Raw genomic sequence first — 57671 nt, 5'->3', positions numbered from 1 at the left:
CTGGTCTTCGGCAGGAATGGCGCAACGCCGGCAGCGCTGCCGCTGTCGCAGGTCGCACCCGGCTTCACGCAGGAGGAATTGCTGGCACTGCCTGTCGCCACGGCGGCCAGGGTCGTGGCGCTGACCAGCGACGCTCCCATCGAGAAGACGCCGGATGGCGCAGGCCTGCGCCTGGCAGCACTATGGGCAGCCCTGCTGCTGGGCGTGGCCGTGCTGGGCTTTTTTGCCTGGCGTTTGCTGTCGCAAATGAAAGAGGAACAAGGCAGAACCGACAAGCAGGAACATTAGCCGCAACCTTAGCCACTTGAGCGCTGCACTCGCCGGCTCACTGCCGCAACAGCGCCTTGAACGTCTGCGGCATCCAGGGACGCGCCGCCAGCATGAAGCTGATGGCCAGGCGCTCGTCGCCAGGCAGGCGCGCGTCTTCCTGGTGTTGCTGCGAAAATTCCACCGCGACTTGTTTCAAGCGCTCGAGCAAGGCGGCCGTGGATTTTTTCGACAGCATCACGTTCACCAGGCGCAGCAATTCCGTCTCGCCATCGAATTGCGAATTCAAATAGTCGCCATAGGCTTCCTTTTTGAAATACGTGTGGATGGGACCGTTCGGTATCCACGCAAACGTACGCGCCACCAGCAGTTTGACCCGGTTATTCGGCAGCAGTTCCAGAAAACCGATCTTGTCGAGGCGCAGCAGGTATTTCACGGCTTGCGCTTCGCTGATGTCGTAGATGGCGACGATCTGTTCCAGCGGCAGCAGGTTCAGGGCGGAGACAGCCACCACGAACAGCCGGGTATCCTCGATGATTTCCTTTTCCTGCGCATACGTCAGCCCCGTGATCAGGGTGGGCGTGGCCTGGGCTGACTGCACGGCCAGCGCCAGCTGCTGAAAATCGCTGCCGATGGCCACCAGGATCTGGTCCAGCCGCTGCAGGGTAAATTGCTTCTGCGAAAACATCCGCTTGACGCTGGCTTCGGACACGCCGATGCGCTGGGCCAGCTCAGCATACGTGACGGAACGCGCTTTCAACAGGCGTTTCAGGGCTTCGATCAAGGCGTGGGTTTGCGGCATGCACTTCCTTTATAAAAATAGCATCGGTTCTGGCGGCAAAAAAGTAGCGCAATACGCTACCTGCGGTATGCCTTCCTGCTACGAGTAGCGTATTCATTGACCAATTGCCCACAGTCTACAATGATGGCGTTGCCACTTGGCACACTTGAAGGAGAAACACATGAAACGCCTGCTGCCCCTCTGCCTGTCCCTCTCGCTGTTGACGCTCTCCATGGCCGCTCCCGGCCTGGTCCACGCCGCCGCCTCCGAGAACCTGTCGAAAGGCTCGCAAAACCTCAGCGACGGTTCCGCCGTCGTCGTCGCCGGTTCCATGTCGATGCTAGTCGCCTCCGGCCAGGTGGTCGTTGCCAGCGTGGAAACGGTAGGCGAAGGCATCGTCATCGTGCTCAAGGGCGCCTCCGAAGCGGGCGGCGCCTCCATCCAGATGAGCGGGCAAGCGGCCAAGGGCCTGTCCTTGGCGGCCGGCACCGTGGTCAATGTGGTGGCGCTGTCCACCGGCCACATGCTGGTGCTGTCCGGCAAGGCCATCGCCTTCATCCCGAACGAACTGGGCAAGGCGCTGCTGCACCACTCCAAAGTGTAACCACCAATGAAGAACGGACATCCCATGAAACAGTTGCTCGCCACCGCCCTGCTGTGCGCCGCCGCCATCTCGCCGCTGGCCCAGGCCGCCAACTCCGATACCACCAACGCCTCCGACAACGCCAGCATGGCGTCGGCCATCGTACTGGTCGGCTCCATGTCGGCGCTGGCCGCCGCCGGTGAAATCGTCATCGACAAGGTGGAAGACGTGGCCGACGGCAGCGTCCTGGTGCTGAAAAGCACGGCGAAAGGCGCGTCCTCCGCAGCCACGGCCTCCGTCAAGCTGAGTCAGAAAGCCACGCAAGGCCTGTCGCTGGCGGCCGGCACGGTCGTCAATGTCGTGGCCGTCTCGACGGGCCACATGCTGGTGCTGTCGGGCAAAGCCATCGCCTATGTGCCGAATGCGGCCGGCCAGGCCATCCTCCACCATTCGAAAGCGTGAATCCCATGAAACGCCTGACCGTGATGATCATCAGCCTGGCCCTGGCCGGTGCCGCCCATGCGGGACGCTCGTGCGAGGACAAGCCAACGGATGCGAGCACCCTCGTCAAATCGATGGACCTGGCGCAAAAGACCTGGCAGGCGCTCGACGCCTCGGGTGCGCAAGTGGCGCTGGTGGCGCGCGCCGGGCAAGACCTGTCGAAGTACAACTTGCGCTATTCGCACATGGCGCTGGCCTGGCGCGACCACCCGAAGGGCCGCTGGCTGGTGGTGCATGAACTCAATGAATGCGGCACGGCGCAATCGTCGCTGTACAACGAAGGCTTGGGCAATTTCTTCATGGATGATGTATTCATGTATGAAACGCTGATCCTGGTTCCCGGTCAGGATACGCAGCAGCAACTGGTGCGCCTGCTGACGAGCAACACGCCCAAGCGCCTGCATGAGCCGCACTACAATATGCTGGCCTACCCGTTTTCCACCAAGTACCAGAACTCGAATCAGTGGGTGCTGGAAACCCTGGCCGCGGCCAGCAACGAGCCGGGCAAGATCGAAACGCGCGCCGAAGCGCAAACCTGGCTGCGCAGCGCCAGCTACGCACCGCAAACGCTGAGCATCCCCGCCGCCACGCGCCTGGGCGCGCGCATGTTCCGCGCGAATATCGCCTTCGACGATCACCCGTTCGAGCGCCGCATGACGCGCCAGATCGATGTCGTCACCGTCGACTCCATCGTGCGCTTCGTGCGCCAGCGCGAGCCGAAGGCACAGGAAATCGTCGTGCGGGGGAATTGAGAACGCGGCAGCACGGATGAGGTGGCCAAGGTGGCCACCTCGTCACCGTTAAAACACCCAGAGCTTATCGGCCGGCATGTGCAGCCAGTACTTGCCCGCCTCGAGCTTGTGGCGCGAATAGGCGCGCAGGCTGATGTTCTCGGCGCCGCCGCGCTCGAACAGGCATTCCCAGCGGTCGCCCAAATACATGCACGTCAGCAGCGGCAGCTCGATGGCGTTGTCCACCTGCGTGGCGCTGATCTTCACTTCCTCGACGCGTATCATGGTCGTCACTTCCGTGCCCACGTTGGCGCCGCGCGCCACGCCCTGCATGGAGGCACCGTCGACCAGCAGGCGCACCTGGTTGCCTTCGCGCTGCACCACCTTGCCGGGCAGGCGGTTGTTACTGCCCATGAATTCGGCCGTAAACAGGGTGTCCGGCGTTTCATACATGCTTTGCGGCGTGCCCTGCTGCTCGATCTTGCCGTTATTGAGCAGCAAAATACGGTCGGAAATGGCCATCGCTTCGCCCTGGTCATGCGTCACCATCAGGGCCGACAGGCCCAGGCGCACGATTAATTCGCGCAAGAAGGCGCGCGCTTCCTCGCGCAGCTTGGCGTCCAGGTTCGACAGCGGCTCGTCGAGCAGGATCACGGGCGGGTTGTACACCAGGGCGCGTGCGATCGCCACGCGCTGCTGCTGGCCGCCGGACAACTGGTGCGGATAGCGCTCGCCCAGGTGGCCCAGGCCCAGTTGCGTCAGCACTTCCTTGACGCGTTCGGCGATATCGGAAGTGCCCATCTTGCGCAGTTTGAGGCCGTAGGCGACGTTGTCGAACACGGTCTTGTGCGGCCACAGCGCGTACGACTGGAACACCAGTCCCAGATTGCGGTGCTCGGCCGGCATCTCGAAATGCTTCGCGCCGTCGAAGACATTGCGCTCGCCGATCTGGATCGTGCCCGCCTTCGGGCTTTCCAGCCCGGCGACGGCGCGCAGCAAGGTGGTCTTGCCGCTGCCCGAAGGCCCCAGCAGGGCGACCACTTCGCCTTTTTTCAGGTGCATCGAGACACCCTTCAGGATCTGGTTGGCGGAGGCGCCGGTGCCGTAGTCCAGGTACAGCTCATTGACGGTCAATTCATTCATGATGTGGTCTCAGTCTTTGTATTTAGTTATGCGGCTCAGTTGTGTAACTTGACGCCGAAGCGCAGCGCGATGCCCAGGCCGATGGCCACCAGGGTGATATTGATGAAGGACAGCGCCGCCACCAGATCGGTCGAGCCACCCGCCCACAGCGATACCAGCATGGCGCCGATCACTTCCGTGCCCGGCGAGAGCAGGTACACGCCCGTCGAATATTCGCGCTCGAAGATCAGGAACACCATCAGCCACGCACCCAGCAAGCCGTACTTGATCAGTGGCAGGGTGACGTCGCGCGTCACCTGGCCACGGTTGGCGCCGACGGCGCGCGCCGCCTCTTCCAGTTCCGGCCCCACTTGCAGCAGCGCGGTGGAAATCAGACGCATGCCGTAGGCCATCCACACCACCGAATACGCGAGCCACAGGGCGAAGATCGTCGAGCGCAGTTCGCGCAGCACGGGGATCACATGGCCGCTCAGCCACAGGGCCACGCCGTTGTCCATGCCTTTCAATATGCCGTCGAGCCAGGCCGGCACGAACAGGAACACCCACAGGAACGACAGGCCAGCCAGCAGGCCCGGCACGGCGCGCGGCACCAGCACGCTGTAATCGAGCAGGCGCGTGATGCCGTCCTGCTTGCGGTGCATGGCCAGCGCGATGAAGCTGTAGCAGCCGACGGCCAGCGCGCCGCCGACGACGCCGATCAGGATGGTGTTGACGATGCCGCGCACCAGCGATGGCTGGTCGAAGATATCGCGGAAATGCTGCAAGGTCAGCACGTCGGCCAGGTGCACGCCCTCGCCCCAGTACTGCACGAAGGAGCGCAGCACGATACCCGTCAGCGGCAGGATGATGGTGAAGATCAGCCAGCCTGCCAGCAAGGCAAACGCCAGCCACTTCCAGCGGCCCAGCGGCATGGCCTTGCTGCGCGCGCCCTTGCCCTTGATCGACACATACTTGTTGGCGGACTTGAGCAGCCAGCGCTGTATCATCACCAGCGGCATGGTCACCATCACCAGGCAGACGGCAACGGCGGCCATCAGGTGGTACGACGGCGTGCCCAGTTTGTTCGTCAGCTTGTACAGATAGGTCGGCAGCACCAGGTGGCCTTCCGGATCGCCGAGCACCAGCACCAGGCCGAATACCTCGAAGCCGAGGAAGAACACCAGCACGCCCGCATACGCCAGCGCCGGCATGATCATCGGCAGCGACACGTTGAGCATGACCTGCACCGGCGAAGCGCCGGCCACGCGGGCCGCTTCCTCCACGTCCGAGCCCAGGCTTTTCAGCGCTGACGAGGCATACAGGTAGACGTGCGGCACGTGTGTCAGGCCGGCAATGATGACGATGCTGGTGAAGGAATAAATATTCCAGGGCACGAAGCCGAACAGCTCCTTGGCCCAGATCGAGTAAAAGCCCACTGGCCCCATCGACACGACGTAGCCAAAGCCCATCACCATCGGCGAGACAAAAATCGGCACCAGCAGCATCGGCGCCACCCAGCCGCGGCCCGGCAAATCCGTGCGCACCATCAGGAAGGCCAGCATGCCGCCCAGCGGCACGGCGATGACGGTCAGGCCGCAGGCGAGCATCAGGCCATTCTTGAAGGCCATCGAGAAATCGGGATCATCGAAGATGAAACGATAGGAATCAAAGCCGAATTCGCGCACCGGCATGAAAAACGGCGCGTTCAAAAAGCTCTGGTAAAAAATCAGGAACAGCGGCAGGAAAATGGCGACCATGGTGATCGCCACGACCACGCCGCGCGGCCAGTTCAGGCGCGACAAGGGAGAGCGCGACCGTGCAGGCAGCGGCAAGATAGCAGTTTGCATGATGAATCCAATGAATGAAGGGTACGGCATCCGTCCGCGGGCACGCGCCTGCGGACGGCCAGGACGGCATTATTTTTTGCCGGCTGTTTCTTTCCATTGCTTCAAGAAGGCCATGCGCTTGGCTGGCCCCAGGAATTGCAGGATGATCGGGTGCACCGGCACCGGCTTGATGTTGGCCGCGCCGATTTCCTTGATCAGGTCCGCCGAGGTGGTCTCGCCCGTGACGTCGGCGCGAATCGCGTACAGCTTGGCGCCGTTCGCGATGATGGTCTGGCCGCGGTGCGACAGGATGTAGTCGAGCCACAGCTTGCTGGCGTTGACGTTCTTCGCGTTCTTGTTGATGAACTGCACGCGCGACAGGATCAGCGTGTAATCCTTGGGCAGCACCACGCCGATCGACGGGTCGGTCTTGGCGCGCACCAGGGCGTAGGAACCCAGCACGTTGTAGCCGATCAGGTTTTCACCCGACGAAATGCGCTCCATCATGGTGCCCGTCGACGACTGCACGCGCACCTTGGCTGTGCCGAACGCGTTTTGCAGGGCCAGGAACTGCGGATATTCCTTCGCGTCCTGCGACATGAACATGAAGCCCACGCCCGACTTTTCGATGTCGTAGGTGGTGACCTTGTCCTTGAATTTCGGCGTGGCGATCAGCTTGACGAAGTCGTCGTGGTTCTTCGGCACTTCCTTCGGATCGAGCAAACGCTTGTTGTAGACGATGGCGGCAGGCTCGAACGTGGTGCCGTAAGCCTGGTCGTCCCACATGGCCCAGCCGGGGATCTTGGATGCTTCGACCGACTTGTACTTGAGCGCATAGCCATCGGAGGCCAGGCGCATCTGCAAGTCCATCGCCGACGACCACATCACGTCGGCCGTGTTGCCGCCGGCGGCCACTTCGGAAATGAAGCGGTTGTACACTTCCGTCGAATTCATGTCGTTGTATTCGACCGAGATGCCCGGATACAGGGCGCTGAAATCCTTGATCAGCGGCGCGGCGGCCTTGCTGTCGGTGGCGCTGTAGATCACCACCTTGCCTTCCTTCTTGGCCGCGTCGATGATCTTCTGGTAGTCGGCCGGATAACCTGCCGGCACCTGGGCGAAAGCGGCGCCGGTGGTACCCGCGAAAGCGGCTGCCAGGGCGATGGCGAGTATGGTCTTGGTTTGCATGGTTTGTCTCCGTCTGTGATTGTTGTATGGTTTGCTATTCGATTCAGCGCATCAGGCCCAGTTCGGCCGCCTGCCTGGAGTAGCGTTCGACTGCCTGGTTCACGTACTGCGTCAATTTGTCGCCCGTCAGCGCGAACGGATACATGCCCGATTGCGTGCGCCACTGGGCAAACTGCGGCGTGGCCATGGCACGGTCGAACGTGGCCACCCAGCGCTGGTAATCCTGCTCCGGCACTTGCGGCCCCATCCACAGGCCGCGGATGATGGGCCACACCACGTCGATGCCCTGCTCGCGCGCCGTCGGCACGCTGGCCAGCACGCCGGGCAGGCGCTTTTCCGACAGCACCGCCAGCACGCGCGCATGGCTGTCGCCCGCGTTCAGGGTCGCTTCCGACGTATCGCCCGACATCACCTGCACGTAGTTGGCCTGCATCGCCGTGAAGATCTCGCCGCCGCCTTCCAGCGCCACGAAACGCAGCACTTTCGGGTCGATGCCGGCCTGGCGCGCCACCAGCGCCATCTTCACCCAGTCCTGGCTGCCGATGGTGCCGGACACTCCGATCAGCACCTTGTCGGGGTGGCGCTTGAGCGCGGCGATCAGGTCGGCCAGGCTTTTGTAGGGCGAGTCGCTGCGCACGGCGATCATGCCGTAGTCGGCGCCCAGCGCCGCCACCCAGCGCACGTCGCCCGTCTTGGCGTTGCCGAACTTGCCTTGCGCCAGGTTCAGCAGCGAGCCGCCCGAAAACACCACCAGGGTGTTGGCTTCGGCACGCCGGCGCTGCGAACCCATCGAGCGCCACGCCACCGCGCCGATGCCGCCCGGCAGATAGCTGATGCGCACCGACGACGCGAACGGCGCCGCCGCCGCCGGATCGGGCTGCAGCAAGCCTTTCTGCGCCAGCTTGCAGGTCAGGTCCATGGCGCCGCCCGGCTTGGACGGCACCACGCAGTCGACTTCAGGCGCGGCGGCCGTTGCCAGCGCAGGCAGCAGCGCGGACAACAACAGCGACAGGAACGCGGTGCGCAGCATCGTCATGCCTTAGAAGCGGTGCTGGATGCCGGCGATCAGGCCGCGCTGCGTGTCGCCGAAACCGGCGTCGTCACGCGACAGGCTGACCAGCTGGTTGTGCTTGGCCTTGGCATAGGCGCCGGCCACGTACAGGTCGGTGCGCTTGGACAGGGCATAGCGCACGCGCGCCACGTACATGATCGGGTCGGCATCGAGGTTGGCGGCCACGTTTTTCACGTCCTGGTAGTAGATCACGCCCGTCAGGGTGATGACCGGCGTGGTCTTGTAGCTGACGCCGCCCCAGTACAGGGTGCCGCGCACGTCGGCCTTGCCGGCTGCAGCAGGATCGAGCTTGTAATCGCGCGCCGCCGCCTGTACTTTCCATGGGCCGTCGTCGTACATGGCGCCCAGGTGGTACACGGTGGTCTTGTCGCGCGCGCCGCCGGCGATGCTGTTGCCGTTCACCTGTTCATACGTGGCCAGCAGGCTGACAGGCCCTGTCTTGTAGGTGACGGCCGTCGACAGCTTGGCGCTGTCCGAGGTGCCCGTCGACTGTTCGCCGAAGCCGTACGATGCGCCGTAGCTGAAGTCGCCCGTCTTGCCCGAGTACTTGACCATGTTGTCGAAGGCCGTCGTCATGCCGTATTTGCTCGGGCCCGTCGCGTTGGCCGAGGTGGCCCACGAGTAGAACGGCGCGTAGGCCATCGGATCGAACGGCAGCACGAAGTCGTACACGGTGGTGAACGAGCGTCCCAGCACGACGCGGCCAAACGCGCCTTCCAGGCCCACGTTGGCCTGGCGCTTGAACAGCGCGCCGTCGGCCGCGCCCGTGTCGACCAGGATGCCGCCTTCCAGATTGAACACGGCTTTCAGGCCGCCGCCCAGGTCTTCGCTGCCCAGGATGCCCCAGCGCGACGTGTTCATGCCGCCGGAGCTCACTTGCGTCATCGAGCTTTTGTTCGGGCCGGCGTTGCTGGTGTTGCTGATGCCGGCGTCAAGACGGCCGTACAGGGTGACGTTCGACTGGGCGTGGGCGCTGCCGGCTGCGGCGAGTACCGCCATGGCGGCCAGCGAGAATGCAGTTTTCTTCATGTAGAGTGTCTCCCTTAGATATAGTTATTAGTGATATGCCTGATCAATTTCATGAATCAGGATCACACTATATGATCGCGATCCTTTCAATTCGCTTTCAGACTGACAGGTGTCGTCCATCAGCCACAGGCCATACCAACAAATTCATTGCGGCCCCTGTCGGCGGCGTGCCGACAGGCTTACACTGCATCAATTCAAACGAATGGCGGAGACCATGCGCATATTATTAGTGGAAGACCATCTGGAACTGTCGCACTGGCTGGCAAAGGCCCTGCGCGACGCGCACCTGACGGTGGAAACCGCCCACAACGGCGCCGATGCCGACGCCCTGCTGCATACGCAGGAATACTCCTTGGTGCTGCTCGACCTCTCCCTGCCGAAGATGGACGGCCTGGACGTGCTGCGCCGCCTGCGCGCGCGCGGCGGCACGCGCGGCAAGACTCCCGTCATGATACTCACGGCGCGCGGCGGCCTCGATGAAAAAGTGCAGGGCCTGAACCTGGGCGCCGACGACTACATGGCCAAGCCGTTCGAACTGGCCGAACTGGAAGCGCGCGTGAAAGCCCTGCTGCGCCGCAGCCAGGGCAACGAAGCGCTCGTGCACACCTGCGGCGCCCTCAGTTTCGACACCGTCACGCGCATGTTCAGCTATGCCCGCGCCCCTTTCCCCCTGACGCCGCGCGAACACGCCGTGCTCGAAGCGCTGATCACGCGCTCCGGGCGCGCCGTGTCGAAGGAAAAGCTGTTCGACGAAGTCTTCGCGCTGGCCGACGACGCCAACCTGGACGCCATCGAACTGTATATCCACCGCGTGCGCAAAAAACTGGAAAACGGGGTGGAAAGCGGTTCGCCCGACGGCGCCGTCATCACCACCTTGCGCGGCATCGGTTACCTGCTGCAGCCGCGCAGCGCGATGGCGCCGGCCGCGTCGAAATGAGCGTGCGCACCGCACGCCCGCCCCTTTTCGAGCGCCTGCGCCGGCGCTGGGCACAGGGCCGGCCGCTGGGCAGCCTGCGCAGCCAGCTGCTGCGCTGGCTGCTCATCCCTCTGGTGATGCTGGTGCTGCTCGATGCCGTTTTTGTGTACCGCAACGCGCTCGACGCGGCCGACATGGCCTACGACCGCTCCTTGCTGGCATCGACGCGGGCGCTGGCCGAGCGCGTCTCCATCGTCAACGGCAAGGTGGTGGCCGAAGTACCCTACGTGGCGCTCGACAGCTTCGAGACCGACACCCTGGGCCGCATCTACTACAAGGTGACGGGCATCAACGGCGAACTGGTGTCGGGCTATGCCGACTTGCCGCCCGTGCCGAAAAACGTGCCCCGCTCGCAGAATTATCCGGCCCTGGTGCGCTTTTACCACGCCGACTACCACGGCAAGCCGATCCGCATCGCCGCCCTGCTGCAGCCCGTGTATGACGACTCGATGCGCGGCATCACCCTGATCCAGGTGGCCGAGACGCTGGACGCGCGGCGCGGCCTGTCGAACCAGATCCTGTTCGATACCCTGATCTGGCAGGCGGCGATGATACTGGTGATGGGCGCCCTCGTGTGGTTCGCCGTGCGCCTGGTGCTGCGCCCGCTGATGCGCCTGAAAACGGAAGTCGAGACGCGCACCCTGTCCGACCTGTCCGACGTCGATCCCACGCTGGTGCACAAGGAAATGCGTCCGCTGGTGAGCGCCATGAATGGCTCCATGTCGCGCCTGCAGCAGCTGATCGCCAGCCAGCGCCGCTTCATCGCCGACGCCTCGCACCAGCTGCGCACGCCGTTGACGGTGCTGAAAACCCAGGCCGAACTGGCCATGCGCGAATGCGACCGCCAGGCGGGTACGCCGCCGGATATCGCCGCCCTGCGCGACATCGTGCGCTCGATCGCCGTCACCACCGACTCGACCGTGCTGCTGGCCAACCGCCTGCTGACCCTGGCGCGCATCGAGCATGGCGGCGAGAACCTGGCGATGGACACCGTACCCTTGCGCGACGTGGCGCAGCAGGTGGGGCTGGAAATGGCGATGGCCGCCGTCGGCAAAAATATCGATCTGTCGCTGGAAGCGCCGGACGAAGCGCCCGTGCATGGCCAGGCCCTGCTGCTGCATGAACTGGTGGCCAACCTGGTCGACAACGCCCTGCGCTACACGCCACCGGGCGGCAGCGTGATCCTGCGCGCGCGCGCGGGCGGCCCTGGAAACGAAACGCTGCTGGAAGTGGAAGACAGCGGCGCCGGCATCCCGCCATCCGAGCACGAACGCGTCTTCACGCCGTTCTACCGCGTCGGCGCGGCGCTGGAAAGCAATCCTGGCGGCGCCGGCCTGGGCCTGGCCATCGTGCGCGACATCGCGGCCCTGCACGGCGCCCGGCTGGAACTGGCGACAGCCGCGAATGGTCATGGATTGAAAGTCGGTGTGTATTTCGCCCCGGCGCCAGTCGATGCTAAGATCGCGTCCTGAGATTTTAAGGAAGGCAGCGCCATGATGACCAAAGAAGATGTGACCGAACTGTTTGCCAATATCGCCGAGAACGCACCGTGGGACCTGTCCCAGCCGCTGCTGTGGGGCTATTACTTCACCAACCCGACCTCCGAACCGCTGGAGCAGGCCGCCACCCTGCTGGCGCTGCAGGGCTACCGCCCCGTGGAACTGTACCAGCCGGAACTCGACGATCCGGCGGCACCGCCCGTGTGGGTGCTGCACGTGGAAAAGGCCGAAGTGCATGGCGTCGACAGCCTGCACGCGCGCAATGGCGAACTGATGGCGTTTGCGCAGGACAACCTGCTGGCCAGCTATGACGGCATGGACGTGGGCCCGGTCGCCGCGCCTTGAGCGGTGTAGGCGTAGATCGAATTGGGTCCGAAGGGCCGTAATCCGACAGCACCATCGGCCATGCCAACAATGTCGTCGGATTACGTGCGGCCTTGCCGCACTAATCCGACCTACTGTCCATGACCACATGGGCGTGGGCGCCGTAATGCGGCAACATCACGCATAAAAAAACGGCGCCCGCGGGCGCCGTTTTGCATGGTTCGCTGAAAAAATCAGCTGAGGTTTTCCAGGCGGATCTTGGTGACCGTGCCCACCACGCTGTTCAACGCTTCCATCTTCTCGATGGCGGCCGTGACGTTCTTTTCCTGCGTCTGGTGCGTCAGCATGATGATGTCCGTATGCGTCTCGCCCTCGGCCGGCTCTTTTTGCAGCATGGCGTCGATCGAGATGCCGCGTTCGGCCAGGATGCGCGTCAGGTCGGCCAGCACGCCCGGCTGGTCGGCCACGTGCATGCGCAGGTAGTAGCTGGTGGTGATTTCCGACATCGGCAGGATGGCGATATCGGTCATCGCGTTCGGCTGGAACGCCAGGTGCGGCACGCGGTGTTCCGGGTCGGCCGTGGCCAGGCGCGTGATGTCGACCAGGTCGGCGATCACGGACGAAGCGGTCGGCTCGGCGCCCGCGCCGCGGCCCGAGTACAGGCTGGCGCCGACGGCGTCGCCATGCACCAGCACGGCGTTCATGGCGCCTTCCACGTTGGCGATCAGGCGCTTGGCCGGGATCAGGGTCGGATGCACGCGCAGCTCGATGCCTTCCACGCCGTTGACGGTGGCGCGCTTGGTGATGCCCAGCAGCTTGATGCGGTAGCCCAGTTGCTCGGCGTAGCGGATGTCGACGGCATTGAGGTTGCTGATGCCTTCCACGTAGGCCTTGTCGAACTGCACCGGGATGCCGAAGGCGATGGCCGACATGATCGTGGCCTTGTGCGCGGCGTCGACGCCTTCGATGTCGAAGGTGGGGTCGGCTTCCGCGTAGCCCAGTTCCTGCGCCTGTTTCAGCACGGTGGCGAAATCGAGGCCCTTGTCGCGCATTTCGGACAGGATGAAATTGGTGGTGCCGTTGATGATGCCGGCGATCCATTCGATGCGGTTGGCCGTCAAGCCTTCGCGCAGCGCCTTGATGATGGGGATGCCGCCGGCGACGGCCGCTTCGAAGGCCACCATCACGCCCTTGTCCTGGGCGGCGGCGAAGATTTCGTTGCCGTGCACGGCCAGCAGGGCCTTGTTGGCCGTGACCACGTGCTTGCCGTTGGCGATCGCCTGCATCACCAGGGTTTTCGACAGGTCGTAGCCGCCGATCAGTTCGACGACGATGTCGATCTCGGGATCGTTGACGATCAGGTGCGGGTCGTTGACGACCTTGCAGCCGCCGGCGACGAGCGCTTCGGCGCGCGCCACGTCGCGCACGGCGACAGCGACGACTTCAATGCCGCGGCCAGCGCGGCGCTTGATTTCTTCCTGGTTGCGTTTCAGGACGCTGAACGTGCCGTAACCGACATTGCCCAGGCCCAGCAGGCCGATCTTGATGGATTTCATAGTTGTGCTTGACTGCTCATAAGTGGCGCCCCCTTGGGCGGCGCCAGGTTGATCGAGATTGCTGCTGGCTGGTTCAGCCCCGGCCGTGACGCTTGCGATAGCCTTCGAGGAAGCGCGCAATGCGCCCCATGGCCTCGGTCAGGTCATCGGAATTGGGCAGGAAGACGACGCGGAAATGGTCGGGCGCGATCCAGTTGAAGCCCGTCCCCTGCACGATCAGGACCTTCGCTTCGGCCAGTAATTCATAGGCAAACTGCTGGTCGTCGGCGATCGGGTAGATCTCCGGGTCCAGGCGCGGGAACATGTACAGCGCGGCCTTCGGCTTGACACAGGTGACGCCCGGAATATCGGTCAGCAGCTTGTGCGCCAGGTCGCGCTGTTTCAACAGGCGCCCGCCGGGCCCCACCAGGTCTTGTATGCTCTGGTAGCCGCCAAGCGCCGTCTGGATGGCAAACTGCCCCGGCGCGTTGGCGCATAGCCGCATCGAGGCCAGCATGTTGAGGCCCTCGATGTAATCTTTTGCGTGGCGCTTTTCGCCCGAGACCACCATCCAGCCGGAACGGTAGCCGCAGGAGCGGTAATTCTTCGACAGGCCGTTCATGGTGATGAACAGCACGTCGTCGGCCAGCGAGGCGATCGACACGTGCTCGGCTTCGTCGTACAGCACCTTGTCGTAGATCTCGTCGGCGAAAATGATCAATTGGTGCTGGCGCGCCAGTTCGACGATCTGCAGCAGCACGGAAACCGGGTACAGCGCGCCCGTGGGATTGTTCGGGTTGATGACGACGATGGCTTTCGTTTGGGGCGTGATCTTGCGGCGCATGTCCTCGATGTCGGGATACCACTCGTTCTGCTCGTCGCACACATAGTGCACGGGATTGCCGCCCGACAGGCTGACGGCGGCCGTCCACAGCGGGTAATCGGGCGCCGGCACCAGCACTTCGTCGCCACTGTTGAGCAGGGCGTTCATCGACATGACGATCAGTTCGGAAGCGCCATTGCCCAGGTAAATGTCATCGATGGTCACGCCGGCGATATTCTTGCCCTGCGTGTAATGCATGACGGCCTTGCGCGGCGCGAACATGCCTTTCGAATCCGTATAGCCGGCCGCATTCTGCAGATTGAGCATCATGTCGCGCACGATCTCGTCGGGCGGATCGAAGCCGAATACGGCCAGATTGCCGATATTGAGCTTGGTGATCTTGTGGCCTTCTTCTTCCATTTGCCTGGATTTTTCCAGGACCGGGCCGCGGATGTCGTAGCAGACGTCCGCCAATTTATTCGATTTCTGAATCGGTCGCAAAATAAATCCCTGTCGTGATGCGGCGCGGTGACCAGAACTTGCAGCGTGGCCGCCGCGCCAGAACTATGAACCCGTGAAACTGCGATGCGAAAGACTGCAAGGCGAAAACAACCATTCTCGCCGAAAACAGGGCATTTTATCAAATTAAACATGGCGAACCGCAGCATTTGACGCCGATTCTGCCACGCCGGCGCCTCCGGACGGCAATCGGGCGGGCGCCATCTTCATCTTCCCTTAATCTTGCAGCATTACCATGGCGCAAGCATGCACCGCCACTGTGGCGCCGAACATTGCAATTTGGAAAGGATGTTGCTTTTCAGTCGCTCTTTTCTGTCATTTATGGCATGCTTACGCCCTTGGCCGCGGCACGCAGTTTGGCCGCGCGCGTACCGATCAACCGACACGACCAGCCCCGATATCGCCATGAAACTCCACGCCAGCAGCACCCAACAATACCAGACTGTCACCGGCTATGACGAAAACGGCGTCGAGATCAATGCCCAGCCGTACAACTATAGCCTGATCGTCATGCCGGAAACACCGCCGCGGGCGTGGGAAGTCAGCAGTTTCGAAGAATTGACCGAGGCGCATTTCGCGCAAATCCTGGCCGACTCTCCCGACGTGGTCATCCTCGGCACCGGCGAGCGCCAGCGCTTCGTGCACCCGAAACTGACGGCCGCGCTGACCATGCGCCGCATCGGCGTCGAATGCATGGATAGCCAGGCCGCCTGCCGCACCTACAATATCCTCATGGGCGAAGGCCGCAAAGTCACCCTGGCACTGATCCTGGCCCCGGCCGCAGGCAAGGCCGCATGAAGATCAACGTCAACGAACTGCACTCGTCGCGGGTGCTGATGTGGTCCCTGCTGGGCATCTTCATCGTCGTCACCCTGTATGCGCTGGGCGTGCGCACCCTGGTGCCGCCCGACGAGGGCCGCTACGCCGAGATGGCGCGCGAAATGTTCGTCACGGGCGACTGGATCACCACGCGCCTGAACGGCATCAAATACTTTGAAAAGCCGCCGCTGCAAACGTGGATGAATGCGCTGACCTTCGCCGCCTTCGGCCTGGGCGAGTGGCAGGCACGCCTGTGGACTGGCCTGTGCGGCATCATCGGCGTGTGCATGACGGCCTACGCGGGCAAGAAGGTCTTCGGTCCGCGCGTGGGCCTGTATGCCGGCCTGGTGCTCGCGTCGAGCCTGTTCTGGCTCGCTTCCGGCCAGATCAATTCGCTGGACATGGGCCTGTCGGGCATGATGACCCTCACCATGGGCAGCCTGCTGATCGCCCAGCGCGACGACGCCACGGCGACCGAGCGGCGCAACTGGATGCTGGCTTGCTGGGCCGCCATGGCGCTGGCCGTGCTGGCCAAGGGCCTGATCGGCATCGTGCTGCCGGGCGCCGTGCTGGTGCTGTATTCGCTGTGCGCGCGCGACTGGCGCATCTGGACCCGTTTGCACCTGGTCAAGGGCTTGCTGGTATTCTTTGCCATCGCCACGCCGTGGTTCGTGCTGGTCGCCCTGCGCAATCCGGAACAGCCGCATTTCTTCTTCATCCACGAGCATTTCCAGCGTTTCCTGATGAAGGGTCACAAGCGCGAAGGCGCCTGGTACTACTTCCTCGTGCTGCTCATTCCCGGCATCCTGCCATGGATAGGCCTGCTGCCGCAAAGCCTGGCCGCCGCCTTCCAGCGCCAGGAAGGCGCCTTCCAGCCCCGCTTGATGCTGCTGGTCTGGGCCGTCTTCATTTTCTTCTTCTTCAGCTATTCGACCTCGAAGCTGCCTGGCTATATCGTGCCCATCTTCCCGGCGCTGGCCTTGCTGGTGGCGCTGTACCTGCAATCGGCATCGCGCCGCCAGCGCCTGTTCGCCGCCGGCCTGTTGTGCGTGCTGGGCGCGGCCATCCTGATCGGCGGACCGATCGCCTTCAGCAAGGCCAGCGCACGCGATGCGGATGCCCTGGTCGCACTCAAGGGCTACCAGCCATGGCTGATGGCGGCCGGCTTCTTCGCCTTGGCGGGCGGCGCCCTGGCCTTGCTGCATGCGCGCCAGTTGCGCCGTGACATGACCGTGCTGACGATTGCCGGCGCCGGCTTCCTCGCCACGCACTGCATCCTGGCCGGCTCCGAACTGTATGGCCAGAACCGCGCGGGCACCGACATGCTGCCGCAGATCCAGGCCGAACTGACGGCCGATACCAAGCTCTATTCGGTCGGCATCTATGAACAGTCGCTGACGTATTACCTGCAGCGGCCCGTGATCCTCGTCGATTACTGGGATGAGTTCACGTTTGGCCTGAAACAGCAGCCGGAACTGTCCATCCCGACCATCGAGCCTTTCATCACGCAATGGACGAACGATGCCAACGCCGGCGTGCATGACATGGCCATTATCAGCCTGAACCGTTACAAGGAATTGCAAGATCGTGGCGTGCCCATGCGTGTTATCGCCGAGGATGCGCGCCGCATGGTCATTGCCAACAAATAGTGTTTAACTGGGGCGCGAGGCAGCACGGAGCGCGCCCCCGGCCAGCTTGCCCCGCCCCCGCAGCAGCAGGATTTTTTCACTGCTGAACCGGCTGCGCCGCCATACTGACGATATAGAATAGCCATGCCTGCCGGCCGCGTTTGAGCGCACGGCAGCCTCGGCGACACCGATACCCTGACACCATACCGACCCAAGAGCCGCACCCATGACCTCTACCCTGCCCTTTTTGCCCTTTTCCAAACCCACCATCGACGAAGCGACCATCGCCGCCGTCGGCGAAGTGCTGCGCTCGGGCTGGATCACCAGCGGCCCGAAAGTGCAGGCCTTCGAAGCCCAGCTGTCCGAGTATTTCGGCGGGCGTCCCGTACGCACCTTCAATTCGGGCACGTGCACCATGGAAATCGCGCTGCGCATCGCCGGCATCGGCCCCGGCGACGAAGTCATCACCACGCCCGTGTCGTGGGTAGCGACGGCCAACGTCATCATCGAGGTGGGCGCCACGCCCGTGTTCGCCGATATCGATCCCGTCACGCGCAATATCGACCTCGACAAGCTGGAAGCGGCCATCACCCCGCGTACGAAAGCCATCATCCCCGTCTACCTGTCCGGCTTGCCCGTCGACATGGACCGCCTGTACGCGATTGCTGACAAGTACAATTTGCGGGTCGTGGAAGATGCGGCGCAAGCGTTCGGCTCGACGTGGAAAGGCAAGCGCATCGGCGCGTTTGGCGACTTCGTCTCGTTCAGCTTCCAGGCCAACAAGAACATCACCACGGGCGAAGGCGGCTGCCTCGTCCTGAACAACCTGGAAGAAGCGAAGCTGGCCGAGAAATACCGGCTGCAGGGCGTCACGCGCAGCGGCGTCGACGGCATCGACGTCGACGTGCTGGGCGGCAAATACAACATGAGCGACATCATGGCCGCCATCGGCCTGGGCCAGTTCGCCAACATCGACGCCATCACGGCCCACCGCCGCGCGCTGGCGCGCCATTACTTTGAGCAATTCGGCAGCGACTTCGAAGCGCAGAGCGGCGCCCAGTTGCCCGTGCAGGACTTTGAAAACAGCAACTGGCACTTGTTCCAGATTATCCTCCCCGACAACGGCCCCGGCACGCGCGCCGCGTTCATGCAGCAAATGGCACAACAAAACGTGGGAACGGGCTATCATTACGCACCGATCCACCTGTTTACCATGTACCGCGAACGCGGCTTTACCGAAGGCATGTTCCCTGTCTCGGAAAAGATCGGTCGCCTGACCGTGACCTTGCCGATGTTCTACGCCATGACGACACAGGACGTGGAACGCGCCGTCGCCACCGTCAAATCCATTCTCATCAAATGAGCAGCGCGCCGATGAAACCTGAACTGTCCGTTATCATTCCGATCTACAACGAGCAGGATGGCCTGGCCAGCCTGTTCGCCCGCCTGTATCCGGCCCTCGATGCCTTGCAGACGAGCTACGAGATCATCTTCATCAACGATGGCAGCCGCGACAATTCGGTGGCCATCCTGGCGGAACAGTTCCGCCAGCGCCCCGACGTCACGCGCGTCGTCTTGTTCAACGGTAATTATGGCCAGCACATGGCCATCCTGGCCGGCTTTGAATCCTCGCGCGGGCAGATCATGGTCACGCTCGACGCCGACTTGCAGAACCCGCCCGAAGAAATCGGCAACCTCGTGGCGAAGATGCGCGAAGGCTACGATTACGTGGGCTCGATCCGGCGCAAGCGGCAAGATTCCGCCTGGCGCACCCTGGCCTCGAAGATGATGAACCGGCTGCGCGAGCGCATCACCAACATCAAGATCACGGACCAGGGCAATATGCTGCGCGCCTACGGCCGCAACGTGATCGACCTGGTCAACCAGTGCGCCGAAGTCAACACCTTCGTGCCCGCCCTGGCCTACACGTTTGCCCGCAAGCCCACGGAAATTACCGTCGAACACGAGGAACGGGCAGCCGGCGAGTCGAAATACTCGCTGTATAGCCTGATCCGCCTCAATTTCGACCTGGTCACGGGCTTTTCGCTGATTCCCCTGCAAATTTTCTCGATGCTGGGCATGCTGCTGTCGCTCAGTTCGGCCGGACTGGTGATCTATCTGCTGGCGCGCCGCTTCCTGTTCGGCGCCGAGGCGCAGGGCGTATTCACCCTGTTCGCCATCGCCTTCTTCCTGATGGGCGTGATCCTGTTCGGCATCGGCCTCGTGGGCGAGTACGTGGGACGCATCTTCCAGCAAGTGCGCGCCCGCCCCCGCTATGTGGTGCAAACCATCTTGCAGGACGGCATGGTCCAGGCGGAAGCCGAGGCGCCATCGTACGTGCGCCTGGAAAAACGCCAGGTGGGCCGCTGATGGGCGCCCCGCGCGCCGTCGTCTTCGGCTACCACAATGTGGGCGTGCGCTGCATCAAGGTGCTGCTGGCCGGCGGCGTCGATATCGCCTTGGTCGTCACGCACGAAGACAGCCCCACGGAAAACCTGTGGTTCGAATCCGTCGCCGGCCTGTGCCAGGCCGAAGGCATCCCCTACATCACGCCATCGGACGCACGCGCGCCTGAACTGCTGGCGCAGGTGCAGGCAGCCAAACCGGACATGCTGTTCAGTTTTTACTACCGTCACATGCTGCCGGCTAGCATTTTGGAAGTCGCGCCCGCCTACAATATGCACGGTTCGCTGCTGCCGCAGTTCCGCGGCCGCGCACCCGTCAACTGGGCCGTGCTGCACGGTGCCCCGCAAACGGGCGCCACCCTGCATGAAATGACGGTCAAGCCCGATGCCGGCGCCATCGTCGCGCAAACGGCCGTCCCCATCCTGCCCGACGACACGGCTTTCGAAGTCTTCGGCAAGGTCACCGTGGCGGCGGAACAAACCCTGTGGCACGTGCTGCCAGCCTTGCTGGACGGCACGGCGCCGCGCCAGCTCAACGATTTGCGCCAGGGCGGCTACTTTGGCGGACGCACGCCGGAAGACGGCCGCATCGACTGGAAGTTACCCGCGCAGCAGGTATACAACTTGCACCGGGCCGTCGCGCCGCCCTATCCCGGCGCGTTCACCGAAGTCAACAATGTTATTTACACCATCGAAAAAGCCCGTTTAAGCAAGCATTCAGCAGGAAGTTTGCCACCGGGCTTGGCGGTAGTGGATAATTGCATCTTTGGCGTCTGCGGAGACGGCCACATGCTGGCCATTTCCGCGCTGAGGGCTGCCGGGGAGCCGGTTTCGGCTCAGCAATTGCAAGCAAGTCTGACCACCCGCGTCAGCACACACTGATATCACACAAGAGAATCTCACATGAAAAAAGTCCTCATCTTAGGCGTCAACGGCTTCATCGGCCACCACCTGTCCAAGCGCATCCTGGAAACCACCGACTGGCATGTCTACGGCATGGACATGAACACGGACCGCATCACGGAATTGCTGGAAGATGACAACTACAAGTCGCGCATGCACTTCTTCGAAGGCGACATCACGATCAACAAGGAATGGGTCGAGTACCACGTCAAGAAATGCGACGTGATCCTGCCGCTGGTGGCCATCGCCACGCCGTCGACCTACGTCAAGCAGCCGCTGCGCGTCTTCGAACTGGACTTCGAAGCCAACCTGCCCATCGTCCGCTCGGCCGCCAAGTACGGCAAGCACCTGGTCTTCCCGTCGACCTCGGAAGTGTATGGCATGTGCCATGACGAGGAATTCGATCCGGAAAACTCGGAACTGATCTGCGGCCCGATCAACAAGCCGCGCTGGATCTACTCGAACGCCAAGCAGCTGATGGACCGCGTGATCTGGGGCTACGGCATGGAAGGCTTGAACTTCACCCTGTTCCGTCCATTCAACTGGATCGGCGCTGGCCTGGACTCGATCCACACGCCAAAAGAAGGTTCCTCGCGCGTGGTGACGCAGTTCTTCGGCCATATCGTGCGCGGCGAGAACATCTCGCTGGTGGACGGCGGCGCGCAGAAACGCGCGTTCACCTACATCGACGACGGCATCGACGCGCTGATGCGCATCATCGCCAACAAGAACGGCATCGCCAGCGGCAAGATCTACAACATTGGCAATCCGACCAACAACTATTCGATCCGCGACCTGGCCGGCATGATGCTGACCCTGGCCACCGAATATCCGGAATACGCCGAAGGCGCGAAACACGTGAAAATCGTGGAAACGACTTCGGGCGCCTACTACGGCGCCGGCTACCAGGACGTGCAAAACCGCGTGCCGAAAATCACGAATACCTGCGAAGAGCTGGGCTGGGCGCCGACCACCACCATGGCCGATTCCCTGCGCAATATTTTCGACGCCTACCGCAGCCAGGTAGCCCAAGCCAAAGCCCTGATGGATTAATGTTGAGCAAGCCGTTCCTGACCCTGAAAATCGACGTCGATACCTATCGCGGCACCCGTGAAGGCATGGGCAATCTGGTGCGCATGCTGGCCGCGCACCAGGCCAAGGCCACCTTTCTGTTCTCGCTGGGCCCCGACCACACGGGCTGGGCCCTGCGGCGCGCCTTGAAGCCCGGCTTTTTCAGCAAGGTGTCGCGCACGTCGGTGGTCGAGCACTACGGCTTGAAGACATTAATGTACGGCACCTTGCTGCCGGGACCCGATATCGGCAAGCAATGCGCGACGCAATTGCGCGCCGTGCGCGATGCCGGTTTCGAGTGCGGCATCCACACGTGGGATCACACCCTGTGGCAAGACAACGTGGCCAAGCGCAACGCCGCCTGGACCATCAACATGATGCGCAAGGCCGCCAACCGCTACGAACAGGTGTTCGGCACCAAGCCGCACACGCACGGCGCGGCCGGCTGGCAAATGAACGTCAGCGCCTTTGTCGAGCACGACACGGCCGGCTACCGCTTTGCCTCCGACGGCCGCGCCATGCTCGACGCGCGCGGCGCCATGGCGCAGCCGTCGCAAGGCCCGCACCGCGTGCGCAACGGCAACACCATCCTGCAATGCGTGCAATTGCCCACCACCCTGCCCACCCTGGATGAATTGCTGGGCTGCGAAATCGACGGCAAACTGATCACGATCGGCAATGTTGCCGCGCATATATTGTCGCTGACGGCGGATAATCCCCGAGATCACGTGTATACCTTGCATGCGGAACTTGAAGGACAGAAACTCGCCCCCATTTTCGAACAACTGCTGGCTGGCTGGAAAGCCCAAGGCTACCAGTTCGCAGCGATGGGCGATTATTATGAAAAGATAAAAAATACGGACTTGCCCGTTTGCCCCATCACCTGGGATGAGTTGCCCGGGCGTTCGGGGCGCCTGATTGTGCAGGGCAAAGCGGCCTGAATGCTGTATTGTTGCACCTGGATGCGTTGCCAGATTAAAAACCAGCGCTGATGATCACCGTTCAGGAGAGAACCTGTGGCTGATAGCCAATCCCTCGTTAGCATACCCGACTTTAACGCCGCCATGACCAGCGGCAAAACCTTTCAGTTGCTGGGCCGCCCGGCCAAGGCCACGGTGCTGTTTTTCTATCCGAAGGACAACACCCCTGGCTGCACCACGGAAAACATCGCTTTCCGTGATGCGTATCCGCAATTCGTCGCCGCCGGCGTGGAAATCTACGGCATCAGCCGCGATTCCCTGCGCTCGCACGAAAGCTTCAAAGCCAAACTGGAGCTGCCATTCGAGCTCATTTCCGACCCGAACGAAGCCGTTTGCCTGCTGTTTAACGTCATGAAGATGAAACAGATGTACGGCAAGACGGTCCGTGGCGTCGAGCGCAGTACGTTTGTGATTGACGCCCAGGGCCGATTGGTGAAAGAATGGAGAGGCGTGAAGGTCGCAACTCACGTGGAAGAAGTGCTGGAATTCGTAGCGCATCTGAATTGATCGTCCATATTGATCCAATGCGCGTTGTCGGCTTCCAGCGAGCCTGGTTCAACCGCAGTTCAGTTCACGGTACCTATCGCCATTTTGAGTCAACGAAGCGCCTCCACCCACTCCGCCAGGCGGGCCTGCAGCCCGCCGATGGCGTCCATGACCGGCCATGCTGCCGGCCTTCCGGCAGTTTCTCGTCCTGTAGCATTGTTGTTCCCCTCGCATCCCCCCATGAGAAGTGCCGCCAGAAGCTGGCTGCCCATGGGAGATTCATTCCAGAAATTTTTTGATTGAGATCCTGATGCCACTGCCAAAATTACCGAGCAAGCCAGCCACCATCCTGGCCACCCAAGATTACCCAACCGCAGGCGCAGCGCGCCCGGCCCCCAAAACCCCGGCAGCCAAGAAAGTGGCTGCACCGATTATTGAAGCGGCGATCGCCGAAGTTGCCAAGCCGGTCCGCAATGCGGCCACGAAGATCAAGCAAGTGGCGGCCCTGATGGTCGCCAAGCCTGTGCCAGCCGTTGCTGCGCCTGCCCCGGTTGCGGCCGCGCCTGCCGCCGTTGCTGCGCCTGCGGCGAAAGCCAAGCCGGCGGCAAAAGGCAAGGTCACGCCGATCAAACCCGTCAAGCAAGCCGAGCAGCCACATCCGGCCAAGCACAAGGCGGTGGAAGTGCAGCTCAAGTCGTCCGCCAGCCGCGCCGCCGACCAGCGCGGCATCAGCAAGCTGTTCGTGCTCGACACGAACGTGCTGATGCACGATCCATCGTCGCTGTTCCGCTTCGAGGAACACGATGTGTACCTGCCGATGATGACCCTGGAAGAGCTGGACAACCATAAAAAAGGCATGACGGAAGTGGCGCGCAATGCGCGCCAGGTCTCGCGCACCCTGGACGCCCTGATCAGCAACACGGACGACGACGCCATCGAACACGGCATCTTGCTGTCCAAGCTGGGCAACAAGGATGCCAAGGGCCGTCTGTTCTTCCAGACGCGTTTGCAAAGCGCCGACCTGCCGGCTGGCTTGCCAGTGGGCAAGGCCGACAACCAGATCCTCGCCGTCGTGCGTTCGCTGGAATCGGAACAGGAAGGCCGCCCCGTCGTCCTGGTGTCGAAAGACATCAACATGCGCATCAAGGCGCGCGCCCTGGGCTTGCCAGCCGAAGATTACTTCAACGACCATGTGCTGGAAGACACGGACTTGCTGTACTCGGGCATCGTGCAATTGCCGGATGACTTCTGGAACAAGCACGGCAAGGACATGGAATCGTGGCAGGAAAGCAAGAATGGCTACAGCTCCACCTTCTACCGCGTGACGGGCCCGTTCATTCCATCCTTGCTGGTCAACCAGTTCATCTACCTGGAACCGAAAAACGGCGAAACGCCGTTCTACGGCCAGGTGAAGCAGATCAACGGCAAGACGGCCGTGCTGCAAACCCTGCGCGACTTCAGCCACACGAAGAACAATGTATGGGGCGTGACGGCGCGCAACCGCGAGCAGAACTTCGCGCTGAACTTGCTGATGAATCCGGAGTGCGACTTCGTCACCCTGCTGGGCCAGGCCGGTACCGGCAAGACCCTGCTGGCCCTGGCCGCCGGCCTGGCGCAAGTGCTGGAAACCAAGCTCTACAATGAAATCATCGTCACCCGCGTCACGGTGCCGGTGGGCGAAGACATCGGTTTCCTGCCAGGCACGGAAGAAGAAAAAATGTCGCCATGGATGGGCGCCTTCGACGACAACCTGGAAGTGCTGAACAAGTCCGACTCCGATGGCGGCGAATGGGGCCGTGCGGCAACGCAAGACCTGATCCGCTCGCGCATCAAGATCAAGTCGCTCAACTTCATGCGCGGCCGCACGTTTGTGAACAAGTTCCTCATCATCGACGAAGCGCAAAACTTGACGCCAAAACAAGTCAAGACCCTGGTCACGCGCGCCGGTCCCGGCACGAAGATCCTGTGCCTGGGCAACATCGCACAGATCGACACGCCGTACCTGACGGAAGGCTCGAGCGGCCTGACCTACGTGGTCGACCGCTTCAAGGGCTGGACCCACAGCGGCCACGTCACCCTGGCCCGCGGCGAGCGTTCGCGCCTGGCCGACCACGCCAGCGAAGTGCTGTAAGTGTTAGCGGGCGGCGCGAGCTGCCCAGCCATTCGAAAGCCCCGGCTGCAGCGATGCGGACGGGGCTTTTTTCATGTGCGCAGCTTTTCGTGGCGGCATGTTCTAATACCGCTCCCTTCTTCCTGGACACCTCACCCGATGCATCCCGCCTTTCAGTTGCTGCTCTGCTTCATCCTCTTCATGCTGATCCACATTTCCGTCATGGCCGCGTGCGCCCGCGCATTGGGCATCACCGTGCGCGGCATCAGCTACGGCGTGGGACCCACCCTGGTGACCATGGGGAAAATCCACCTCAAGCTGCTGCCGCTGGCCGGCAATGTGGTGCTGAAGGATACGCGCGAAGAAATGCTGTATGACGACGATCCCTGCCTGGACGCCTATAATTTCCAGCCGCTGTGGAAGCAGGTGCTGCTGCCATTGAGCGGCGTGGCCGTCTTGCTGGCCTTGTCGCTGGGCATCATGGGAGCTTCGGGCTGGGACGGTTTCCTCGCCGCCTTCGGGCAAATCCTGCACGGCGCGCTGGCGCCATTGTCGACGGCGCAGGCATTGCTGGGTGATGGAGAAACCTTTGCCTGCACGCACGGCTTTGCGCTGGTATTCGCCCTGTTCGCGTTGAAACTGTGCGCCTTCAACCTGCTGCCGTTTGCCGGCTTGAACGGGGGCCAGGCACTGCTGGCCATCGCGCGCGGCGGCAAGCCTTACGTGGTGTGGGAAGAGACGGCAGCAAAATGGCTGTTGCTGCCGGGGCTGGCGATCTTGCTGGCGTGGATAGTGGCGTTCGGCTGGTATGGCTGGAAAACCATGGCAGCCCAGGCCGCTGGCGCTATTATTTTTTAGATACTTGTCGTATGCTACACCATCGTCTTGACGCCCCCGGCAAAGGAACTGGCATTTTCTCGTTCGACACTTGCGGCAAACGCCTGGCCCTGTGGGCCATCCGCGCCTACCAGCGTTACCTGTCGCCATGGAAAGGTTTTTCCTGCGCCTATCGCGTGCTCATGGGGCGCGACAGCTGTTCCGCCTACGGCTACAAGGTCATCGCGCGCCATGGCTTGCGTACGGGCCTACCCCTGCTGCAACGCCGCTTGCGCGCCTGCGGCGAACGGCATCGCCAGCACCTCGCGCTGCATCCGCAGGCACGGCGCAGCGCACGCCGCCAGGCACAGGCGGACTATTGCGACTGCGACGTGCCCCTGTTCGACTGCGCCTGCGACTGCGCCGACGTGGCCAGCCTGGCTGATTGCTCCCGGCCGGGCCGCGGCAAGAACCCGACGTGGTTCCGCAACGACTATACAGCCAGTGCCGCACTGAAACGGCAGCAGGAAGAACACCGCAAGAAGATACGGCAGGGACAGGCCCCGGAAAGCTGAGATTCACACTTACAAATGAAATATTCATTCATGAAATGAATAATACCCATTATCACTGTGAATTGGCTGGAAACAGGTCTGCGGCCTATACTCGGGCCGTCTCCCCTACTCTGCTTCCCATGCACACCCTGCTCAGCCCGCATACATCGCGGGCTTTTTGTTCCCGGCAATCGCCACCCTGTCTTTCCACCCTTACCGATCACCAAGTGCGTGTTTCCCCGCCAGCCCAGCCCCAAACCGGGAGTACGGCATGATCGTGCGCGAGCGTCCTTCGGCGCTACGGCTGTTCCTCGTCGTGCGCGGCTCCGTCCTGCCGCGCATCCGCACCACGCTGATCGTCAACACCCTGATCGCCACCCTCGTCACCTGGTGCCACGGCACCTTGTTCGACCACAAGGTGATCCTCACCACCATCCCGTTTACCCTGATCGGTTTGCCGCTAGCCATCTTCCTGGGCTTTCGCAACACGGCCGCCTATGACCGCTACTGGGAAGCGCGCAAGCTGTGGGGCGAACTGGTCTTGCGCAGCCGTAATTTCTCGCGCCAGTGCCAGACGATGATACGCGGCGACACGCCGGCCCACGCCAGACTGGGCCTGGAAGACGTGCGCGTGCGCATGATTTACCGCACCATCGCCTTTTGCCATGCGCTGCGCCACCAGCTGCGCGACACGCGCGGACCGGCCGACTTGCAGCCGCTGCTGCGCCCGGCAGAATGGGAAGCGGCATGCAAGGCGGCGAACCCGTCCGACTACCTGATGCTGCAGATGGGCCACGACCTGGCCGACTGCGTCCGGCAAGGCCGCATCGACAGCATCCTCACCGCACAGATCGATAACACGGTCTCGGCCATGGTCGCGGCGGGCGCTTCGTGCGAACGCATCCGCAGCACGCCGATCCCGTTCTCGTATTCGCTGCTGCTGCACCGCACGGCTTATCTGTACTGTTTCCTGCTGCCTTTCGGCCTCGTCGATTCGCTCGGTTTCATGACGCCGTTCGTCGTCGCCATCGTCGCCTACACCTTCTTTGGCCTCGATGCGCTGGGCGACGAGATCGAGGAACCGTTCGGCGAAGACGCCAACGACCTGCCCCTGTCCGCCATGTGCCGCGCCATTGACATCAGCCTGCGCGAATCCCTGCAGGATGAGAACGTGCCGCCGCCCATGCAAGCCGTCGATTTTCTGCTGCACTAAGCTTGACCTTACTATTGGGGTAAGGCTTACAGTGGACACACTTAACCATTCAAGGAGTGCTTGCCATGTACCAGTTACAAGTTGAAAACATGAGCTGCGGCCATTGCGTCGGCTCGGTCACGAAAGCGGTGCAAGCCATCGATCCGCAAGCCCAGGTGCAGATCGACCTGGCCAGCAAGCGCGTCACGGTGGAATCGCCCGCCGAACTGGGGGCCATCAGCGCGGCCATCGTGGAGGCGGGCTTTCCCGTTACCAGCGCGCAATAAACCACACGCACACAAAATAGCCGGCCTTTGCGCCGGCTATTTTTTATCCGTCCAGCTCGGGATAATGGCGGAAGATGCCGTCCTGGTTAAATGGGATTCTGCGCTTCGAACGCAGGTAACGGGCAATGTTCGGCCGCGCCGCCACGGCATCGTGCAGGTCGGACAAGGCGGGATATTCGGGCGCGAGGTGCGCCATGGCTTGCGGAAACGCATACTGCAGGCCCGCCAGCATCTGGAACAGCGACAGGTCGCCATACGTGAGTCTGGCACCCACCAGATACTGGCCGCGGCTGCCATTGTTCAGCAACACTTGCGTGAAATAATCGAGAAACTTGGGCAAGCGCGTGGCACGGAAATCCGCGCTGCGCAGCATGGCCGCCTGTTTTTGCTCTTCATAATATTGATTCATCGACAGTGGATGGTGCGTGTCGTGCACTTCCGTCAGCCAGTCGGCCATCGTCAGTTGCAGCTGGTTCAGCCACAAACGGCCGCTTTCCGCGCGCGGCGCCAGCCCCAGGCGCCGGCCCAGGTAGAACAGGATATTCGTCGTCTGGCCGATCAGCATCTCGCCATCGCGCAGCACGGGCGGTGCGTAGGCCGCCTGTGGCGTGCTGTCGCCGTCGAGGCAGGCCAGCATCGCGGAAACGCCTTGCCCCTTGCGCTCAGGCAAACGCGCGATATCACGGTAGTCGGCGCCCGCCTCTTCCAGGGCCAGCCGGATGAATTCGCCGCGCCCCTGTATCGTGGGCCAATAGTACAGTTCATACGCCATACGCACCTCCATTGACTTACATCAAGGGCAACATGCTTTCGCTTCCTTGTCACCGGCCAGTCCCAGGCTTTGCAGGATGGGGCAGTCGGGCTTGTCGTCGCCATGGCAGGATTGCGCCAGGTGGGCCAAGGTATCGCGCATTTCCGTCAATTCGGCGATGCGCTGGTTCAAGTCTGCCACGTGGGCCAGCGCGATGCCTTTTACATCCGCGCTGGCGCGCTGGTCGTTTTGCCACAGCGACAGCAGTTCGCGGATTTGCTCCAGCGAAAAACCCAGGCCCCGCCCGCGCTTGATGAAACGCAATGCGTGCAAATCGTTGGGCGTGTAGATGCGGTAACCGGCGTCGCTGCGCGCGCTGGGTTTTAACAAAGTAATGCTTTCATAGTAGCGTATCATTTTTGCCGATACGCCCGTTTCGCTTGCCGCCTGGCCGATATTCATCCTATGACTCCTTGGTATGCGCACTGCGGGCTTTCCAGCGGCGCAGCAACAGGGCATTGCTGATCACGCTGACCGAACTGAAGGCCATCGCCGCGCCCGCCACCATGGGGTTGAGCAAGCCAAAGGCGGCCAGCGGAATGCCGATCAGGTTGTAAATGAAGGCCCAGAACAGATTCTGCCGTATCTTGCTGTAGGTGCGGCGCGAGATATCGATGGCGTCCGCCACCAGGGCCGGATCGCCGCGCATCAGGGTGATACCGGCCGCATGCATGGCCACGTCCGTGCCCGTCGACATGGCAATGCCCACGTCGGCGGCCGCCAGCGCGGGCGCATCGTTGATGCCGTCGCCCACCATGGCGACTTTCGCGCCCTCGCCTTTCAGCGCGACAATTTTAGCGGTTTTATCGGCCGGCAGCATTTTCGCCGCCACCGTGTCGATGCCCAGCAGCTTGCCGACAGCGTCCGCGCTGCCCTGGTTGTCTCCGGTCAGCATCACCGTCTGGATGCCCAGGCTATGCAAGTGGGCAATGGCGGCCTGCGCATTCGGCTTGACCTGGTCGGAAAAGGCGAACAAGCCCAGCAGTTCCGTTCCCGATGCCAGCCAAGAAATCGTGTTGCCCGTGTTTTCCAGCGACAAGGCCTGTTCCGCCAACGGCGCCATATCCACGCTCAACTCCTGCATCAGCCGCGTGCTGCCCAGTTTCAAATCCAGGCCATCGACGTGGGCCGCCAGGCCGCGGCCCGGCAAGGCCGACAGGGCCGTGGCTGGCAAGGGTTCGATGTGGCGCGCGCCAGCCGCGTCGAGCACGGCCGTCGCCAGGCTGTGTTCACTGCCGCGCTGGATGCTGGCCGCCAGCTGCAACAGGCGTGCATCGTCGATGCCGTGCGCATGCAGGGCCGCCAGTGCGGGTTTGCCGATGGTCAAAGTGCCCGTCTTGTCGAACACGACGGTATTGACGGCGTGCGCCACTTCCAGCGCTTCCGCATCCTTGATCAGAATGCCGTAACGGGCAGCCACACCCGTACCGGCCATGATGGCCGTCGGCGTGGCCAGGCCCAGTGCGCATGGACAGGCGATGACCAGCACGGCCACGGCATTGATGATGGCGTTCTCCAGCTCGCCGGTAGCGAACCACCAGCCCAGCATGGTCAGCAGCGCCAGCACCAGCACCACGGGAACAAAGATCGCGCTGACCTTGTCGACCAGGTGCTGGATCGGCGCCTTGGCCGCCTGCGCGTCTTCCACCAGGCGGATGATGCGCGACAAGGTCGTCTCGCCGCCCACGGCCTGCGTGCGCACGAGCAACAAGCCATCGGCATTGATGGCGCCGCCCGTGACCTTGTCACCCGGATGCTTATCGACCGGCAAGCTTTCGCCCGTGATCAGGGATTCATTGATCTGGCTGGCCCCCTCCACCACCACGCCATCGACGGCCACCCGCTCGCCGGGACGGATCACCACCAGGTCGCCCACTTTCACCTGTTCCACGGGCAAGTCGATCTCGATGCCGTCGCGGCGCACGCGGGCCGATTCCGGACGCAAGACTTGCAGCGCACGGATGGCCGAAGCCGTTTGGCGCTTGGCGCGGCTTTCCAGCCATTTGCCCAGCAGCACCAGGGTGATGACGACGGCCGATGCTTCAAAATACAGGTGCGGCAGAATTTCGCCCGCCGTCAGCCACTGGTAGACGGACAAGCCATACGCCGCGCTCGTGCCCAGCGCCACCAGCAGATCCATGTTGCCGCTGCCGGCGCGGGCCGCCTTCCAGCCCGCCTTGTAGAAACGCGCGCCAAAGTAAAACTGCACGGGCGTGGCCAGCGCGAATTGCAGCCAGCCTGGCAGCATCAGATGAATGCCGGCCCACTCGAGCAGCATCGGCAGCATCAATGGGAAGGCCAGCACGGCCGCGAACGCCACTTTCATGCCGTCGCGGTTGGGCGCGGCAGCGGGCGCGCTGGCCTGGCTGGCGGCGGGAGCCTTGGCTGCATAGCCGGCCTTGTCGATGGCGGCGATCAGGGCGCCTGCTTCCACGCCGCCCGTCACCTTGATGCGCGCGCTTTCCGTGGCCAGGTTGACGCTGGCCACGAGCACGCCAGGCACTTTCAGCAGGGCTTTTTCCACCCGGCCCACGCAAGAGGCGCACGTCATGCCGGCGATGTTCAGGTCGATTTCGCGCTGCGCCACCGTGTAGCCGGCCTTTTCCACGGCCGCCTGCAAGGTGGCCAGGGGAATCGGCGTGTCGGAACTGATTTTGGCCACTTCGGTGGCCAGGTTGACGCTGGCCTGGGTCACGCCGGGCACGGCGGCCAGGGCCTTTTCCACGCGGCCAACGCACGAGGCGCAGCTCATGCCTTCGATGGCCAGCGCCTGCGCATGCGCGGCGGCGGGAGGGGAAGCGGCGGGAGCGAGTGCACTCTGGTTCATGGCAGATCCTGTACGAAAGATTGACTAATAGGGTCAGGATCTGCTATCCAACGATGGGAAGGTCAAGCCCTATTTGCAAGGAAAACAGGGCTTGCCTGAAAGACTTAACGCACTACGCAGTCGATGGCGGCAGGCTTGGTGGCGCCGGCAGGACCGCCGCCGCTTGAGGGCGATGGCAAAAAGGCCGGCGGCAGCGTGAACTGCAGGCCTGGATTGACGGGCAACAGGACGGGAGGTTGCCGGAAGTTGGGCGTGTAGCCAAACTGGCCCGGGGCAAAGTTCTGCGTGCCCACTGGATTCGTCACATGAATCATTCCATCGATCACGTGCACATACAGGCCGGGAGCCATTCCCTGCCCTGCCGATGGCGGCGCCGTCGGCAGCGGCGCCGAAGGAGCGACATAGCTGGCAATAAACGTCGTGCCGCGAATGCCGATGGTGGCGGCCGGCGTTTTCATCTCGAAGCGCTCCTTGTTGCGCTTGCCCAGCAATCCCGTGACGGAGCGCAAGCCCCCCTTGAGCAAGCTGAAGATGGCGTGGTCGCCGTCGGGCTGCTCGGCCGTGTAGCTGAATTGTTCGATCACGAAACTGGTATTCGGTTTCAAGGTGATTTCGCTATTGTCGATCAGCTTGATCAAGGCATAGGTTTCCTTTTCCGTCAGCAAGGTATCCCCCTGCTCGACTTCGGACTTGATGGCCAGAATTTTGACCTTGCCATCCGCCTTCTTGGCCATCAGGGGGCCGCTCAATTGCATCACCGTGCCGGCCACCTGCCCGGCCCAGGCGTGCGCACCCACGCACATCAGGGCCAGCCACAACAAGGCCTTAATTGCAGTACATTTTTTTGGCGGGGTCATCGAATTTGTATCCTGTTGGTTTATCTGTGGCATCGGCAACATCCTTGCTGTCTTTTTTCTTGTCATCCGGCTTGGCCGACGGCGTGGAAGCGAGCGGGTCGTTGGCGCGGTCGGCCTGCTTGATGATGCGCAAGGCATCATCGATGGCCGCGCTCGTGGCGGGGTCAATCACGGGCGGGTCGATGGTAGTTGCTGGCAGGAAGATGGCGTCCGCCATGCTCACCGCGCCATTCGGCGCCAGCAGTGTCGCGCCGCTGCGCTGGCGGTTCACGCGCACGCCCGAGTCGCCCGTGATGCTGCCCGTTTTCGCCAGCACGCTCATGCTGCCCGTCGCCGGCAAGGTGACGCTGGCCGTGTCCGCAAAGCGTACGCTGGCGCCCGCGCTGGCGCTGAAATTGCCGCCGCTAACGATCTTCGCATTGCCGCCGACACTGATGTCACGGCCCGCCGTCACGCTGACATCGCGCGCCGCCGCCAGCTGTGCCCCATCGCCCAGCAGCACGTCCGTGCTGGCATTGAGCGCGATGTCATTGCCCGCGACCTTGCCGCTGACGGTGACGGGGCTGTGCGCCGTCACGCTGACGTTGCCGCCATTCGCATTGATATTGCCGGCCGCGACGCCGCCCGTGTTGTCGATGGCGATATTGCCTGCACCCGTGACGAGCGTTCCCAGGGTCAAGGTGCCGGGCGCCGAGGTATTGTTCAGCGCAATGCCGCCTCCTGCGCTATTGCTGGCGGTAAAGCTGCCCACCTGGTTGCCAGCATTGCCCAGCACGATGCCATCGCGCGCTTGCGCAGCCACGCTGCCGGCAAGCAGCGCGCCGTCCTGGGCGATGGCGCCGTTCAAGGCGTTCAGCTGTACAGTGTTCGCCGCCACGCTGGCGAAGCGCAAGTCGCCAGCCGCTTGGGTGATGGCCAACTGGCCCGCCAGCCGGATGGCGCCGGCAGTCTGATTAAAACTGTTGGCGACGAGCAGGTTACCGTTGCCGCTCAGCACGCCGCCGCCCTGCGCGTAGCGGTCCGCCGACAGGCTGCCGTTCAGCAGCAAGCTGCCGCCGTTGATTTCCAGACCAGCCAGGCCGCCCAGCACGGAGCGGTCCAACGCGCTTTCGCCCAAGATCAAGCTGCCGCCCGTCAACAGCAAACCCGTCGCCGAGTTCAGGTTTTTCAGAATGGTGTTGCCGGCCGCCGCGCTGTAAGTGACGATACCCTTGCTGTTGTTAAAGTCGACAGCCAGAACGTTCGCGCCTTCCGGCACCACGCCGCCATCCCAGTTGGCGGCATCGCTCCACAAGCCGTTGCCGCTGCCGATCCAGGTGGACAATTGTTTTTGTGCAATCGATGCCTGCGCCGTGCCGCCTGTCGTTTCCAGGATGTAGTTGCCCGCATCGGCGCCCGCCAGGCGGAAGCCGCTGGCCGTCACCAATTTTCCGGCACCCGCATTCTTGTCGGCAAAGCTGCCGCTGCCGCCCACCACGCTGACCACATCCTGGCCCAGCACGCCGTTCGCCGACGCGCTGACGACAGCGCTGGTCGTGCCGTCATACACCTTGCCGGCCGCGCTCAAGCCTGCCAGGGTCAGGCTGGCGGGCGTGATGCTGGCCAGCAAGCCCGTCGGCAAGACGATAAAGTAATTGCCCGCATCGGCACCCGTCAGCGCCGCGCCACCCACTTGCACGGCCTTGCCCGCCCCCACGTTCTTGTCCGCAAAGTTGGCCACTGCCGAGGCGATCAAGCTGTCGCCAGCGACACGGTCATCGCCCAGACTCAGCTGAGCGCCCGTCGTGCCATCGTAGACCTTGCTGCCCGCCACGCCGGACAGGTTCAGCGCACGCGCGCCGATATCGGCCGTGGTGCTGCCCGCATTGGCGCCCAGCACATAGTTACCCGCATCGCCGCCGCTCAGCGCCACATTTGTAACGTTGACGGCCTTGCCGGCACCCGCGTTCTTGTTGCCAAACGCCGCATTTCCACTCACGCTCAAGGCATCGCCCTGAATACGGTCATCGCCAAAGCTGACCTGTGCGCCTGTCGTGCCGTCATACGTCTTGTTGACGCCGTTAAAGCTCACGTTCAAGGTACGCGCCGAGATATCGGCCGTGGTGCTGCTCGCATTGCTGCTCAACACGTAGTTGCCGGCGTCGCTACCGCTCACACCAACGTTGCTTACATTGACAGCCTTGCCGTTGCCTGCGTTTTTGTTGCCGAACGCAGCATTGCCCGCCACCGTCAGGGTGTCGCCTTGAACACGGTCATCGCCAAAGTTAACTTGCGCGCTCGTCGTGCCGTCGTAGGTCTTGTTGACGCCGTTAAAGCTCACGTTCAAAGTGCGCGCTGCGATGTCGGCCGTGGTGCTGCCTGCATTGCTGCTCAGCACATAGTTGCTCGCATCGCCGCCGCTCACACCCACGTTCGTGACGTTGACGGCCTTGCCGGTACCGGCGTTTTTGTTGCCAAACACAGCGTTACCCGCCACCGTCAGAGTGTCGCCTTGAACACGGTCATCGCCAAAGTTCACTTGCGCGCCCGTCGTGCCGTCGTAGGTCTTGTTGACGCCGTTAAAGCTCACGTTCAAGGTACGTGCCGCGATGTCGGCCGTGGTGCTGCCAGCATTGGCGTTCAACACATAGTTACCTGCATCGCCGCCGCTCACACCCACGTTCGTGACGTTGACGGCCTTGCCGGTACCAGCGTTTTTGTTGCCAAACACAGCATTGCCCTCCACCGTCAGGGTGTCGCCTTGAACACGGTCATCGCCAAAGTTCACTTGCGCGCCCGTCGTGCCGTCGTAGGTCTTGTTGACGCCGTTAAAGCTCACGTTCAAGGTGCGTGCCGCGATATCGGCAGTGGTGCTGCCAGCATTGGCATTCAACACGTAGTTACCTGCATCGCCGCCGCTCAGCGCCACGTTCATGACGTTGACGGCCTTGCCTGCACCCGCGTTCTTGTTGCCAAACGCCGCATTGCCCGCCACCGTCAGGGTATCGCCTTGAACACGGTCATCGCCAAAGTTCACTTGCGCGCCCGTCGTGCCGTCGTAGGTCTTGTTGACGCCGTTAAAGCTCACGTTCAAGGTGCGTGCCGCGATGTCGGCCGTGGTGCTGCCCGCATTGGCGTTCAACACGTAGTTACCTGCATCGCCGCCGCTCAGCGCCACGTTCGTGACGTTGACGGCCTTGCCGGCACCGGCGTTCTTGTTGCCAAACGCAGCATTGCCCGCCACCGTCAGGGTGTCGCCTTGAACACGATCATCGCCAAAGTTCACTTGCGCCCCCGTCGTGCCGTCGTAGGTCTTGTTGACGCCGTTAAAGCTCACGTTCAAGGTACGCGCTGCGATGTCGGCCGTGGTGCTGCCTGCATTGCTGCTCAACACGTAGTTGCCGGCGTCAGTACCGCTCACGCCCACGTTTGTCACGGTGACGGTTTTTCCCGCACCTGCATTCTTGTTGCCAAACGCCGCGCTGCCCGCCACCGTCAGGGCATCGCCTTGAACGCGGTCATCGCCAAAACTGACCTGTGCGCCTGTCGTGCCGTCATACGTCTTGTTGACGCCGTTAAAACTCACGTTCAAGGTGCGCGCTGCGATGTCGGCCGTGGTGCTGCCTGCATTGCTGCTCAACACGTAGTTGCCGGCGTCGCTACCGCTCACGCCCACATTACTTACATTGACAGCCTTGCCTGCACCCACATTCTTGTTGCCAAATGCCGCATTGCCCGCCACCGTCAGGGTGTCGCCTTGAACACGGTCATCGCCAAAGTTCACTTGCGCGCCCGTCGTGCCGTCGTACGTCTTGTTAATGCCGCTAAAACTCACGTTCAAGGTACGCGCCGCGATGTCGGCCGTGGTGCTGCCCGCATTGGCGTTCAGCACATAGTTGTCCGCATCGCCGCCACTCAGTGCAACGTTCGTGACATTGACGGCCTTGCCAGTACCCGCATTCTTGTTGCCAAACGCGGCGCTACCCGCCACTATCAAGGCATCGCCCTGAATGCGGTCGTCGCCAAAGTTCACTTGCGCGCCTGTCGTGCCGTCATAGGTCTTGTTGACGCCATTAAAACTCACGTTCAAGGTACGCGCCGCGATATCGGCCGTGGTGCTGCCCGCATTGGCGTTCAGCACATAGTTGTCCGCATCACCGCCACTCAACGCCACGTTCGTCACCGTGACGGTTTTTCCAATACCCGCGTTCTTGTTGCCAAAGGCGGCGCTGCCCGCTAGCGTCAGGTTGTCGCCACTGATCCTGTCGTCGCCAAAGCCGACCTGCGCGCCTGTCGTACCGTCGTACGTCTTGTTAATGCCATTAAAACTCACGTTCAAGGTACGCGCCGCGATGTCGGCCGTGGTGCTGCCCGCATTGGCGTTCAACACATAGTTGTCCGCATCACCGCCGCTCAACGCCACGTTCGTCACATGCACTGCCTTGCCAAGGCCCGCTTTCTTGTTGCCAAACGCCGCGTTGCCCGCCACGCTCAAGGCATCGCCCTGGATGCGGTCGTCGCCAAAGTTCACTTGCGCGCCCGTCGTGCCGTCATACGTCTTGTTGACGCCGTTAAAGCTCACGTTCAGGGTACGCGCCGTGATATCGGCCGTCGTGCTGCCTGCATTACCATTGAGAACATAGTTGCCCGCATCGGCGCCCGTCAGGTGGCCCGTTGCCACCTGGTAATCGACCACTTTGCCAGTGCCCGCGTTCTTGTCGCGGAAGCTGCCCTGCAAGCCCGCCATGCCGACCTGGTCGCCCGTCACGAGGCCTTCGAAGTAGCCGTTCAGGGCCGCCTGCAAGCCACCGTCGTAGACGCGGCTTTGCGCGCCCGAGACGCCATAGTTCAGCAGGCGCGCCGTGATGGCCGCCGTGCCGTCCGCCGTCGTCGCGGCCAGGCTGTAGTTGCCCAGTTCATTGCCGACGAGGGCCAGTCCGCTGGCGTGCACGGCCTTGTTGCCGCCCACATTCTTGTCCAGGAAAGCGGCGCTGCCGCTGACGCTGATGTTGTCGCCCGTCACCAGATTGCCCAGCACGAAACTGGCGCCGTCGTAGCCCAGGGCGCCGTCATAGACCTTGCCGTTGCCGCCGATGCTCACCGTCAGCGCGCGCGGCGTGATGGCGAAGGTCGTCGTGCCGCCCAAGGTGATGTCGTATTTGGTCGACCACAGGCCCGTCGCTGCATAGCTGCCCACGTTGCGTGCGTTGCCGTAGCCGAGGCTGCCATTCACGCCCGTGTCGCCGTCGAGCAATCCCACATAGCCGATCGAACCGAGGAAAGCGGCCAACTGGCCATCGTAGACCTTGCCCGTGGCGTTGCCCGAGAGGTTCACTTGCAGCGGCTTCAGGAAAGCCTTCAGCATCGGCGTCGTGTAGCCTTCGTAGATGCGCCACACGCTGTTGAAATTGTAGTCGTTGAAGCTGCCCTGCTGCTGCATCTGGGCCGTGCTGCGGCCGCTGGAGCCGCCGGCATCCATCTGCACCAGCGACGTTTCATAATTGAAAAACCCATAGCTGAACGGGGAACCGACGGATACGCGGCCGGCCACCGCGCCCACGGCCGCATAGCCGTCGCCAGTCACGGCGCCGCTGCTGAAAACATGGCTGACGCTGCCCGTGCTTTCACCGACCAGCCCGCCCATGTTTTCCCTGGCAAGGATGGGGTCGGCACTGCCGGACCGGCCCACGGCGCCGCTGGCGTACGCATCGTCGATGCTGCCGCCGTTCAAACCCACCAGGCCGCCGATGCTGCGCGCGCCAGTGACATTGCCGGTGGCATACGACTGGCTCAGCGCGCCCTGGTTGTTGCCGACCAGGCCGCCGATCATTTCGCGCGCACCCGTCACCACGCCGGTGGCGTACGAGGTCGTGATGCTGGCGGCGGGCGCATTCCATCCCGCCAGGCCGCCGATGGCGCCGCCGTTGTCGGCATTGACGCCGGTGACGGCGCCGCTGCTGCTGGACAACGTGATGGCGCCGCCGTTGCTGCCCACCAGGCCGCCGACATTGCGCTGGCCGCTGACGGCCATGCTGCTGTTCACGTTGTCGATAGTGCCGCTGACAACATTGCCCGCCAGCGCGCCCACGTTGGCCGTGCCGGTGACGCTGCCGCCGCTCAGGGTCAGATTGCGCAAGGTGCCGCCCTGCACGGTGCCGAACAGGCCTGCCGCCGAACCGGATGCCAGACTGCGGTCGATTTTCAAATTGCTGAGAGTAAATCCGGCGCCATCGAACACGCCGAAAAAACCGCTGCCGCTACCGGCGATGGGCACAAAACCCTGGCCATCGTTCCAGTTCACGGTGCCGCTGGCGTCGATATTGCCGGCCAGGCGATAGCTGTTGCCGAGACCCAGGCTGGCGATGCCTTGCAAGCCATATATATCGACGAGCAAATAGGGTGAAGTGACACCGTCGCCGCCAGTGACGCGCAGGAAGCTGGCGCCGCTGCCGATGGCAAAGCTTCTGGCGCTGAAGCCTGGCAGGACCGCCCCGTTTTGCATCCAGCTGCCACCGTCGAGCACAAAGCTTCCGTCCACCGTCACGGCGCCCGTGGCCGTGATCGCGGAACCTGAATTGAGGTGCAGATCGCCGGTCCTGGCGAGCGCATCCGATATGTGGAGGCCACCCGTGTTCGTGCCGTCGCCGATGGTCAGCGACGCGGCCGAGATGCCTGCCAGTTCAACCGCGTTCAAACTCAGGGCCGCACCCGATTTGGTGCCCAGGTCGATGCTGCGCGCACTGCTCAAAGGTTTGATGATCACGTTCGCGCCGCCGGCCGTGCCGCCGAAGTTGAGCGTGCCGTTAATGCCGATATTGTCTGCCTGCAGGATCACCGTCTGGCCGGCAATGCCGCTGCCCTGCAACTGATCTCCGCTACCGGTCAGGTCGATAGCACCGCCCTGGAAATTGCTGATCAGGCTCAGATGGCCGCTGCCGGCATTGACCACGCCGGCGCCACTCACGCCAGCGCCCGACAGATAAACGCTACCGCCATTGCTGGTGATCGGCGCGGCCAGATTCACATGCGAGCCAACGGCGCCAACGCTGCCGCTGCTGGCATCATTGGCCAACAATCTGACGGCTCCGCCATTGGTGCTGATGGATGCGTTGACATTGATCGTTTCGCCCGCCTGCGCCGTCAGGCCCACGCCTTGCTGCATGATATTGATGGCGCTGTTGAAATTGATGCGATGCGTTGCCTGCAAGGTGACGTTGCTGCTGGCGCCAGAAATGAGGTCGGCGCCGATGCTGGCGTTGCCAGTCGATGGCGCATCGGCGAACTGGTCGACGTCGCCCAGCTGGCCGTCCGAACCGGCGATTACGGTGATATCGTAAGGATCGAGCAGCCAGTTGCCGCGCTTGCCGCGCGCCGCGCTCGTATTGACGCGGATGCCGCCGACGGCCAGGTAATGGCCGGACGTTTCCACGAAACCGCCGTCGCCGCCCTGCGCGCCGCCGCGTGCGGAAATGCTGCCGTGCACCTGCGCCGATTCATCGCCCCAGGCGATGACCTTGCCGCCATTGCCGCTGTTGACGGCATCGGCGGTCACGCTGGAGTCCTTGCCGACGAGCACCTGGCGCGCATTCTGCACGGCCGCGTTCTTGCCCTGGTAGTCGCCGCCCAGCAAGACCGTGCCGCCGCCCGTGGCGCCGCTGGCATCGACCTTCGCATTGCCCAGCAAACCCACCTGCTCGCCCAGCACCTGGATGTCGCCGCCCTTGCCCACCGTGCCCGTGGCGCTGGTGACGCTGCCCGCTTCGAGCAGCGCCTTGCCGCTGGCCTTGAGGACGATCCGGCCATTGTCGCCGACGACGGCGCTGTTAGCGTTGAGCACGCCGCGCTGGCTAACCAGTGCGCCGGCCATGCCGATGCTGCCGCCCTGGGCGATGATCTGGCCCAGGTTCAGGGCCTGGTCGCTTGGCGCCGAGACGAGCACGCGCAATTGCGGATTGCCGGGGTCGGCCAGCTGCACGCTGCGCCCGGCCGCCAGGATCACTTCGCCGTTCGGCGCCGTGATGATGCCCGTGTTTTCCACGTTCGGCGCGATCAAGAGCACTTGCCCGCCCTTGCCCGCATTGATGGTGCCCGCATTGCCGACGCCGCCAGCCACGCCGCCAGCCGTAAACTGGCGCTTGCCGGCGAGGAAATCCTCATTCGTCATGCCCAGGCTGGAAGCGACCAGCCCGTTCACGTCCACCTTCGCGCCCTGGCCGAAGACGATGCCGTTCGGGTTGATCAGGAAGACCTTGCCATTCGATTCCAGGCTGCCGAGGATCTTGCTGGGGTCTTGTCCCGTGATGCGGTTGAGTACGGCGCTATTGCCGTTTTGCTGGATGAAGCGCGTGATTTCGCCCGCATGGATGGAAAAGCTCTGCCAGTTGATGATGGTGTTGGGCGTGTTCGTGATCGAGAAGATATTGCCCTGCTGGTTGAACGTCGCCTGTCCGTTGACCACCTGCGGCAAGGCGGGGTTGGCTTGCGCGGCGCCGAAACAGCCGGCCAGCAGCAGCGCCAGCACCGTGCGGCGCAGGGGCGGCGCAAAGGGCGGCGTCAGGATGAAAACGGAGGCGTGCGGGACGTGGTTGTGCATGGTGTTCATCCTGATACTAGTAGGCCAAGGCGAGGCGGAAATGCAGGCGGTTGGCGCCCCGCTGTCCCGTGTCGCCGCCATTGACGACATGGGCGTAATCGAGTTGCAGATTGGCGTAACGGCTCAGCAGCAAACGCAGGCCCAGGCCGCCGCTGCCGATGCCTTGCGACGCGCTTTCGCCGGGCAGCGCATGGTTGCGGCGCAGCCAGGCCGTGTCATAGAAGGCCAGCGCGCGGCATTGGTAGCCGAGCGCCTCGCCGCACCAGTTCGGCGTGTACAGTTCCAGGTTCAGGTTGACGCCCGAATCATTCGATACCTCGCGCTCGGCAAAGCCCCGCACGGACGCGGCGCCGCCGGCGCCGAACTGCTCGCCCGGCACCAGCGCATCCGGCGTGACCTGCGCGTTGACGAGCGCGCGCCACTGCCAGTCGTTGGCCAGCACGCGTCCCGAGCTGGCGCTCAGGCGCAAGGTGTTGAAGGCAGCCTTGGCATGCGCGCGCACCCGGTCGAAATCGGCTTGCGCGCCATGCTTGCCGCCGGGGATATTGTGCGCGAAGGTGACCGCCACGCTGGTCTCGCCCGTGGGCAAGGTCCAGTTGCCGATATAGCTGACGCTGAGCGGATGCACGGTGACGTCGGCGCCCAGTTCCATGCCGAACAACTGCACGCTGTTGCGGTACGCCTTGTAGTCGACGCCGTACACGAGCTTGGGTTCGAAATCGCCGCTGCGGGCAAAGTTCTGGTTGTAGCGGATGCCGGCCATGCTGCCCTGGCCGCTGACGGCCAGGTGGAAGATACCGGCCGAGACGCTGCCCGAATCGACGTTCGAATAGCTGGCGAAAAAGTCCATCGAGTCGCCCAGCGCATACAGCGGCAAGTGGTAGCCGGCGCCATACACGCCCACCTTGTCCGGTTTTTCCAGGCTGCTCGTGTATTGCAGGCTGGCCACATGGTCGCGGCCGAACAGGTTGGCATGCTGCAGCACCACGCCCACGTGCGTCTTGCCCGTTTGCGTATTGCCCGTATTGTCCACGTTGAGCATGGCTTTCCACGGCTTTTCATCGGCCACCGTGACGATGGCGTCGATGGCGCCGGCCGGCTCGTCGGCTTGCAGGCGCACTTCGATCTTGCGCGCCGGGTTTTCATTGGCCAGCTTCAGGCTTTGCGACAGGGCCGGCACGTTCGGCGTCTCGCCTTCGCGCAAGGCCGGCAAGGCGCGCCGCACGTTGGCCTCGTCGACCCAGGTATTGCCGCTGATTGCGAGCTTGCCCAGCGGCGTTTGCAGCACGCTCAGGCGCACCACGCCCCGTTCCAGCTCCTGCTCGGGCAATTGCACCTGCACGGCGCTGTAGCCGCGCTCGCGGTAGGCCGCCTCCAGCGCTTCGACGGCGCGGGCAATGTCGGAAAAATCGCGCTGCGCTCCCGTAAAGGGCGCCAGCAGGGCTTGCACCTGCGCGGGCGTGAGCAGGGTATTGCCCTGGACGTCGAAGCGGCGGATCTCGAAGCGCGGCACACCGTCTTCCTGCGCGGCAGGAACGGCTTCATCCATGGAAACGGCAGCGGCGGCGCCGACGGCGAACAGCAGCGCGGAACCCGCAAGCAGGTGCACCAAACGATATGTCATGTGAAGGATTTCTTGTGTAACAGGACAAGCGCGCGGCCCGCAGGCGCCAGCGTGTCCGGCAATGGGTTGAAGACAAATTTTAGACGGCTTTTAGTTTCCAGTCAGAAATTTCTAACATTTCCCCCTGATTTTTATCGCAACGCAACAAACAGCGCGCGGAGAATGGTGAAAAATGCCGAATGGCCGGCCTATTTGCTGTGTAATTCCGTCACGCCATCCCAGCCGGCAGGCGGCGGTGCGTTGCGGTACTGCTCCAGGCGCGCCGCGTATAGCCTGTACAAGCCATCGTCGGGAAAGTCCGCCTGCAAGCGGGCCAGCTGCACGCCGGCCGCCGCCCAGTCGCGCGCGCGCAGACTGGCCAGCGCCGCATGCCAGCGCTCGATCTGCGCCAGCTCGGCGGCAGGGGCGCCGACCAGCGGGCAGCGCGGCTCGAAAATCGCCACCGCTTCCTGCTTGCCAACCACTCTGACGCGGTCCAGCTCGCGGTACAGGAAATCCGGGGCGGCGGAGCGCGTGGCCTGGCCCACCACGATGCCCGCGCCATACAGCTTGCTGGCGCCTTCCAGGCGGGCGGCCAGGTTGACGCTGTCGCCCATCACGGTATAGGCGCGGCGGATGCGCGAACCCATGTCGCCCACATGCATGGGTCCCGTATTGAGGCCGATGCCGATGCGCAGCGCCGGCCAGCCGCGCGCGCAAAACTGCCGGTTCAACCGTGCCGCGCTGCCCTGCATCAGCAGGGCGCTGGCTACGGCCCGGCTGGCGTGATCGCCAAAGGCGACGGGCGCGCCCCAGAACGCCATCACGGCGTCGCCGATGTATTTGTCCAGGGTGCCGCCATGGCTGTCGCGGATATCTTCCGACATGGCCGTCAGGTATTCGTTGATGTATTCGCGCAGCGCGGCCGGCGCCAGCTGCTCGGAAATGGCCGTAAAACCGCGCACGTCGGCAAACAGCACCGTCAGTTCGCGGTTCTCGCCCTCCATCGTGTAGCGGCGCGGATCGTCGGCCATCTCGGCCACCAGTTCGGGCGCCACGTATTCGCCGAAACGTGCCACCAGCGCACGGCCCTTGCGCACCTCGAAAAAGTAGCCCCACGCCAGGTTGGCGATGAACAGCGCCAGGATCAGCAACAGCAGCACGGCGCCGCCCAGCACCAGGTCGTGCGCGGCGTACAGGTACAGGTTGATGCCGATGGCGGCCGCCAGCGCGCCCAGCGTCGCCAGCATCACGCCGGCCGGCGGCAGCACGGCCAGAGCGCCCGCCAGCAGCAGGCCAAACAGCACGACCTGCACCAATTCGAGCGCCAGTGCGTAGTCGGGCCGCGCCTTGAAGCGTCCGTCCAGCATGGACTTGATCAGGTTGGCGTGCACCTCCACCCCCGGATATTCGGCATTCACGGGCGTGGCGCGGATATCGTTCAAGCCGGGCGCCGTCGTGCCCACCAGGATGATGGCGCCCTTCAGCAGCCCGCCAGGCACCGTGCCGGCCAGCACGTCGGACGCCGAGACATAGCGGAAAGCGCCGCCATCGGGGCCGCCCGCACCGCGGTACTGCACCGTCGTCGTCAAGGCTTCGCCCACGGGGATCGCCAGCGCGCCATGCGGCGTGAACAGCATGATGTGTTCGAGGCCGCCGCTGGCCAGCTCGCGCGCCGACAGGGTATCGGCCGTGCCCGTGAAACGGGGGGCGATGGCGCGCGCCTGCAGGTAGACGGCGACGGTGGCCAGCGACAGCGAAGGATAATAGCCGTCGCCGATGCGCTGCAGCAGGGTCGAGGAACGCACGACGCCATCGGCATCGGTCAGGGCCGTGAAGATGCCGGCGCCCTGCGCGGCCGCCTGCAGCGGCGCGATATTGGCTTCGTAGCCGCGCGCCACGTAGGCCGTCACCGTGCGGCCATTCAGGTCGGCGACGGTGAAGGCGGGCTTGGGCAGCACGCCCTTCCTTTGCTGCTCCGACACGCTGTAGCCCAGCACCACGGGCTGGCCGCGCATGGCCTCGGCGAACAGGCCATCGTAGTCCATGGCCGGGCGCAGTTTTTCCAGCTGCGCCGGCAAGCCGGGCACGCCCGCCAGTTCGCCCTGCGCCAGGCCTTGCAGCACGGCGTAGCCGGAACTGGTGTCCGCTTCGGGAAACGCAATATCGAAACCCAGCGCGGACACGCCGTAATGGCCCGTGAGCTGGCGCACCAGGCGCGCCTGGACGTCGCGGCTCCACGGAAAACGGCCTACCTTGGCCAGGCTTTGTTCGTCGATGTCGACAATGACGATGCGGCGGTCCAGCTGCGGCGTTTCCGCGCGCATGCGCCAGTCGCCCAGCATGGCGTCAAGGCGGGCGATCGTGTCGTTGCCGGCCAGGCACAGCACGGCCGCGGCCACAGTCAAGAGCACGCCCAGCAGCGAGCGCGCCCCATGCTTGCGCCAGGCCTGCGCCAGCTTCAAGGGGTATAGCCCGGAATGGCCGCCTCGTCGACGGCATCGATCTGGCTCGGATGCATGTGCTTTTCAGCGAAGGTCAGATAGACCTTGCTGCGGATGAAAACGTCGAACAGCTCCGGATCGATATGCCCGTTCAGGCTGAAATTGCCGAGGATGCGCAAGGATTCGGACAGCGACTTGCCCTTTTTATAGGGGCGGTCGCGCGCCGTCAGCGCCTCGAAAATGTCGGCGATGGCCATCAGCCGCGCCGGCACCGACATCTGCTCTTTCGTCAGCCCGCGCGGATAGCCCTTGCCATCCATGCGTTCGTGGTGGCCGCCCGCGTATTCGGGCACCTTTTGCAGGTGCTTGGGCCACGGCAGCGCCTCGAGCATGCGGATCGACACGCTGATATGGTTGTTGACGATGGCCCGCTCGGCCGCCGTCAAGGTGCCGGCGCGGATGGTCAGGTTTTCCGTCTCGTCGGCATCGAGAAAATCGCGCAGTTCGCCGTCGGCCGCGCGCCAGCGGCGCCTGGCGATCTGCCGCACTCTTTCCTGGTCGGCTTGCGCCATGCTTTCGCCGCCGATGTTGACCGTGCGGATGAAGTCGCGCTCTTCGCGCAGCGCCGCCTGCTCCTGCTCCAGCGCGCGGGCGATGGCGTCCTTTTGCTGCGGCTGCGCCGCCTGCTGGCGCAGGGCCGCGATCTCGGCGTCGCGCAGCAGCACTTCGTAGCGCGTGTCGATCAGGGCGATGCGGTCGAAGATGGTTTCCAGCTTGGTGGCCTTGTCGACCACGTGCACGGGCGTGGTGATCTTGCCGCAGTCGTGCAGCAAACCGGCCAGCCACAGCTGCTTGCGCTCGTTGTCGCTGAGCCGGAAATCGGCCAGCGGCCCCGTTTGCGTCGCGTGCGCGGCGTCGGCCAGCAGCATCGTCAGCTCGGGCACGAACTGGCAGTGGCGCCCCGTGTAGGGCGACTTTTCATCGATGCCGATATTGATCAGGGTAACCAGGGATTCCAGCAGCTCTTCCAGTTGCGAGATGAGCAGCTGATTCGTCAGCGCCACGCCCGCCTGCGCGGCCAGCGCCTCGATGAAGCGCTGGTCGGTGGAGGAAAAGGCGCGCACCTGGCCCGTCTCGCCATCCTTGGCATTGACCAGCTGCAGCACGCCGATCAGGTCGCCCTCGTGGTCGCTCATCGGCACCGTCAGGATCGATTGCGTGTGGTAGCCGTGGTGGCGGTCGAACTCGCGCATGCCGGAAAAATTGAAGACCTCGTCGCGGTAGACGTCGGCGATATTCACGCTGCGGCGCATGTTCGCCGCATACGCGGCCACGGACGCCAGGTTGGGCTGGCCCGCGCCATCGAACAGGGACACGCCCGGCAAGCCCATGTCGGCGCCCTGCGCGATGCCCAGGCTGTCGTTGACGCTGATGTCGAACGCCAGCTGGCGGCCCTCGCGCGCGGGCCGGTACAGGGTCGCGCCATCGGCGCCGCTCATGCTTTTTGCCAGCAGCACGATGCGCTGCAACAGCGCGCCGATGTCGTGCCCCTCGCCGCCCAGGCCGTGGCCGAGCGCGACACTGAGTTCGGTCAATTGCTCCAGTCTGTGGGCGATTTTCTCAGGGTGCAACTGAGGCATATTGGTGGCAATCAGGTAATGGGCAAGCAAAAAAAGGGGAAGTCGGCAAGCGCCAGTGTAACGGCCGTCCCGCGCACTGTACATTACTTAGTCACAACAAAATGAAATTACTTTCCGTATCGCAACACGCATAAATGTTGCCGCCAATCTCATTAATTAGAATAGAATCAACAATAATTACACTGTAACAAGGTACTGAATGAAATTCACGTTCAGGGGCGTGCGCGGCTCCATCCCCTCCCCCGGCCCGCGCACGGCGCGCTACGGCGGCAACACCACGTGCATCGAAGTGCGCACCGACAACGATAGCCTGATCATTCTCGATGCGGGCAGCGGCATCTTTTCGCTGGCGCAGCAACTGCCGCCGGGCCAGCCCGTCGACGCGTACGTCTTCATCACGCACAGCCACTGGGACCATATCCACGGCTTGCCCATGTTCTCGCCCCTGTTCGTGGCCGGCAACCGCATGCGCCTGCATGGCGCCCTGGACGGCAGCAGCGGGCGCGGCATCGAGCACGTGATGGCGGTGCAGCTGCAAGGCAGCTATTTTCCCGTCAGCGAAGCGGCCATGGCGGCCAGCATCGAGTACCGCACCCTGGCGCCCGGCGAGGCCGTCGAGGTGGGCGGCGCGCGCGTGCGCGGCGCCGAAATGAACCACCCGGTGGTCAACCTCGGCTACCGCATCGACTGCGGCGGCGCCTCGCTGTTTTTCAGCGGCGACCATGAACCGTTCTACAACCTGCATCCGCCCGAGCATGCCGAGCATGCCGCCTGCGCGGCGCGCAATGCGCAGCGCCAGGCCGGCATCGACGCGCTGGTCGCCGGCGTCGACGCGCTGATCATGGATTGCTCGTACACGCGCGAAGAATACCCGGGCAAGCAGGGCTGGGGCCACGGCACCTTCGACGCCGCCTTCGACCTGGCCCTGCGCTGCGGCGCAAGGCGCCTGTACTGCACCCACCACGAACCGACCCGCAGCGACGAGCAGCTCGAAGCCGTATTCGCCGACGTGATGGGCCGCTATGCAAGCCGCCTGGCCGGCTTGCAAGTGTTCCTCGCCAGCGAGGGGCTGACGGTCGAACTGGCCGGCGCATAAAAAAAGGGAACCTTTTGGTTCCCTTTTTTATACATGCGCCCAGTTGGCACAAGGCCCTCTGAAAACCGTAGCGAGCAAGCCCGATATCGGATTGAGTAGCGGAGCTGTACTTTAGTACAGTGAGCAACGGAGATTCGATAGTGGGCAGCGCAGTAGGTTTGCAGAGGCGCCTTACATGATGTGGTGGCCAATCCACCAAGCGACTGCTGCCACGAAAGCGGAAGCGGGAATCGTGAAGATCCAGGCCCAGACGATATTGCCCGCCACGCCCCAGCGCACGGCCGACATCTTCTGCGACGAACCGACGCCGACGATGGCGCCCGTGATGGTGTGCGTGGTCGACACGGGAATGCCCAGCGCCGTCGAGACGAACAGGGTGATCGCGCCGCCCGTTTCGGCGCAGAAGCCGCCGACCGGTTTGAGCTTGGTGATCTTCTGGCCCATGGTCTTGACGATGCGCCAGCCACCGAACAGGGTGCCAAAGCTGATGGCCGTATAGCACGAGATGATGACCCACATCGGCGGCATGGCGTCGGCTGAACTGGAGTAGCCTGCGGCGATCAGCAGCATCCAGATGATGCCGATGGTTTTTTGCGCATCGTTGCCGCCGTGGCCCAGGCTGTAGGCGGCCGCCGAGACCAGCTGCAAACGGCGGAACCACTTGTCGACCTTGCGCGGCGTCGAACGCACGAATATCCATGACACGATCAGCATCATGATGGAGCCGAACACGAAGCCCAGTACCGGTGCGATGACGATGAAGGCGACGGTTTTCCACAGGCCGGCCGCGACCAGCGCGCCCGTGCCGGACTTGGCGACAGCGGCGCCCACCAGGCCGCCGATCAGGGCGTGCGAGGACGACGATGGAATGCCGTAGTACCAGGTAAACAAATTCCAGAAGATGGCGCCCATCAGCGCGCCGAAGATCACGTACTGGTCAATCACGGCCGGATCGATGGTGCCCTTGCCCACTGTGGCGGCCACGGTCAGCTGGTGGAACACGAAGATGGCGACGAAGTTGAACGTGGCGGCCATGGCAACCGCGGTCTGCGGTTTCAATACGCCCGTCGAGACCACCGTGGCAATCGCGTTGGCGGCATCGTGGAAGCCGTTCATGAAGTCAAACAGCAGCGCCAGGACGATCAACAGGCCTAGCACGTAGATGCTGATTTGTATGGTCATTATAGTTTCTTTTCTGATTCTGGTTCAGGACAGGCCCAACGCTTACGCGTTTTCGACGATGATGCCTTCGATAATATTGGACACGTCTTCGCAACGGTCGGTCACGGTTTCCAGAATTTCGTAGATCGCTTTCAGCTTGATCAGGTTGCGCACGTCCGGTTCGTCGCGGAACAGCTTGGACATGGCGGCGCGCATCACGTGATCGGCGTCCGATTCCAGGCGATCGATCTCTTCGCAGATGGCGACGATCTTGCGCGAGTTGTCCATGTTGTGCAGCATGGCGACGGCGTCGCGCACTTTTTCGGTACAGGCCAGCACCAGTTCGGCCAGGCGCTTGGCTTCCGGCGTGACGGCCTTCAGGTCGTACAGCGAGACGGTTTGCGCCGCATCTTCCAGCAGGTCGAGGATGTCGTCCTGGCGCGTGATCAGCTGATGGATGTCGTCGCGGTCGATCGGCGTGATGAAGGTCTTGTGCAGCATTTCCACGGTGGCGTAGGTGACTTTGTCCGCCTGTTTCTCGATGCTTTCGATCGCATGCACGCGGTTTTCCAGGTCGTCGAAATTGGTCATCAGGCCGAGCATCTCTTTGGCGCCCTTGACGCACAGTTCCGCGTGCTGGTTAAACAATTCAAAAAACTTGCCCTCAGTGGGCATCAAGCGTCCAAACATGTCATTCTCCGTTAAGCATTGAGTCGTGTTATTTACTACAGAAAGCCGCCCCGTTGTCGGGGGCGGCCAATGGAATATCAGTGCTGCTGTGTTAGTCGCCTTGGTAAAGCGCCAGGCCACCACTGTAATTGCCAAATTTGGTGTACTGCCCCATGAAGGTGAGGCGGATGCTGCCGATTGGACCGTTACGCTGTTTACCGATGATGATCTCGGCCGTTCCCTTGTCCGGCGAGTCGGGGTTATACACCTCGTCGCGGTAAATGAACAGGATCACGTCGGCATCCTGCTCAATAGCGCCCGATTCGCGCAAGTCGGACATGACAGGACGTTTGTTCGGGCGTTGTTCCAGCGAGCGGTTCAGCTGGGACAGCGCGATCACGGGGCAACCGAGTTCTTTCGCCAAGCCTTTCAAGCCCCGTGAAATCTCGGAAATTTCCGTGGCGCGGTTGTCGCCCGGCGTATTGGCCGACATCAGTTGCAAGTAATCGACGATGATCAGGCCCAGCTTGCCGCATTGACGCGACAAGCGGCGCGAGCGGGCGCGCAATTCGATGGAATTGAGCGCCGGCGTTTCATCGATGTACAACTGCGCGTCGTTCATCTTCTGGATCGCATTCGTCAGGCGCGGCCAGTCTTCGTCGTTCAGGCGGCCAGTACGCAAACGGTGCTGGTCGAGCTGCCCGACGGAGCCGAGCATACGCATGGCCAGCTGGGCGCCGCCCATCTCCATCGAGAACACGGCCACGGGCAAGCCGCTGTCGATGGCCACGTTTTCGCCGATGTTGACGGAAAACGCCGTCTTACCCATCGACGGACGGCCCGCCACGATCACCAGGTCGCCCGGCTGCAGACCCGAGGTCATGCGGTCGAGGTCGATGAAACCGGTGGGCACGCCCGTGATTTCACTCTGGTTGTCACGGCTGTACAGTTCGTCGATGCGCTCGACCACCTGCGTCAGCAGAGGCTGGATGGCGGTCCAGCCCTGGGCGCCGCGCGCGCCTTCTTCGGCGATGGCGAAAATCTTCGATTCGGCCTCGTCAAGCATCTGCTTGACTTCCTTGCCTTGCGGGCTGAAGGCCGTGCCGGAGATATCGTCGGCGACGGTGATGAGTTTACGCAGCACGCCGCGGTCGCGCACGATCTCGGCGTAGCGCCGGATGTTCGCGGCCGATGGCGTGTTTTGCGCCATGGCGTTCAGGTAAGCGAGTCCGCCCACATCATCGGCCTTGCCGAGCTGGGTCAGGGTTTCAAAAACAGTAATGACATCGGCTGGCTTGGAAGCGTTAACCATCTTGACGATTTGCTCGAAGATGATGCGATGGTCATAGCGATAGAAATCCTCCGCATGCATGAAGTCGGCGATGCGGTCATACGCGGCATTGTCGCGCAGCAGACCACCGATGACGGATTGTTCTGCTTCGATCGAATGCGGCGGAATACGGAGGGAATCCAGTTGCGGATCAGAGGGGGCGTTCATGGCGCGAATTATACCCGCTTCGGCGTGCTGGCAAAAATAAAGGGCTGAAATTGAGCGAAAAAAAGGCCACAAAAAAGCCGGGCGAACCCGGCTTTTCATAGTGCGGCAATGCTTGCGGGCCAGGCCCGCAGACAATTACGCGTTCGCGTCTGGAACGACAGCGATAACAACTTCCACGACCACGTCGGTGTGCAGAGCAACCGAAACGTTGTGCTCGCCAACGATCTTCAGCGGGCCGGTAGGCATGCGGATTTGTGCTTTTTCAACAGCAAAACCTTGCTTGGTCAGCGCTTCAGCGATGTCGAAGTTGGTGACGGAACCGAACAGACGGCCATCAACACCAGCTTTTTGAGCAACTTGAACGGTCAGGCCGCTCAGTTTTTCGCCCTGGGCTTGCGATGCGGCCAGTTTGGCGGCAGCAGCTTTTTCCAGTTCGGCGCGCTTGACTTCGAATTCAGCCACAGCGGTTGCCGTAGCACGACGTGCCAGGCGTTGCGGGATCAGGAAGTTACGTGCGTAACCGTCTTTGACTTTGACGACTTCGCCGAGGTTACCGACGTTAACAACTTTTTCTAACAGAATGATTTGCATAGTTCTTCTCCAGGAATATCTGACCGATTAAGCGTGGTGCAGATCGGTGTATGGCAGCAGCGCGAGGAAGCGAGCGCGCTTGATTGCGGTGTCAACTTGGCGCTGGTAGTGCGCTTTGGTACCGGTCAGGCGTGCTGGCATGATCTTGCCGTTTTCTTGGACGAAGTCTTTCAGCGTGTCGACGTCTTTGTAGTCGACTTGCTCAACGTGAGCTGCGGTGAAGCGGCAGAACTTCTTGCGTTTGAACAACGGGTTTTGCTGTTTGCGTTTTTCTTTAAGCTTGAGCTTATTTTTGTCGAACTTTTTACCGAATGCCATGTCAGGCTCCTGTATCTAAAATGCGCTAGTCAGAATTGACTGCACTAAAATCAATGATGTGAAACACCAAACTCTTGCTGTTGCGGCTCTTCCTGGCCAGGAAACCCGTGAACTGATACACCCCACCCAAGCTTGCCTGACTGAACCTGCCTGAAATTTCGCCAGCGGCTAGCGCGGCAACATCAAACTCGGTCAAACGGGCAATCCCTGCTTCCATCTGCTGCGAACTGTGCTGCAATACTGCATTCACAATCGGCAGCCCTGCCGGGGTATAGCGCAATATTTCGCGCTCGGCAATGATGGCGGTTACTTGTAGCTGGTTCAGCGCACGATCCCGGTCAAGAATTAAGCTGCTGCTGCGGCGGCTGGAGCGGCTGCTGGTGCTTCGGTGCGGTGGCTTTTGGCCGCGTCTTCGCGTTGTACCGATTTCATCATCGGCGAAGGAGCTGTTTCAGCTTTCTTCATTTTAACGGTCAGGTGACGCAACACGGCATCATTGAATTTGAATGCTGTTTCCAACTCGACCAGGGTCTCGTTGTCGCATTCGATGTTCAGGCAGATGTAGTGTGCTTTAGGCAGCTTTTGGATCGAGTAAGCCATTTGACGGCGACCCCAATCTTCCACGCGGTGAACCGAACCGCCGCGGGTGGTTACGCTGGCTTTGTAGCGTTCGATCATCGCGGGCACTTGCTCGCTTTGGTCCGGATGGACGATAAAGACTATTTCATAATGACGCATGCAAACTCCTTCAGGTCGGATTGATAATCGCCCACCCCGGCGTCAAGACGGGTGTGGGAAGGTCAGCCGAAGATTATAACCGCCTTTTGCAAACGTTTCAATCATTCCTTCCACAAGCGCCCGAAAAGCCCGTGCGCCGCCGCGCTTTGCGCCCATGGACAAGTATTTCTTGCGAAATTCGCCCAAAACACGGAAATCCCCTTGCATAGTGGACGATACTGTACAAAAATACAGACTGTTCATATAGACAGCATTTTAGTATGCACCCACCGCTCATGATCAAGCTGACAGCACGACAAGAACAAATCCTGAACCTGATCAAAGACGCGATTGAAAACACGGGCTTCCCTCCCACCCGTGCCGAAATCGCCAATGAACTGGGTTTCAAATCGGCCAACGCGGCCGAAGAGCATTTGCAGGCCCTGGCCCGCAAGGGCGCGATCGAGATTTCGCCCGGCACCTCGCGCGGCATCCGCCTGATCGGCGCGGCCGCCGAAGCGCCGCCGTCGAAAGTGCCGGCAGCGCTGCTGATGTCGCTGCCTCTGATCGGCCGGGTGGCGGCAGGCTCGCCCATCCTGGCGCAGGAAAACCTGGAAGCGAGCTACAACGTGGACCCGGCCCTGTTTTCGGCCAAGCCCGACTTCCTGCTGAAAGTGCGCGGGTGGTCCATGCGCGACGCCGGCATCATGGATGGCGACTTGCTGGCCGTGAAAAAGGTCGACAGCGCCAAGAATGGCCAGATCGTCGTCGCCCGCATCGGCGACGAAGTCACCGTCAAGCGCTACAAGAAGACGGGCTCCGTCATCGAACTGCTGCCGGAGAACCCGGACTTCAAGGTGATCACCGTGTCGCCCGAAGACGAGTTTGCGTTGGAAGGCCTCGCCGTCGGACTGATGCGCAGCTGGCATTAAACTGCAGCACGTAAAAAAGGGCCGCGACAGCATGACTGTCGCGGCCCTTTTTACATGGTGCGCGGCTGCTTATGCATCCAGCGCACTGCTGAAATCCTCCAGCAGATCGGCCTCATCTTCGATGCCCACCGACACGCGGATCAGGGATTCGGCGATGCCCATGCTGGCGCGGCGCTCGGCACCCATCTCGTAGAAAATCGTGTGGGCGACGGGAATGACGAGGGTGCGCGTGTCGCCCAGGTTGCTCGCTGGAATAGCCAAATTCAAACGATTGAGGAAATCGAAGCAGTCGATGCCATCCTTCAGCTCAAAGCTGAACAGCGAGCCATAGCTGCGGAACAAGTCCGTTGCCAGCGCGTGCTGCGGGTGCGACGCCAGGCCCGGGTAGTGCACGGCCGCCACTCTCGGGTCCGCCTGCAGCATGGTCGCCAGCGCCAGGGCGTTCGAGCAGGTGCGGTCCATGCGCAAGGCCATGGTTTCCGCGCCGACAGCGATATGGTGCGCCGCTTCCGGCCCCAGCGAAGCGCCGAAGTCGCGCAAGGCCTTGGCGCGGATTTGCGCGATGCCCCACTGGGCGGGCGCCGCCTTTTTATAATTTTCAAAGATGTTCGGATACCGCGTCCAGTCGAACACGCCCGTGTCCGTCAAGCTGCCGCCCAGCGCATTGCCATGGCCGCCGATGGATTTCGTCAAGGCATTGACCACCAGACCCGCGCCCACGGCTTTCGGGCGGAACAGATATGGCGTCGTCATCGTGTTGTCGACGATATACAAAATGCCCTTCTCCCGGCACAAGTCGCCGATCCTTGCCAGGTCGGCGATCTGCGTACGGGGATTGGCGATGGTTTCCACAAACACAATGCGCGTGGCCGGCGTGATGGCGGCCGCCACGTTGGCGACATCGGTGGCGTCGACAAACGACACGGCTATGCCCTGCCCCGTCACCGTTTGCCACAGGCTGTTGGTGTTGCCAAACAAAAAGGCCGACGACACGACATGGTCACCGGCGCGCAACAGCGATTGCACCACGGCGCCGATGGCGCCCATGCCGGTGGCGAAGCACAAAGTCGCCACGCCGTCTTCCATCTTGTTGACCTTGTCTTCCAGCGCGGAGACGGTCGGATTGCCCTGGCGGCCATAGCGGAAGCCCGCTTCCTTGCCCTGGAACACGGAAGCCAGCTGGCGCGCATCGGCGTAACCGAAGGCAACGGAAGTATGCACGGGCTTGTGCAGCGAGCCGTGCTCGATGCCCTTGCGGCGGTCGTTATGCAGGATGGTGGTGGTGAAGCCGTAGTTTTTTTTATCGTTCATGATCGCAAAGAAAAAAAAGCCCGGCATCGGCCGGGCAGGTACTTATGCTTCTGTCGTGGCCAGGTTCAGGTTCAGCTGGGAACGCGGCGTATCTTCGGGCGCTGCCGCCTTCGGATGGTGGCGCGCATATTCCAGGCGGTCCAAGTATTCCTGCGATACGTCGCCCGTCACGTAGACGCCATCGAAGCACGACGCTTCGAAATTGGTCAGTGCCGGGTTGACGTCGGCGATCGCCTGCTTCAGCGCGCCGATATCCTGGTAGACCAGGTAGTCGGCCGTGATTTCGCGGCACACTTCTTCCGTCGTGCGGCCGTAGGCGATCAGCTCGTCGCGCGTCGGCATGTCGATGCCGTACACGTTCGGGTAGATCACCGGTGGCGCGGCCGAAGCGAAGATGACCTTCGTCGCGCCCGCTTCACGCGCCATCTGCACGATTTCACGGCTGGTGGTGCCGCGCACGATGGAATCGTCGACCAGCAGCACCACTTTATCCTTGAATTCGGACGGGATCGCGTTGAGCTTCTGGCGCACGGATTTCTTGCGCGCCGCCTGGCCCGGCATGATGAAGGTGCGGCCGATGTAGCGGTTCTTGATGAAGCCTTCGCGGTACTCGATGTTCAGCGCCATGGCCAGCTGGATGGCGGCCGGACGCGAGGAATCGGGAATCGGCATGACCACGTCGATATGCACGCCTGGCAACTCGGCGCGGATCTTCTCGGCCAGGTATTCGCCCATTTTCAGGCGCGTGGCGTACACGGAGGCGCCGTCGATGACGGAGTCGGGACGGGCCAGGTAGACGAATTCGAACACACAAGGGTTCAGGCTGGCATTGTCGGCGCACTGGGCGCTGTGCAATTTCTTGTCGGCATCGATAAAGACGGCTTCGCCGGGACCGATGTCGCGCACGAAGCGGAAGCCCATACCTTCCAGGGCCACGGATTCGGAAGCGATCAGGTATTCGGGACCCTGCTCCGTTTCATTGATGCCCAGGCACAAGGGACGGATGCCGTGCGGGTCGCGGAAGGCCAGCAAGCCCACGCCGGCGATTTGCGCGACGGCGGCGTAACCACCCTTGACGCGGCGGTTCAGCACGGTAACGGCCTTGAAGATGGCTTCCGGGTCCAGGTTCAGGCCCGTCGTCGCTTCCTGGATTTCATGCGCCAGCACGTTGAGCAGCACTTCCGAATCGGAATCGGTATTGATGTGGCGGCGGTCGTTCTTGAACATTTCCAGCTTCAACTGTTCCCAGTTGGTCAGGTTGCCATTGTGCGCCAGCGTGATGCCGAACGGCGCATTCACATAGAACGGTTGTGCTTCCTCTTCGCTCGACGAACCGGCCGTCGGGTAACGGCAATGGCCGATGCCCGTCGTGCCTTGCAGCGAACGCATGTTGCGCGTACGGAAGACGTCACGCACGAGGCCATTGGCTTTGTGCATGGAAAACATACTGCTGTGATTGGTCGCAATCCCTGCCGCGTCCTGACCGCGATGTTGCAGGAGCAACAATGCATCATAGAGCAATTGATTGACAGGTTGATGGGAAACGACGCCGACGATGCCACACATGGTGTGCTCCTAAACTGTGCTACTGATTTTAAAAAAATTCAAAATTTCACATGCTGCGCGTAAGCGGCAGGCAGATAAGGCTTGATGGCGCGCGCGCCCTGCTCCGCGAACGGGCTGAGCTGCGCGTTTTTCCAGAATGGCTGCTGCGGTATGGACGTCATCCCACACAAGATGACGGCGGTCAGCACGATCACAAGGCCCCGCGCCACGCCGAACAGGCTGCCCAGGGTGCGGTCGGCCAGGCTCAGGCCCGTTACCTTGACGAGCGCGTCGACCGTCATGGACAGCAATCCCATCAAAATACGCACGCCAATGAACAGCACGACGAAGGCCAGCAACAAACGGATGGCTTCGCCCGGCACGGCTTCCGGCAGGAATTTCGCCAGGGTGGCGCCATAGGCGTTGGCAATGACGAAGGCCACGATCCAGCTGACCAATGACAGTATTTCCTTGACCAGGCCACGCATCATGCTGATCAGCACGGACGTCACCAGCACGAACAGCACCAGGTAATCGAAGATCGTCACGCCGATTCAGCCTTGCGACATCACGCCGGCACCAGGCTGCCGCCCAGGCCCAGCTTTTGCAGCTTGGCGCGGGTCTTTTCAGCGTCTTCGCGGCTGCCGAACGGCCCCACGCGCACGCGGATGCGTTCGCCCGCCGGGCTGGAGACTTTCTGCGTGTACGACTTGATGCCCGCATCGCGCAGCTTGTCCTGCAATTCATCGACCTTGTCCTGCGTCGCCAGGGCCGCCACTTGCACCACGAACTTGCCGCTGCCGGCGTCGTGCGCCTTGTCCTGTGCTTTCTCTTGCGGCTTGCCTTCCAGGATCGCCAGCGCACGCGCGGCATCGTCAGCCGATTGCGTCGGCTTGGCAGGCTTCGGCTCGGGCTTGGCTTCCGGCTTTACTTCATGCTTGGGCTCAGGCTTGGCTTCGGGCTTGGACTCGTGTTTCGGCTCGGGCTTGGTTTCGTGCTTCGGCTCCGGTTTCGGCTCCACCTTGACCGGCTTGGGTTCAGGCTTGGGCTCG

The 57671-nt window shown here is 62.6% G+C and carries 49 protein-coding genes (2 of these 49 only partly in view); 22 read left to right on the top strand and 27 right to left on the bottom strand.

Going from position 1 to position 57671, the window contains the following annotated elements:
- On the top strand, positions 1 to 288 hold the end of the coding sequence (locus tag ASN89_RS09575) for a DUF3999 family protein (RefSeq protein ID WP_082654497.1). Its footprint begins 1170 nt before the window's first position; 288 of the gene's 1458 nt are visible here — the last part of the coding sequence; the start codon falls outside the window, past its left edge; the stop codon is at positions 286 to 288.
- A gap of 37 nt (positions 289 to 325) precedes the next feature.
- Here ASN89_RS09575 and ASN89_RS09570 read toward each other — a convergent pair whose 3' ends face one another.
- A complete protein-coding gene (locus ASN89_RS09570) occupies positions 326 to 1069 on the bottom strand; it encodes a helix-turn-helix domain-containing protein (protein ID WP_058049097.1) in 744 nt (247 codons plus the stop codon).
- Between the two features lie 160 nt (positions 1070 to 1229).
- Between ASN89_RS09570 and ASN89_RS09565 the strand changes: the two genes are divergently transcribed.
- The 3 genes from ASN89_RS09565 to ASN89_RS09555 are packed head-to-tail and all read left to right on the top strand — an operon-like array spanning position 1230 to position 2884.
- Positions 1230 to 1652 carry a hypothetical protein gene (locus ASN89_RS09565; protein ID WP_058049096.1) on the top strand — a complete coding sequence of 141 codons (423 nt, stop codon included), beginning with the start codon at positions 1230 to 1232 and terminating at the stop codon, positions 1650 to 1652.
- Between the two features lie 24 nt (positions 1653 to 1676).
- The gene (locus ASN89_RS09560; protein ID WP_052755925.1) at positions 1677 to 2093 is read left to right on the top strand and encodes a hypothetical protein; all 417 of its coding nucleotides are present in this window, start codon (positions 1677 to 1679) and stop codon (positions 2091 to 2093) included.
- A 5-nt stretch (positions 2094 to 2098) separates the two neighbouring features.
- The gene (locus ASN89_RS09555) at positions 2099 to 2884 is read left to right on the top strand and encodes a DUF2145 domain-containing protein (protein WP_058049095.1); all 786 of its coding nucleotides are present in this window, start codon (positions 2099 to 2101) and stop codon (positions 2882 to 2884) included.
- 48 nt (positions 2885 to 2932) lie between these two features.
- Here the strand turns inward: ASN89_RS09555 and ASN89_RS09550 are convergent, their stop codons facing one another.
- The 5 genes from ASN89_RS09550 to ASN89_RS09530 all read right to left on the bottom strand — a co-directional run bounded on the left by ASN89_RS09550 (position 2933) and on the right by ASN89_RS09530 (position 9100).
- Positions 2933 to 4006, bottom strand: a complete 1074-nt coding sequence (locus ASN89_RS09550) for an ABC transporter ATP-binding protein (RefSeq protein WP_058049094.1) — start codon at positions 4004 to 4006, stop codon at positions 2933 to 2935.
- 35 nt (positions 4007 to 4041) lie between these two features.
- On the bottom strand, positions 4042 to 5832 hold the full coding sequence (locus ASN89_RS09545; protein ID WP_058049093.1) for an ABC transporter permease: 1791 nt from the start codon (positions 5830 to 5832) through the stop codon (positions 4042 to 4044).
- A gap of 69 nt (positions 5833 to 5901) precedes the next feature.
- Positions 5902 to 6999, bottom strand: coding sequence for an ABC transporter substrate-binding protein (locus tag ASN89_RS09540; protein ID WP_046685769.1), 1098 nt, complete (start codon positions 6997 to 6999; stop codon positions 5902 to 5904).
- Between the two features lie 43 nt (positions 7000 to 7042).
- A complete protein-coding gene (locus tag ASN89_RS09535) occupies positions 7043 to 8035 on the bottom strand; it encodes a tripartite tricarboxylate transporter substrate binding protein (protein ID WP_082127894.1) in 993 nt (330 codons plus the stop codon).
- Positions 8036 to 8038: 3 nt separating this feature from the next.
- The gene (locus ASN89_RS09530; RefSeq protein ID WP_046685771.1) at positions 8039 to 9100 is read right to left on the bottom strand and encodes a porin; all 1062 of its coding nucleotides are present in this window, start codon (positions 9098 to 9100) and stop codon (positions 8039 to 8041) included.
- A gap of 214 nt (positions 9101 to 9314) precedes the next feature.
- Here ASN89_RS09530 and ASN89_RS09525 point away from each other — a divergent pair, with 214 nt between their 5' ends.
- From ASN89_RS09525 to ASN89_RS09515, 3 genes are read left to right on the top strand one after another with little or no spacing between them, the layout of a single operon-like run.
- Positions 9315 to 10037 (top strand): response regulator, encoded by a 723-nt coding sequence (locus ASN89_RS09525; RefSeq protein WP_058049116.1) that lies wholly within the window; start codon positions 9315 to 9317, stop codon positions 10035 to 10037.
- A 2-nt stretch (positions 10038 to 10039) separates the two neighbouring features.
- Positions 10040 to 11548 (top strand): sensor histidine kinase N-terminal domain-containing protein, encoded by a 1509-nt coding sequence (locus tag ASN89_RS09520; RefSeq protein ID WP_414842510.1) that lies wholly within the window; start codon positions 10040 to 10042, stop codon positions 11546 to 11548.
- A 21-nt stretch (positions 11549 to 11569) separates the two neighbouring features.
- A complete protein-coding gene (locus tag ASN89_RS09515; protein WP_052755926.1) occupies positions 11570 to 11920 on the top strand; it encodes a ribonuclease E inhibitor RraB in 351 nt (116 codons plus the stop codon).
- A 212-nt stretch (positions 11921 to 12132) separates the two neighbouring features.
- Here the strand turns inward: ASN89_RS09515 and ASN89_RS09510 are convergent, their stop codons facing one another.
- Both ASN89_RS09510 and ASN89_RS09505 read right to left on the bottom strand, forming a co-directional pair.
- Entirely contained in the window at positions 12133 to 13455 is a 1323-nt protein-coding gene (locus tag ASN89_RS09510; RefSeq protein ID WP_034750424.1) for a homoserine dehydrogenase, read from the bottom strand.
- Positions 13456 to 13528: 73 nt separating this feature from the next.
- Complete coding sequence (locus tag ASN89_RS09505) at positions 13529 to 14758, bottom strand: pyridoxal phosphate-dependent aminotransferase (protein WP_034750427.1); 1230 nt, start codon at positions 14756 to 14758, stop codon at positions 13529 to 13531.
- A gap of 423 nt (positions 14759 to 15181) precedes the next feature.
- Between ASN89_RS09505 and ASN89_RS09500 the strand changes: the two genes are divergently transcribed.
- The 13 genes from ASN89_RS09500 to ASN89_RS09440 all read left to right on the top strand — a co-directional run bounded on the left by ASN89_RS09500 (position 15182) and on the right by ASN89_RS09440 (position 28027).
- The gene (locus ASN89_RS09500; protein WP_046685773.1) at positions 15182 to 15574 is read left to right on the top strand and encodes an Mth938-like domain-containing protein; all 393 of its coding nucleotides are present in this window, start codon (positions 15182 to 15184) and stop codon (positions 15572 to 15574) included.
- Entirely contained in the window at positions 15571 to 17244 is a 1674-nt protein-coding gene (locus ASN89_RS09495; RefSeq protein ID WP_058049091.1) for a glycosyltransferase family 39 protein, read from the top strand. The genes ASN89_RS09500 and ASN89_RS09495 overlap by 4 nt, the downstream gene beginning before the upstream one ends.
- A 205-nt stretch (positions 17245 to 17449) precedes the next feature.
- A complete protein-coding gene (locus tag ASN89_RS09490) occupies positions 17450 to 18586 on the top strand; it encodes a DegT/DnrJ/EryC1/StrS family aminotransferase (RefSeq protein WP_046685775.1) in 1137 nt (378 codons plus the stop codon).
- Between the two features lie 11 nt (positions 18587 to 18597).
- Positions 18598 to 19593 carry a glycosyltransferase gene (locus ASN89_RS09485; RefSeq protein ID WP_046686229.1) on the top strand — a complete coding sequence of 332 codons (996 nt, stop codon included), beginning with the start codon at positions 18598 to 18600 and terminating at the stop codon, positions 19591 to 19593.
- Positions 19593 to 20510: a formyltransferase gene (locus ASN89_RS09480; RefSeq protein ID WP_058049090.1), complete on the top strand. Its 918-nt coding sequence runs from the start codon at positions 19593 to 19595 to the stop codon at positions 20508 to 20510. Before ASN89_RS09485 ends, ASN89_RS09480 begins: the two co-directional genes overlap by 1 nt.
- Positions 20511 to 20531: 21 nt before the next feature.
- On the top strand, positions 20532 to 21584 hold the full coding sequence (locus ASN89_RS09475) for a bifunctional UDP-4-keto-pentose/UDP-xylose synthase (RefSeq protein ID WP_046685777.1): 1053 nt from the start codon (positions 20532 to 20534) through the stop codon (positions 21582 to 21584).
- Positions 21584 to 22543 carry a polysaccharide deacetylase family protein gene (locus ASN89_RS09470; protein ID WP_058049089.1) on the top strand — a complete coding sequence of 320 codons (960 nt, stop codon included), beginning with the start codon at positions 21584 to 21586 and terminating at the stop codon, positions 22541 to 22543. Before ASN89_RS09475 ends, ASN89_RS09470 begins: the two co-directional genes overlap by 1 nt.
- A 75-nt stretch (positions 22544 to 22618) precedes the next feature.
- A complete protein-coding gene (locus tag ASN89_RS09465) occupies positions 22619 to 23089 on the top strand; it encodes a peroxiredoxin (protein WP_058049088.1) in 471 nt (156 codons plus the stop codon).
- A 289-nt stretch (positions 23090 to 23378) separates the two neighbouring features.
- Positions 23379 to 25199: a PhoH family protein gene (locus tag ASN89_RS09460; RefSeq protein ID WP_058049087.1), complete on the top strand. Its 1821-nt coding sequence runs from the start codon at positions 23379 to 23381 to the stop codon at positions 25197 to 25199.
- A gap of 138 nt (positions 25200 to 25337) precedes the next feature.
- A complete protein-coding gene (locus ASN89_RS09455) occupies positions 25338 to 26036 on the top strand; it encodes a site-2 protease family protein (RefSeq protein WP_058049086.1) in 699 nt (232 codons plus the stop codon).
- An 11-nt stretch (positions 26037 to 26047) separates the two neighbouring features.
- Positions 26048 to 26569 carry a membrane protein insertion efficiency factor YidD gene (gene yidD / locus ASN89_RS09450; RefSeq protein ID WP_058049085.1) on the top strand — a complete coding sequence of 174 codons (522 nt, stop codon included), beginning with the start codon at positions 26048 to 26050 and terminating at the stop codon, positions 26567 to 26569.
- A gap of 250 nt (positions 26570 to 26819) precedes the next feature.
- Entirely contained in the window at positions 26820 to 27761 is a 942-nt protein-coding gene (locus tag ASN89_RS09445; protein WP_058049084.1) for a bestrophin family protein, read from the top strand.
- 65 nt (positions 27762 to 27826) lie between these two features.
- A complete protein-coding gene (locus ASN89_RS09440) occupies positions 27827 to 28027 on the top strand; it encodes a heavy-metal-associated domain-containing protein (RefSeq protein WP_034750458.1) in 201 nt (66 codons plus the stop codon).
- A 43-nt stretch (positions 28028 to 28070) separates the two neighbouring features.
- Here ASN89_RS09440 and ASN89_RS09435 read toward each other — a convergent pair whose 3' ends face one another.
- From ASN89_RS09435 to ASN89_RS09400, 8 genes are all read right to left on the bottom strand, one after another.
- Positions 28071 to 28799: a glutathione S-transferase family protein gene (locus ASN89_RS09435; RefSeq protein ID WP_058049083.1), complete on the bottom strand. Its 729-nt coding sequence runs from the start codon at positions 28797 to 28799 to the stop codon at positions 28071 to 28073.
- Between the two features lie 21 nt (positions 28800 to 28820).
- Positions 28821 to 29240: a Cu(I)-responsive transcriptional regulator gene (gene cueR / locus ASN89_RS09430; protein WP_034750463.1), complete on the bottom strand. Its 420-nt coding sequence runs from the start codon at positions 29238 to 29240 to the stop codon at positions 28821 to 28823.
- Between the two features lies 1 nt (position 29241).
- A complete protein-coding gene (locus ASN89_RS09425; protein ID WP_058049082.1) occupies positions 29242 to 31665 on the bottom strand; it encodes a heavy metal translocating P-type ATPase in 2424 nt (807 codons plus the stop codon).
- 104 nt (positions 31666 to 31769) lie between these two features.
- A complete protein-coding gene (locus ASN89_RS09420) occupies positions 31770 to 32486 on the bottom strand; it encodes a FecR domain-containing protein (protein WP_414842509.1) in 717 nt (238 codons plus the stop codon).
- A 4-nt stretch (positions 32487 to 32490) separates the two neighbouring features.
- The gene (locus tag ASN89_RS09415) at positions 32491 to 41094 is read right to left on the bottom strand and encodes a YDG domain-containing protein (protein WP_058049081.1); all 8604 of its coding nucleotides are present in this window, start codon (positions 41092 to 41094) and stop codon (positions 32491 to 32493) included.
- Between the two features lie 16 nt (positions 41095 to 41110).
- Positions 41111 to 42718, bottom strand: coding sequence for a ShlB/FhaC/HecB family hemolysin secretion/activation protein (locus ASN89_RS09410; RefSeq protein ID WP_058049080.1), 1608 nt, complete (start codon positions 42716 to 42718; stop codon positions 41111 to 41113).
- A 188-nt stretch (positions 42719 to 42906) separates the two neighbouring features.
- Complete coding sequence (locus ASN89_RS09405) at positions 42907 to 45162, bottom strand: CHASE2 domain-containing protein (RefSeq protein ID WP_058049079.1); 2256 nt, start codon at positions 45160 to 45162, stop codon at positions 42907 to 42909.
- Complete coding sequence (locus ASN89_RS09400) at positions 45159 to 46781, bottom strand: GAF and HD-GYP domain-containing protein (protein ID WP_058049114.1); 1623 nt, start codon at positions 46779 to 46781, stop codon at positions 45159 to 45161. The genes ASN89_RS09405 and ASN89_RS09400 overlap by 4 nt, the downstream gene beginning before the upstream one ends.
- A gap of 199 nt (positions 46782 to 46980) precedes the next feature.
- Here ASN89_RS09400 and ASN89_RS09395 point away from each other — a divergent pair, with 199 nt between their 5' ends.
- Positions 46981 to 47877, top strand: coding sequence for an MBL fold metallo-hydrolase (locus ASN89_RS09395; protein ID WP_058049078.1), 897 nt, complete (start codon positions 46981 to 46983; stop codon positions 47875 to 47877).
- A gap of 171 nt (positions 47878 to 48048) precedes the next feature.
- Here ASN89_RS09395 and ASN89_RS09390 read toward each other — a convergent pair whose 3' ends face one another.
- The 7 genes from ASN89_RS09390 to rpsF form a co-directional block, all read right to left on the bottom strand.
- The gene (locus tag ASN89_RS09390; RefSeq protein WP_034750483.1) at positions 48049 to 49062 is read right to left on the bottom strand and encodes an inorganic phosphate transporter; all 1014 of its coding nucleotides are present in this window, start codon (positions 49060 to 49062) and stop codon (positions 48049 to 48051) included.
- A gap of 39 nt (positions 49063 to 49101) precedes the next feature.
- Entirely contained in the window at positions 49102 to 49728 is a 627-nt protein-coding gene (locus ASN89_RS09385) for a DUF47 domain-containing protein (RefSeq protein ID WP_010400015.1), read from the bottom strand.
- A gap of 91 nt (positions 49729 to 49819) precedes the next feature.
- Positions 49820 to 51205, bottom strand: coding sequence for a replicative DNA helicase (locus ASN89_RS09380; protein ID WP_034750488.1), 1386 nt, complete (start codon positions 51203 to 51205; stop codon positions 49820 to 49822).
- Between the two features lie 135 nt (positions 51206 to 51340).
- Positions 51341 to 51796, bottom strand: coding sequence for a 50S ribosomal protein L9 (gene rplI / locus ASN89_RS28135; protein WP_034783456.1), 456 nt, complete (start codon positions 51794 to 51796; stop codon positions 51341 to 51343).
- 27 nt (positions 51797 to 51823) lie between these two features.
- Entirely contained in the window at positions 51824 to 52114 is a 291-nt protein-coding gene (gene rpsR, locus ASN89_RS09370) for a 30S ribosomal protein S18 (protein ID WP_010400024.1), read from the bottom strand.
- 25 nt (positions 52115 to 52139) lie between these two features.
- Entirely contained in the window at positions 52140 to 52439 is a 300-nt protein-coding gene (gene priB, locus ASN89_RS09365; protein ID WP_034783455.1) for a primosomal replication protein N, read from the bottom strand.
- Between the two features lie 20 nt (positions 52440 to 52459).
- Positions 52460 to 52852, bottom strand: a complete 393-nt coding sequence (gene rpsF, locus ASN89_RS09360) for a 30S ribosomal protein S6 (protein ID WP_058049076.1) — start codon at positions 52850 to 52852, stop codon at positions 52460 to 52462.
- A 275-nt stretch (positions 52853 to 53127) separates the two neighbouring features.
- Between rpsF and lexA the strand changes: the two genes are divergently transcribed.
- On the top strand, positions 53128 to 53763 hold the full coding sequence (gene lexA, locus ASN89_RS09355; RefSeq protein ID WP_034750502.1) for a transcriptional repressor LexA: 636 nt from the start codon (positions 53128 to 53130) through the stop codon (positions 53761 to 53763).
- Between the two features lie 69 nt (positions 53764 to 53832).
- Here the strand turns inward: lexA and ASN89_RS09350 are convergent, their stop codons facing one another.
- The 4 genes in view from ASN89_RS09350 to ASN89_RS09335 are tightly spaced (at most 42 nt apart) and all read right to left on the bottom strand, a layout consistent with a single transcriptional unit that may run on beyond the window.
- A complete protein-coding gene (locus ASN89_RS09350; RefSeq protein WP_058049113.1) occupies positions 53833 to 55074 on the bottom strand; it encodes a cystathionine gamma-synthase family protein in 1242 nt (413 codons plus the stop codon).
- A gap of 42 nt (positions 55075 to 55116) precedes the next feature.
- Positions 55117 to 56640 (bottom strand): amidophosphoribosyltransferase, encoded by a 1524-nt coding sequence (gene purF, locus ASN89_RS09345; RefSeq protein WP_034750508.1) that lies wholly within the window; start codon positions 56638 to 56640, stop codon positions 55117 to 55119.
- Positions 56641 to 56678: 38 nt separating this feature from the next.
- Entirely contained in the window at positions 56679 to 57167 is a 489-nt protein-coding gene (locus tag ASN89_RS09340; RefSeq protein ID WP_058049075.1) for a CvpA family protein, read from the bottom strand.
- Between the two features lie 20 nt (positions 57168 to 57187).
- On the bottom strand, positions 57188 to 57671 hold the 3' portion of the coding sequence (locus ASN89_RS09335) for an SPOR domain-containing protein (protein ID WP_058049074.1). It continues 506 nt past the right edge of the window; the window shows 484 of its 990 coding nt (coding positions 507–990); the start codon falls outside the window, past its right edge; the stop codon is at positions 57188 to 57190.

Origin of the sequence: Janthinobacterium sp. Ant5-2-1 (assembly GCF_001445815.1) — a bacterium.
GTDB classification, from domain to species: domain Bacteria; phylum Pseudomonadota; class Gammaproteobacteria; order Burkholderiales; family Burkholderiaceae_D; genus Janthinobacterium; species Janthinobacterium lividum_E.
The sequence above is the reverse complement of the archived record's forward strand: the minus strand, read 5'-3'. Positions and strand labels throughout refer to the sequence as shown.

What these genes read in the sequence shown, in the direction of transcription:
- ASN89_RS09570 (WP_058049097.1), bottom strand. Translation starts at nt 1,069, where the DNA reads ATGCCGCAAACCCACGCCTTGATCGAAGCCCTGAAACGCCTGTTGAAA.
- ASN89_RS09565 (WP_058049096.1), top strand. Translation starts at nt 1,230, where the DNA reads ATGAAACGCCTGCTGCCCCTCTGCCTGTCCCTCTCGCTGTTGACGCTC.
- ASN89_RS09560 (WP_052755925.1), top strand. Translation starts at nt 1,677, where the DNA reads ATGAAACAGTTGCTCGCCACCGCCCTGCTGTGCGCCGCCGCCATCTCG.
- ASN89_RS09555 (WP_058049095.1), top strand. Translation starts at nt 2,099, where the DNA reads ATGAAACGCCTGACCGTGATGATCATCAGCCTGGCCCTGGCCGGTGCC.
- ASN89_RS09550 (WP_058049094.1), bottom strand. Translation starts at nt 4,006, where the DNA reads ATGAATGAATTGACCGTCAATGAGCTGTACCTGGACTACGGCACCGGC.
- ASN89_RS09545 (WP_058049093.1), bottom strand. Translation starts at nt 5,832, where the DNA reads ATGCAAACTGCTATCTTGCCGCTGCCTGCACGGTCGCGCTCTCCCTTG.
- ASN89_RS09540 (WP_046685769.1), bottom strand. Translation starts at nt 6,999, where the DNA reads ATGCAAACCAAGACCATACTCGCCATCGCCCTGGCAGCCGCTTTCGCG.
- ASN89_RS09535 (WP_082127894.1), bottom strand. Translation starts at nt 8,035, where the DNA reads ATGACGATGCTGCGCACCGCGTTCCTGTCGCTGTTGTTGTCCGCGCTG.
- ASN89_RS09530 (WP_046685771.1), bottom strand. Translation starts at nt 9,100, where the DNA reads ATGAAGAAAACTGCATTCTCGCTGGCCGCCATGGCGGTACTCGCCGCA.
- ASN89_RS09525 (WP_058049116.1), top strand. Translation starts at nt 9,315, where the DNA reads ATGCGCATATTATTAGTGGAAGACCATCTGGAACTGTCGCACTGGCTG.
- ASN89_RS09515 (WP_052755926.1), top strand. Translation starts at nt 11,570, where the DNA reads ATGATGACCAAAGAAGATGTGACCGAACTGTTTGCCAATATCGCCGAG.
- ASN89_RS09510 (WP_034750424.1), bottom strand. Translation starts at nt 13,455, where the DNA reads ATGAAATCCATCAAGATCGGCCTGCTGGGCCTGGGCAATGTCGGTTAC.
- ASN89_RS09500 (WP_046685773.1), top strand. Translation starts at nt 15,182, where the DNA reads ATGAAACTCCACGCCAGCAGCACCCAACAATACCAGACTGTCACCGGC.
- ASN89_RS09495 (WP_058049091.1), top strand. Translation starts at nt 15,571, where the DNA reads ATGAAGATCAACGTCAACGAACTGCACTCGTCGCGGGTGCTGATGTGG.
- ASN89_RS09490 (WP_046685775.1), top strand. Translation starts at nt 17,450, where the DNA reads ATGACCTCTACCCTGCCCTTTTTGCCCTTTTCCAAACCCACCATCGAC.
- ASN89_RS09485 (WP_046686229.1), top strand. Translation starts at nt 18,598, where the DNA reads ATGAAACCTGAACTGTCCGTTATCATTCCGATCTACAACGAGCAGGAT.
- ASN89_RS09480 (WP_058049090.1), top strand. Translation starts at nt 19,593, where the DNA reads ATGGGCGCCCCGCGCGCCGTCGTCTTCGGCTACCACAATGTGGGCGTG.
- ASN89_RS09475 (WP_046685777.1), top strand. Translation starts at nt 20,532, where the DNA reads ATGAAAAAAGTCCTCATCTTAGGCGTCAACGGCTTCATCGGCCACCAC.
- ASN89_RS09470 (WP_058049089.1), top strand. Translation starts at nt 21,584, where the DNA reads ATGTTGAGCAAGCCGTTCCTGACCCTGAAAATCGACGTCGATACCTAT.
- ASN89_RS09460 (WP_058049087.1), top strand. Translation starts at nt 23,379, where the DNA reads ATGCCACTGCCAAAATTACCGAGCAAGCCAGCCACCATCCTGGCCACC.
- ASN89_RS09455 (WP_058049086.1), top strand. Translation starts at nt 25,338, where the DNA reads ATGCATCCCGCCTTTCAGTTGCTGCTCTGCTTCATCCTCTTCATGCTG.
- yidD (WP_058049085.1), top strand. Translation starts at nt 26,048, where the DNA reads ATGCTACACCATCGTCTTGACGCCCCCGGCAAAGGAACTGGCATTTTC.
- ASN89_RS09445 (WP_058049084.1), top strand. Translation starts at nt 26,820, where the DNA reads ATGATCGTGCGCGAGCGTCCTTCGGCGCTACGGCTGTTCCTCGTCGTG.
- ASN89_RS09440 (WP_034750458.1), top strand. Translation starts at nt 27,827, where the DNA reads ATGTACCAGTTACAAGTTGAAAACATGAGCTGCGGCCATTGCGTCGGC.
- ASN89_RS09435 (WP_058049083.1), bottom strand. Translation starts at nt 28,799, where the DNA reads ATGGCGTATGAACTGTACTATTGGCCCACGATACAGGGGCGCGGCGAA.
- cueR (WP_034750463.1), bottom strand. Translation starts at nt 29,240, where the DNA reads ATGAATATCGGCCAGGCGGCAAGCGAAACGGGCGTATCGGCAAAAATG.
- ASN89_RS09425 (WP_058049082.1), bottom strand. Translation starts at nt 31,665, where the DNA reads ATGAACCAGAGTGCACTCGCTCCCGCCGCTTCCCCTCCCGCCGCCGCG.
- ASN89_RS09415 (WP_058049081.1), bottom strand. Translation starts at nt 41,094, where the DNA reads ATGCACAACCACGTCCCGCACGCCTCCGTTTTCATCCTGACGCCGCCC.
- ASN89_RS09410 (WP_058049080.1), bottom strand. Translation starts at nt 42,718, where the DNA reads ATGACATATCGTTTGGTGCACCTGCTTGCGGGTTCCGCGCTGCTGTTC.
- ASN89_RS09400 (WP_058049114.1), bottom strand. Translation starts at nt 46,781, where the DNA reads ATGCCTCAGTTGCACCCTGAGAAAATCGCCCACAGACTGGAGCAATTG.
- ASN89_RS09395 (WP_058049078.1), top strand. Translation starts at nt 46,981, where the DNA reads ATGAAATTCACGTTCAGGGGCGTGCGCGGCTCCATCCCCTCCCCCGGC.
- ASN89_RS09385 (WP_010400015.1), bottom strand. Translation starts at nt 49,728, where the DNA reads ATGTTTGGACGCTTGATGCCCACTGAGGGCAAGTTTTTTGAATTGTTT.
- ASN89_RS09380 (WP_034750488.1), bottom strand. Translation starts at nt 51,205, where the DNA reads ATGAACGCCCCCTCTGATCCGCAACTGGATTCCCTCCGTATTCCGCCG.
- rplI (WP_034783456.1), bottom strand. Translation starts at nt 51,796, where the DNA reads ATGCAAATCATTCTGTTAGAAAAAGTTGTTAACGTCGGTAACCTCGGC.
- rpsR (WP_010400024.1), bottom strand. Translation starts at nt 52,114, where the DNA reads ATGGCATTCGGTAAAAAGTTCGACAAAAATAAGCTCAAGCTTAAAGAA.
- rpsF (WP_058049076.1), bottom strand. Translation starts at nt 52,852, where the DNA reads ATGCGTCATTATGAAATAGTCTTTATCGTCCATCCGGACCAAAGCGAG.
- lexA (WP_034750502.1), top strand. Translation starts at nt 53,128, where the DNA reads ATGATCAAGCTGACAGCACGACAAGAACAAATCCTGAACCTGATCAAA.
- ASN89_RS09350 (WP_058049113.1), bottom strand. Translation starts at nt 55,074, where the DNA reads ATGAACGATAAAAAAAACTACGGCTTCACCACCACCATCCTGCATAAC.
- purF (WP_034750508.1), bottom strand. Translation starts at nt 56,640, where the DNA reads ATGTGTGGCATCGTCGGCGTCGTTTCCCATCAACCTGTCAATCAATTG.